General features: G+C 47.1%; 50 protein-coding genes (2 of these 50 only partly in view). 25 read left to right on the plus strand and 25 right to left on the minus strand.

What is annotated here, in order from left to right:
• The 3 genes from ACYVF1_RS06945 to ACYVF1_RS06955 all read left to right on the plus strand — a co-directional run.
• Window positions 1–304: the 3' portion of an MOSC domain-containing protein gene (locus tag ACYVF1_RS06945; protein ID WP_461076941.1), read on the plus strand. 191 nt of this gene lie to the left of the window's left edge; the window shows 304 of its 495 coding nt (coding positions 192–495); the start codon falls outside the window, past its left edge; its stop codon occupies window positions 302–304.
• A gap of 273 nt (window positions 305–577) precedes the next feature.
• A complete protein-coding gene (locus ACYVF1_RS06950; RefSeq protein ID WP_461076943.1) occupies window positions 578–2275 on the plus strand; it encodes a histidine kinase dimerization/phosphoacceptor domain -containing protein in 1698 nt (565 codons plus the stop codon).
• An 8-nt stretch (window positions 2276–2283) separates the two neighbouring features.
• Window positions 2284–3042, plus strand: a complete 759-nt coding sequence (locus ACYVF1_RS06955; RefSeq protein ID WP_461076945.1) for a LytR/AlgR family response regulator transcription factor — start codon at window positions 2284–2286, stop codon at window positions 3040–3042.
• A 387-nt stretch (window positions 3043–3429) separates the two neighbouring features.
• Here ACYVF1_RS06955 and ACYVF1_RS06960 read toward each other — a convergent pair whose 3' ends face one another.
• The 7 genes from ACYVF1_RS06960 to ACYVF1_RS06990 form a co-directional block, all read right to left on the minus strand.
• A complete protein-coding gene (locus tag ACYVF1_RS06960) occupies window positions 3430–4218 on the minus strand; it encodes a peptidase associated/transthyretin-like domain-containing protein (RefSeq protein WP_461076947.1) in 789 nt (262 codons plus the stop codon).
• 97 nt (window positions 4219–4315) lie between these two features.
• Window positions 4316–4978: an HAD family hydrolase gene (locus tag ACYVF1_RS06965; RefSeq protein WP_461076949.1), complete on the minus strand. Its 663-nt coding sequence runs from the start codon at window positions 4976–4978 to the stop codon at window positions 4316–4318.
• A 111-nt stretch (window positions 4979–5089) separates the two neighbouring features.
• On the minus strand, window positions 5090–7525 hold the full coding sequence (locus tag ACYVF1_RS06970; protein ID WP_461076951.1) for an endonuclease MutS2: 2436 nt from the start codon (window positions 7523–7525) through the stop codon (window positions 5090–5092).
• Between the two features lie 155 nt (window positions 7526–7680).
• On the minus strand, window positions 7681–8886 hold the full coding sequence (locus ACYVF1_RS06975) for an AGE family epimerase/isomerase (RefSeq protein WP_461076954.1): 1206 nt from the start codon (window positions 8884–8886) through the stop codon (window positions 7681–7683).
• A gap of 127 nt (window positions 8887–9013) precedes the next feature.
• Window positions 9014–9268, minus strand: coding sequence for a hypothetical protein (locus tag ACYVF1_RS06980; protein ID WP_461076956.1), 255 nt, complete (start codon window positions 9266–9268; stop codon window positions 9014–9016).
• A gap of 113 nt (window positions 9269–9381) precedes the next feature.
• Window positions 9382–11130, minus strand: coding sequence for a RagB/SusD family nutrient uptake outer membrane protein (locus ACYVF1_RS06985; protein WP_461076958.1), 1749 nt, complete (start codon window positions 11128–11130; stop codon window positions 9382–9384).
• A gap of 61 nt (window positions 11131–11191) precedes the next feature.
• On the minus strand, window positions 11192–14482 hold the full coding sequence (locus ACYVF1_RS06990; protein ID WP_461076960.1) for a SusC/RagA family TonB-linked outer membrane protein: 3291 nt from the start codon (window positions 14480–14482) through the stop codon (window positions 11192–11194).
• Window positions 14483–15157: 675 nt separating this feature from the next.
• Between ACYVF1_RS06990 and ACYVF1_RS06995 the strand changes: the two genes are divergently transcribed.
• Entirely contained in the window at window positions 15158–16420 is a 1263-nt protein-coding gene (locus tag ACYVF1_RS06995) for an NFACT RNA binding domain-containing protein (RefSeq protein WP_461076962.1), read from the plus strand.
• Window positions 16421–16464: 44 nt separating this feature from the next.
• Here ACYVF1_RS06995 and ACYVF1_RS07000 read toward each other — a convergent pair whose 3' ends face one another.
• From ACYVF1_RS07000 to ACYVF1_RS07040, 9 genes are all read right to left on the minus strand, one after another.
• The gene (locus ACYVF1_RS07000; RefSeq protein WP_461076964.1) at window positions 16465–16899 is read right to left on the minus strand and encodes a VOC family protein; all 435 of its coding nucleotides are present in this window, start codon (window positions 16897–16899) and stop codon (window positions 16465–16467) included.
• Between the two features lie 14 nt (window positions 16900–16913).
• Complete coding sequence (locus tag ACYVF1_RS07005) at window positions 16914–18923, minus strand: M1 family aminopeptidase (RefSeq protein WP_461076966.1); 2010 nt, start codon at window positions 18921–18923, stop codon at window positions 16914–16916.
• Window positions 18924–18996: 73 nt separating this feature from the next.
• Window positions 18997–19653 carry a DUF4230 domain-containing protein gene (locus ACYVF1_RS07010; protein WP_461076968.1) on the minus strand — a complete coding sequence of 219 codons (657 nt, stop codon included), beginning with the start codon at window positions 19651–19653 and terminating at the stop codon, window positions 18997–18999.
• A gap of 57 nt (window positions 19654–19710) precedes the next feature.
• Entirely contained in the window at window positions 19711–20877 is a 1167-nt protein-coding gene (locus ACYVF1_RS07015) for a formylglycine-generating enzyme family protein (protein ID WP_461076970.1), read from the minus strand.
• Between the two features lie 84 nt (window positions 20878–20961).
• On the minus strand, window positions 20962–22566 hold the full coding sequence (gene rny, locus ACYVF1_RS07020) for a ribonuclease Y (protein ID WP_461076972.1): 1605 nt from the start codon (window positions 22564–22566) through the stop codon (window positions 20962–20964).
• A 90-nt stretch (window positions 22567–22656) separates the two neighbouring features.
• Window positions 22657–22944: a cell division protein ZapA gene (locus ACYVF1_RS07025; protein ID WP_461076974.1), complete on the minus strand. Its 288-nt coding sequence runs from the start codon at window positions 22942–22944 to the stop codon at window positions 22657–22659.
• 48 nt (window positions 22945–22992) lie between these two features.
• Window positions 22993–23430: a hypothetical protein gene (locus tag ACYVF1_RS07030; RefSeq protein ID WP_461076976.1), complete on the minus strand. Its 438-nt coding sequence runs from the start codon at window positions 23428–23430 to the stop codon at window positions 22993–22995.
• Window positions 23431–23438: 8 nt separating this feature from the next.
• Window positions 23439–25886, minus strand: a complete 2448-nt coding sequence (pheT, locus tag ACYVF1_RS07035) for a phenylalanine--tRNA ligase subunit beta (protein ID WP_461076978.1) — start codon at window positions 25884–25886, stop codon at window positions 23439–23441.
• A gap of 107 nt (window positions 25887–25993) precedes the next feature.
• Window positions 25994–26632 carry a DUF1684 domain-containing protein gene (locus tag ACYVF1_RS07040; RefSeq protein WP_461076980.1) on the minus strand — a complete coding sequence of 213 codons (639 nt, stop codon included), beginning with the start codon at window positions 26630–26632 and terminating at the stop codon, window positions 25994–25996.
• A gap of 296 nt (window positions 26633–26928) precedes the next feature.
• Between ACYVF1_RS07040 and ACYVF1_RS07045 the strand changes: the two genes are divergently transcribed.
• The 8 genes from ACYVF1_RS07045 to ACYVF1_RS07080 all read left to right on the plus strand — a co-directional run bounded on the left by ACYVF1_RS07045 (window position 26929) and on the right by ACYVF1_RS07080 (window position 33973).
• Window positions 26929–27333, plus strand: a complete 405-nt coding sequence (locus ACYVF1_RS07045) for a sugar 3,4-ketoisomerase (protein ID WP_461076982.1) — start codon at window positions 26929–26931, stop codon at window positions 27331–27333.
• Window positions 27333–28439, plus strand: a complete 1107-nt coding sequence (locus ACYVF1_RS07050) for a DegT/DnrJ/EryC1/StrS family aminotransferase (RefSeq protein ID WP_461076984.1) — start codon at window positions 27333–27335, stop codon at window positions 28437–28439. The genes ACYVF1_RS07045 and ACYVF1_RS07050 overlap by 1 nt, the downstream gene beginning before the upstream one ends.
• Window positions 28440–28490: 51 nt before the next feature.
• Window positions 28491–29414 carry a glycosyltransferase family 2 protein gene (locus ACYVF1_RS07055; protein WP_461076986.1) on the plus strand — a complete coding sequence of 308 codons (924 nt, stop codon included), beginning with the start codon at window positions 28491–28493 and terminating at the stop codon, window positions 29412–29414.
• A gap of 67 nt (window positions 29415–29481) precedes the next feature.
• A complete protein-coding gene (locus ACYVF1_RS07060) occupies window positions 29482–30255 on the plus strand; it encodes a class I SAM-dependent DNA methyltransferase (RefSeq protein ID WP_461076988.1) in 774 nt (257 codons plus the stop codon).
• A 24-nt stretch (window positions 30256–30279) separates the two neighbouring features.
• Window positions 30280–30885 carry a riboflavin synthase gene (locus ACYVF1_RS07065; RefSeq protein WP_461076990.1) on the plus strand — a complete coding sequence of 202 codons (606 nt, stop codon included), beginning with the start codon at window positions 30280–30282 and terminating at the stop codon, window positions 30883–30885.
• Window positions 30886–30939: 54 nt separating this feature from the next.
• Window positions 30940–31716 (plus strand): PASTA domain-containing protein, encoded by a 777-nt coding sequence (locus ACYVF1_RS07070; RefSeq protein WP_461076992.1) that lies wholly within the window; start codon window positions 30940–30942, stop codon window positions 31714–31716.
• Window positions 31717–31740: 24 nt separating this feature from the next.
• Entirely contained in the window at window positions 31741–33591 is a 1851-nt protein-coding gene (locus tag ACYVF1_RS07075) for a T9SS type A sorting domain-containing protein (protein ID WP_461076994.1), read from the plus strand.
• A gap of 88 nt (window positions 33592–33679) precedes the next feature.
• Window positions 33680–33973, plus strand: coding sequence for a rhodanese-like domain-containing protein (locus tag ACYVF1_RS07080; protein WP_461076996.1), 294 nt, complete (start codon window positions 33680–33682; stop codon window positions 33971–33973).
• Window positions 33974–34059: 86 nt separating this feature from the next.
• Here the strand turns inward: ACYVF1_RS07080 and miaA are convergent, their stop codons facing one another.
• Window positions 34060–34962, minus strand: coding sequence for a tRNA (adenosine(37)-N6)-dimethylallyltransferase MiaA (gene miaA, locus ACYVF1_RS07085; RefSeq protein ID WP_461076998.1), 903 nt, complete (start codon window positions 34960–34962; stop codon window positions 34060–34062).
• Between the two features lie 326 nt (window positions 34963–35288).
• Between miaA and ACYVF1_RS07090 the strand changes: the two genes are divergently transcribed.
• Both ACYVF1_RS07090 and ACYVF1_RS07095 read left to right on the plus strand, forming a co-directional pair.
• Window positions 35289–35627 (plus strand): winged helix-turn-helix transcriptional regulator, encoded by a 339-nt coding sequence (locus tag ACYVF1_RS07090; protein WP_461077000.1) that lies wholly within the window; start codon window positions 35289–35291, stop codon window positions 35625–35627.
• Window positions 35628–35688: 61 nt separating this feature from the next.
• A complete protein-coding gene (locus ACYVF1_RS07095) occupies window positions 35689–36303 on the plus strand; it encodes a hypothetical protein (protein ID WP_461077002.1) in 615 nt (204 codons plus the stop codon).
• Window positions 36304–36382: 79 nt separating this feature from the next.
• Here ACYVF1_RS07095 and ACYVF1_RS07100 read toward each other — a convergent pair whose 3' ends face one another.
• Together ACYVF1_RS07100 and ACYVF1_RS07105 are read right to left on the minus strand one after the other, a co-directional pair.
• Entirely contained in the window at window positions 36383–37180 is a 798-nt protein-coding gene (locus tag ACYVF1_RS07100) for an outer membrane beta-barrel protein (RefSeq protein ID WP_461077004.1), read from the minus strand.
• A gap of 6 nt (window positions 37181–37186) precedes the next feature.
• Window positions 37187–38545, minus strand: a complete 1359-nt coding sequence (locus ACYVF1_RS07105) for an SGNH/GDSL hydrolase family protein (protein ID WP_461077006.1) — start codon at window positions 38543–38545, stop codon at window positions 37187–37189.
• Between the two features lie 187 nt (window positions 38546–38732).
• Here ACYVF1_RS07105 and lysM point away from each other — a divergent pair, with 187 nt between their 5' ends.
• From lysM to ACYVF1_RS07150, 9 genes are all read left to right on the plus strand, one after another.
• Window positions 38733–39197: a peptidoglycan-binding protein LysM gene (lysM, locus tag ACYVF1_RS07110; RefSeq protein ID WP_461077008.1), complete on the plus strand. Its 465-nt coding sequence runs from the start codon at window positions 38733–38735 to the stop codon at window positions 39195–39197.
• 180 nt (window positions 39198–39377) lie between these two features.
• Window positions 39378–40289 carry a DUF937 domain-containing protein gene (locus tag ACYVF1_RS07115; RefSeq protein WP_461077010.1) on the plus strand — a complete coding sequence of 304 codons (912 nt, stop codon included), beginning with the start codon at window positions 39378–39380 and terminating at the stop codon, window positions 40287–40289.
• A gap of 189 nt (window positions 40290–40478) precedes the next feature.
• On the plus strand, window positions 40479–41363 hold the full coding sequence (locus tag ACYVF1_RS07120; protein ID WP_461077012.1) for a S1 family peptidase: 885 nt from the start codon (window positions 40479–40481) through the stop codon (window positions 41361–41363).
• Between the two features lie 73 nt (window positions 41364–41436).
• Window positions 41437–42522 carry a M20 family metallo-hydrolase gene (locus ACYVF1_RS07125; protein WP_461077014.1) on the plus strand — a complete coding sequence of 362 codons (1086 nt, stop codon included), beginning with the start codon at window positions 41437–41439 and terminating at the stop codon, window positions 42520–42522.
• Window positions 42523–42583: 61 nt separating this feature from the next.
• The gene (locus tag ACYVF1_RS07130) at window positions 42584–43933 is read left to right on the plus strand and encodes an alpha-L-fucosidase (protein WP_461077016.1); all 1350 of its coding nucleotides are present in this window, start codon (window positions 42584–42586) and stop codon (window positions 43931–43933) included.
• Window positions 43934–44012: 79 nt separating this feature from the next.
• On the plus strand, window positions 44013–44996 hold the full coding sequence (locus ACYVF1_RS07135; RefSeq protein WP_461077018.1) for a type I phosphomannose isomerase catalytic subunit: 984 nt from the start codon (window positions 44013–44015) through the stop codon (window positions 44994–44996).
• 24 nt (window positions 44997–45020) lie between these two features.
• Window positions 45021–45347, plus strand: coding sequence for an L-rhamnose mutarotase (locus tag ACYVF1_RS07140; protein ID WP_461077020.1), 327 nt, complete (start codon window positions 45021–45023; stop codon window positions 45345–45347).
• A gap of 147 nt (window positions 45348–45494) precedes the next feature.
• Complete coding sequence (locus ACYVF1_RS07145; RefSeq protein ID WP_461077022.1) at window positions 45495–47855, plus strand: TonB-dependent receptor; 2361 nt, start codon at window positions 45495–45497, stop codon at window positions 47853–47855.
• Between the two features lies 1 nt (window position 47856).
• Window positions 47857–48900, plus strand: a complete 1044-nt coding sequence (locus tag ACYVF1_RS07150) for a DUF4249 domain-containing protein (RefSeq protein WP_461077024.1) — start codon at window positions 47857–47859, stop codon at window positions 48898–48900.
• An 8-nt stretch (window positions 48901–48908) separates the two neighbouring features.
• Here the strand turns inward: ACYVF1_RS07150 and ACYVF1_RS07155 are convergent, their stop codons facing one another.
• The 3 genes from ACYVF1_RS07155 to ACYVF1_RS07165 all read right to left on the minus strand — a co-directional run bounded on the left by ACYVF1_RS07155 (window position 48909) and on the right by ACYVF1_RS07165 (window position 52783).
• Entirely contained in the window at window positions 48909–50117 is a 1209-nt protein-coding gene (locus tag ACYVF1_RS07155; protein ID WP_461077026.1) for a lytic transglycosylase domain-containing protein, read from the minus strand.
• 88 nt (window positions 50118–50205) lie between these two features.
• Window positions 50206–51444 (minus strand): lytic transglycosylase domain-containing protein, encoded by a 1239-nt coding sequence (locus tag ACYVF1_RS07160; RefSeq protein WP_461077028.1) that lies wholly within the window; start codon window positions 51442–51444, stop codon window positions 50206–50208.
• A 268-nt stretch (window positions 51445–51712) separates the two neighbouring features.
• Window positions 51713–52783, minus strand: coding sequence for a lytic transglycosylase domain-containing protein (locus ACYVF1_RS07165; RefSeq protein WP_461077030.1), 1071 nt, complete (start codon window positions 52781–52783; stop codon window positions 51713–51715).
• A 46-nt stretch (window positions 52784–52829) separates the two neighbouring features.
• On the opposite strand from ACYVF1_RS07165, the gene ACYVF1_RS07170 reads away from it, so the two are divergent.
• Entirely contained in the window at window positions 52830–52958 is a 129-nt protein-coding gene (locus tag ACYVF1_RS07170) for a hypothetical protein (RefSeq protein ID WP_461077032.1), read from the plus strand.
• 15 nt (window positions 52959–52973) lie between these two features.
• Here the strand turns inward: ACYVF1_RS07170 and recQ are convergent, their stop codons facing one another.
• Window positions 52974–55100: a DNA helicase RecQ gene (gene recQ, locus ACYVF1_RS07175; RefSeq protein ID WP_461077034.1), complete on the minus strand. Its 2127-nt coding sequence runs from the start codon at window positions 55098–55100 to the stop codon at window positions 52974–52976.
• 214 nt (window positions 55101–55314) lie between these two features.
• On the opposite strand from recQ, the gene ACYVF1_RS07180 reads away from it, so the two are divergent.
• Window positions 55315–55890: a hypothetical protein gene (locus ACYVF1_RS07180; RefSeq protein WP_461077036.1), complete on the plus strand. Its 576-nt coding sequence runs from the start codon at window positions 55315–55317 to the stop codon at window positions 55888–55890.
• Between the two features lie 103 nt (window positions 55891–55993).
• On the opposite strand, the gene trxA is transcribed toward ACYVF1_RS07180, so the two are convergent.
• Together trxA and ACYVF1_RS07190 are read right to left on the minus strand one after the other, a co-directional pair.
• The gene (gene trxA, locus ACYVF1_RS07185; protein ID WP_461077038.1) at window positions 55994–56296 is read right to left on the minus strand and encodes a thioredoxin; all 303 of its coding nucleotides are present in this window, start codon (window positions 56294–56296) and stop codon (window positions 55994–55996) included.
• Between the two features lie 106 nt (window positions 56297–56402).
• Window positions 56403–57671, minus strand: partial view of a bifunctional 3,4-dihydroxy-2-butanone-4-phosphate synthase/GTP cyclohydrolase II gene (locus ACYVF1_RS07190; RefSeq protein ID WP_461077040.1) — the 3' portion only. Its footprint extends 33 nt past the window's final position; 1269 of the gene's 1302 nt are visible here — the last part of the coding sequence; the start codon falls outside the window, past its right edge; it ends in the stop codon at window positions 56403–56405.

Below are 57671 nucleotides of genomic sequence, written 5' to 3' on the forward strand. Positions count from 1 at the left end.
ACACTTACCAGCCATTGCTTCACTCACAAATCATGAACGTATCGACCCCGGTTTGCTACGTCGAAACATTGTCGTAACAGGCATAAATCTGCTGGCTCTTAAGGATTTACAGATTCAGATTGGCGACGTAGTGCTGCTGATCACAGGTCAATGTCATCCCTGTTCGAAAATGGAAACCGCTCTTGGAACTGGCGGCTACAATGCCATGCGAGGTCACGGCGGCATGACAGCAAAAGTGATTCGGGGCGGTACGATTCGGGTAGGGGATGAGGTAACTGTGCAGCCAATTGAAAAAGATGCGTAGTAAGTCATTATAGACAAAATTGAAACTATTGCTCAACTAAATTCAGAGGATAGCCAATTTTGGTCATTATCATAGTATCATTCTTACCTATAAGTTAGTTGTTCTTGCGAAACGGCTCTTTTTTCTTGTAAAAGTTCATATGAAATTCTCTCTTGGTTTCAATAAATTTGATGGTTATTAATACCATCCTTCCCGATTAAAAGTAGCTGATTGATGTGTCGTTTAGCTTTGTGCGTAAGCTGTCTTTTTGCTTTATGGCTACCCCACAAAGGTATGGCGCAGGAGCAAGTTTATTTGAAATTACGCGCAGACCGAATACAGAACGCTCGTGAAAAAGAGCAACAAGCTATAGCTCAGAACGATTCGCTATTGCTGGCCGAAGCCTGGTATTTGTACGGCAAAACCTATGCTTTCGCGGGCGATTACCATACTGCACAACGGTATTTTCTGAAATCCTTACGTATTCAGGAATCACATGGTGACTCAGACGAATTGAGTCGACTATACGTTCGTCTGAGTGAAAATGAAAATATGCTTGGCCGCCCCAAACAGGCTATACGACTGGCTACGTACGCTTTACAAATTGCACAACGTATCAAAGTAAGTCGAGATATAGCGCTCATACGTAGTTATGGTACATTGGGACGGATTTATGAAGACATATGGCGCAAGCAAATACCACGTCGACAGACGCTCTACGATTCAATTCTAACGTATTATCGCAAAGAGTTGATTATCTGTAACATGATTAAGGATACGTCGGGTATTGCCGAATCGACCATGCACATTGGTACGTTTCTGACGCTTGGAAATGACGAACGGGCTATACCTCATCTGAAACAGGCGCTCGATTTCTTTATCCGAAAAGACAAAGATGGAATTCGGGTACGGGCGATGGTCAATCTGGCTGCGGCTTATCTGACGTTTGGCAAACCTGATTCTGCTTTTCAGGTGCTTCAACATGCCGAGCGTTTTTATACCGCGAGAAAATTGAACGAGTACGATGCGCGAATGCTGCTGGAGCATGAACTGGTTCGTTATTATGAATTAACAGGCCAATGGCCGAAGGCCTATGAACATCTGCATCAGCTGAATGCTATGGAGCGAAGCCAGATTCTGTCGGATCGGGACGGGGCAATCAGCCGACTGAGTGTTGAGTACGAAACGGAGAAAAAAGAAGCATTGCTACTTGCTCAGAACAAAGAAATTAAGCTGAATGAACAGAATTTACGCCTTCAGCGGTTAGTCACCTGGATAACGGTCATTCTTTTTTTACTTGCTTCTGGCATAAGCGTCGTTTTTTTTCGGCTTTATCGTAAAAACCGACGTATCAGTCAGCAAAATCAGGAGCTAGTTAAAGAGCAAAATCACCGGGTTAAAAACAATCTACAGGTTATTTCGAGCTTGCTTAATCTGCAGGCCCAGCAACTTACGGACCCAAACGCCCGTCGAGCCGTTGAAGAAAGCCAGTTGCGTGTTCAGGCTATGGCCATTCTGCATCGCCGTTTGTATGATGGCGAACAACTGGCCAGGGTAGATCTCAACGACTTTGTTCGAGAGTTGGTTAGCACCGTCCTGCAAACGTTTGGTTATTCGAACGTAGCGGTTGCAATGAACATTGAGCCTATCCATCTGTCGGCCGACAAAGCGATTCCGTTAGGACTGGTTCTGAATGAGCTGATTACCAACTCCTGCAAGTATGCTTTTCCTGACAATGATCGCCCAATGTTACGTATCAATTGCCGTCGAATGGGACGTAGCGTTCAACTGGAAGTGGCCGATAACGGACCCGGTCTAATCAAAACGCAGGTGCCCATTCTGCAGGGAGAAGACTGGAGTGTCGGGGCGTCTAGGTCGTTGGGCATGTCATTAATTCAGGCGCAAGTGGCTCAGTTAAACGGCATTGGCCATTTTGACGGAGAGGAAAACACTACGTCAGGTACAGTATTTATCATGGAATTTAGCGTGTAAACTCAGGTATGACTTCGTTAAAGATTCTTATTGTAGAGGATGAGATTATTACGGCAATGGACCTTCGTCAGATTCTTGAGAAGGCTGGTCATACGGTAACTGCTATTGCCCGTACATTTGAAGCAGCCCAGAAATCGGTCAAAACAAATCCGCCCGATCTGGCGCTTATTGACATTAAACTGGAAGCGAGTTCGACGGGAAACGGTATAGACACTGCAAAAGAGTTGTTAGCCTCTCAACCAATCCCCATTATATATCTGACTGCCAATTCGGAGCCTGCTACGTTCGAACTGGCTAAAGCAACACAGCCAGCCGCCTATTTGCTTAAGCCGTTCAAAGCCAGCGAGATACTGTTCAATGTTGAACTGGCTTACCACGATTTCCAGAAGAATCATGTGGTTCAACCCAGTGCGTCTATGTCAAACTATTTGATGTTGCCCGTGGGTAAAGGTCTGGAAAAGATAGATATAGACGATGTTATGTATCTGGAGGCCGATGGAGCTTATGCCAAGGTAGTTATGGCCAACAAGGTGATTCATACTGTCAGTACGAACCTCGGACAATTAGAGCCCTATTTTCGAACAGGGGAATTCTGTCGATTATCCCGTTCTCACGTGATTAACCTGGATTATATTCGACGGTTAAAAGACAATGAAGTAGTTCTGAATGACAATCAAACGGTTCTGCCACTTGCTTCTACCTTCCGAAAAGATTTGTTGAAACGGTTAACTGTGGTACGGACGAAACCCAAAAACGATAATAGGTAAAATAAGAGGTACCGATAAGTTGAGGTTTTAACGTAGCGTTACGATGACTTACCCATTTAGTTACTGCGTCGTTTATTCACCCTAAATGAGGGCCTGCATCTTATTTAGGGTACTGTTAGATCGTGAAACAGATGCAGGAATCGTCGGGAGGGGAATCATTTGTATTTTTTACTACAGATGAATAAAGTCTTATTTAATGATGTGGATAGAAGCGTGCATCTATCAAAGATGATAACTTCTGTCAGGATGCACAACCCAGGTTTTGCCTACCTGTATACTTTTCTTATGAACCTGCCCATTTTTCTTTCTAACGCAAAAGTCAGGCCTGTTCTAAACAAAATGAACCCCTCGTTGAGGGGTTCATTTTATTAGGCAGAAGAAAATATATTATCGTTGCTTTGGGGTTGATTGTTCTGGATCGGGCGAAATTCGGCTCGGGCGATTGAAGCCATTGCGGTACCGATTTCGAAGCTGCTGAATGGTATTAATCAGATCGTAATCTTCCGACTTTAGCAGAAAATCATCATCTAAATCACAGAAATCATAAAATTTATCAATCTCGTCGGCCTTCAGATTAGTCGATTGCTCAACCAGTAACCGGAAGCGTTCCTGCGCCAGCGCATGCCTTCGATCCTGTTGAATAATGTAATATGCTTTCCGGTCTGATTTGGGTCGCTTGCCAAACATTTCGTAGAGCAACGTAACGCCCGCACCATCGGCAAGCCGGTCAAATGCCTGATCTCCCGTCACTTTTTTTGACGCAACTGGCTCATCAAGAAGTTGCTGAATCTCACGCTTCACTTCCTCGTATCGTTTCCCAGTCACAGTCACTTCATCCAGATCAACAACGCGGTAGGGCATTGGCGGTAACGAACGAGCTACTATGGTTGGATTGTCCGAACCGTCGTAGCGAATGCCTGTGCGCGCGTAAAGCTGGCTGGTAACAATGAGTGAATCGCCGGGCAGAACAGTCAAAAAAAAGCGACCCGTTGTGTTGGTACGTGCACGCTGACGAGTACGTTGATTTATGATGGTTACCTTATCAACGGCTTTGTTTGTCGTTTGATCAACAACGGTACCAACTACGTACTTTCCCTGCGCCCATACGCGGGTCACTCCGCCTAGCAAACTAGTGAGGAAAAGGACAAAGAGGAGTTTATAGCGTGTCTTAATCAAACGTATGCTTGTTTATGCAGTACCCAGAATGAACAAAAATGCGTGTTTTGAGAAACAGCTTGCTTACAAAAATACGATTTATGTGAATTCAAATCTGTTAAAATACTTTAACTAGTTTCTGAATTCGGTCGAGAGTCATTTCGGTAAAATCGCCTACTACGTCATCGACAAATACGCGTAATTCATTCGGAGACTGCGTAGTAGCCATACCAACCACTAGGGCACCCGAAGCTTTTGCCGCTTGTATACCTGTCATAGAGTCTTCAAAAATGACGCTCTCAGCTGGCTCGACACCGAGCATCGCCATGGCTTTCTCGTAGATTTCAGGATCGGGTTTGGGATGGCTTACCATACTTTCGTTGAGCAGTACGTCGAAAAACGAACGTAATTCTAACGTATCGATCACGAAATCAAGATTTTCGACCGGGGCCGACGTAGCAACGGCGGTACGTATACCAGCCGCTTTTAATGATTTCAGAAAGTCGAGTAAACCGGCTACGGGTGTTACGTGTGGCGCATAAAGCTCACGAAAAAGCTGCTCTTTTTCATGGCCAAGGCGCGCTACTTCTTCAGGTGTAAGCGTTTGACCAGCAAATAAGTGTGCGATGATATCGTTATTGTGCTTGCCCGATACGTATTGCACAAAATCATTGTCGTCGAGTGTCTTACCATTACGTTGATAATAGTTGCGCCAGGCTGTCCGGTGATGCGGATTGGTATCGACAATCACCCCGTCCATGTCAAAAATAACTGCTTTCATCTAGATAGTTTGTAAACAACAATTGTCAGTCAATAGTATTCGGGTAACTGTTCTCGGGTAAACCTTCCTCTGTAATAAACCGAAAACTATTGACCGACGACTGATTATATTTTATTTCATTTTTACTATAGTCACGCCAGCGCCCCCTCGGTCGGCGTGTTCGTCTTCCATACGCGCTACCTGTTTATAACCACGCAGGTGATTACGTATCAAGGTGCGTAAAATGCCGTCGCCTTTACCGTGAACAATACGTAGCTCGGGATAACCCAGCACCAGCGCATCGTCCACAAATCGGTCGACTTCGCCGAGTGCTTCTTCACCCCGTTTACCCCGAATGTCGAGGTTAAAACTGAAATTCTGCATTTTCTCGTTGATGTCCATGCCTTGGCTACGAGGTCGGTCGTCGCGTACTTCGGTGGCTTCCCGGAACGTTTTCTTACTGACTTTTTCGAGCCGGTTCAATTTTACGTTCGATTTAAGATCGCCAATCCGGATTTCGGCGTCTTTACCACGTATCGCCAGCACTTCACCGATCGCATTCTGCCCCTGAATCCGAACGTAGCTACCCACTGCGATGGCACCCCCGTCTTTCTCAAATTCTTCCTCTGCGGGTTTGGTCGGCTCAGCAACAAGGGTTTCAGGAACGAGTTCTTTCTGGGTGAAACGTTCCAGTTCCTGTCGAATCTGTTTAGTGGTATCGCGTTCGGCTTTGTTTTCTTTTATGGCCTGAATTGTGCTTTCAATACGTTGGTTGGCTTCCTGTACCAGCGTTTTCGCCTTCTGCTTTGCATCGTTAATAAGTTTCTTCTGCTCGTTATCCAGACGAGTTTTCAACGCAGTATATTCAGCAAGTTGCTGAGCCAGCTTACGTTGATTAATGCTTATTTCCAGATTTTTTTCTGAGAAAACACGTTTTTCGATATCAAGCTCTTTTAGTAACTTTTCAAAATTAACCTGCTGATTACCAAGCTTGTCCTTAGCTCTATCGATAACGCCTTTAGGTAATCCGATCTTCTGCGCAATTTCGAACGCAAACGATGAACCTGGCCGTCCGATTTCTAACTGATAAAGCGGTTCCAGATGCGCTCCATCGAAACGCATGGCGCCATTAACCAGTCCAGCCGTTTTATCGGCCATAATTTTCAGATTCGTATAGTGCGTATTAACCACACCATAGGCTCCCGATTTATTTAGATCTTCCAGAATCGATTCAGCAATTGCCCCCCCCAATCCCGGCTCCGTTCCGGTGCCAAATTCATCAATGAGAAAGAGTGTTCGTTTGTTGGCCCCAATGAGGAACTGCTTCATGGCCGTCAGGTGCGATGAGTACGTACTGAGATCGTTCTCAAGAGATTGCTCATCGCCAATGTCGATAAACAAGTTCTGGAAAACGCCCATTTCGGCGTAATCATCCATCGGAACCAGCAGGCCGCATTGCAGCATGTATTGCAGCAAACCCAGGGTTTTTAGAGCAACCGATTTACCTCCCGCATTTGGACCCGAAATAACTAGGATACGGGCCTTCTCATCCAATCGGACATTGAGCGGCACTACCTGTTTATTTTGCTTGGCAAACGAAAGAAATAGTAGCGGGTGCCGCGCATTGGTCCAGTTTATGAGTGGGCGGTCGTGCAATTTGGGCATAATAGCCTCCAGTTGAACCGCGAAACGCGCTTTAGCCCGAATAAAATCAATCTGAGCCAGAAAGTTAACGGCCTTTTTCAAATCTTCCAGATGCGGACGAATCTGATCGGTAAGAGCCAGCAGAATTCGGAAAATTTCGCGCCGTTCTTCGTACTCCAGTTCCCTGATTTCGTTGTTGGCATCAAATACTTCGGCAGGCTCCAGAAATACGGTTTGGCCCGTTTGCGACTCATCGTGCACAAAGCCTTTTATCTTACGCTTGTGCTCAGCCGCTATAGGAATTACCAAACGGCCACCACGTACCGTCAATGATAAATCGTCGGGAATCCAGCCGTTTTGGCGGGCCTGCCGAAGGATGCTGTCGAGTCGTTTCCGAAGGTTGGCTTGTTCGCTGATGATACGTCGGCGAATACTAGCCAGTTCGGGTGAGGCTGAATCACGAACGTTGCCCCGATCGTCGATGACCCGCTCAAGGGCATCGGTCAGTTTTTTATCAACTGCCACCGGGCCTGCCAACTCACGGAGGAAAGGAAACGTTACGTCCTCATTACCTGATCGACCATCTTTTTGCCGCGACAGAAAGCGCAGACATTCCTGAATGGTACGTAGCGCCAGTTTCAGATCAAAAAATTCGGGCTCTGTCAATGCTAACCCTTCCACCCGCATACGAGCCAAGTGAGGGCGGACATCGATGTAATTGCTATTGGGGAAATCGGGTTCGTACTGAACAATCTGTTTAAATTCAGTGGTTTGCCGAAGAAGTTTGTCGATAAGTGTTACGTTATCTGTAAACCGGATTTTCTCTACGTAGTCCTGTCCTAACGGACTCACGCAGGCTTCCTTAAGTCGTTCGCGGATCGTATCGAAACCTAATTTAATTTCTAAGGTATTTGGGTAAAGCATTCTATTACGTTGCCCATTTGGGTAATTGGCGTTACGTCGCCCAAAAGGCACTAATAACGTAACAGTGAGCGAGGGCTCAGGGTTCGCTATGGCAACGTAGTGCGGATAGGATAAGTACGTAGTGATCTGTTACGTTCAATTCTGATTCATCGGAGTTAGCGAAGATGCTCGATACGTTCCAGCATTTCGAGACAGGAACGGCTGTTATGATAGGGACATTTCCACATGCTGATTTTGTCTTTTCCGAGTATTTTGTGCTCTTCGGTTACACCTGAGAACCATTCGCCGTTTTTGAGATCAAGTAGGTATTTTTTAATGAATTCCCAACTCTGCATAGACTTATCTAAAAACTGCTTTTCGTGCGTAAGTTGATAAGCATTCATGAATCCGACCATTGCTTCAGCCATGACCCACCACGATCGCTCGTGGTTGAGATGACCGTCACGCTCTAGTTCATAATTCATTCCGTTGTCTGATGCATCAATCCCCGTGGTTGCTGCCCGTGCCATTTTTACCGCTACGTCCCGTACTGTTTTTTGCAACGATTTATCGCTCGGATTTTTTGCTGCCAGCGCATCAGCGGCTTCGGGCAGGAGCCAGGATGCCTCAATATCGTGGCCATACGAAATGGCTGTCCGGCGGATATTCCAGTCGTTGTCCAGGAACATATTCATGCGATACGTTTTAAGATCAACGATGTGCTTCAGGAACATATCGAGCATACCACGCATCTGGTCGGCCACTGATTTATCTGGCCATACACGATATAGACTCGTGAACGCTTCCAGAATGTGCAGGTGTGTATTCATGGTCTTGCTTTCCTGATTATCATACTTACTGATAATGTAATCTGTAGCCGGTGACCAGTCGCGGGCGAGTGCTTCTACGTATCCACCTTTTTTGGGGTCGTAGGCGTGTTTTACCATATTCTGAAATAGTTCTTTGGCCAACGCGAGAGCAGGAGAGGAGTGCGTAACAAGCGCGTATTCGCTCAGGCCATAGAGCGCAAATGCCTGACCGTAAAGATGCTTAAGTGGATATTTAGGCTGGCCAGTAGCATCGACCGACCAGTAAACACCGCCATATTGTGGATCAATGAAATGTTCACGAATGTACTGGAAAGCCTGATCAGCAGTGGGGCGGTATTCTTCGTGATGGGTATGTCGGAGCGCGGCTGAGAACGACCATAAGATACGAGCGTTCAGTACAATACCTTTATCGGCTTTATTGTCAGGCTGGTTCTGATAATCGACACGGCCATAGAAACCACCGTGCTCCTTATCGGGAGCGTAACGTTGCCAGTAAGCCAGAATATCTTTGTGTTCTTGCCGGAGTTCGGCCTGAAATTGGGCAAGGTCCATAAAAAGTGCTGAATTATGAGTGATGAACGATGGGTTGGCTGAGGCCTGATTATTTGTTTTAGCGACAGCAACTCATCGTTCATCACTCATAATTCAGCACTTAAAAAAATCTACTGCTTTACGCTTTTTATCTACTACCATTCCGGCTGTTGCTATGCCCGGAGTGTCCATGTCCACCTCGCTCATCAGTAAGCTGGTGCTTAGCTTTGTCGGAGTGATGGTGATTATCCTCAGGACCTTGTTTGCTTTTGTTGGTGTTTGTTCGGGTTTGCTCTCCATTGGGTTGTAACCCACTCGTATCGTTTGCCTGTTGATTTCGGCTGCGTTCCCGGCCAGGCTGCAAATCGTTGGAACCCGGCTGGTTTGTGGTTTTGCTGGACATAACGTTGTTTGATTGTTGAGTAAACTAATAACCCACTTAGTTGTCGATTGTTCATAAACGAAAAATCCCGCTTCACGTTGTGAAGCGGGATTTTTCTGTTCTATTGAATCTGATTAATAACCAGGATTCTGCTTAAGAATGCCTTGTTGAAGGTCAATTTGAACTTGCGGAATTGGGAAGTACTCATCTTTACCCGCTGTGAATTTTGCACCCGCATAGCCTAAAGGAAGCTTTTGACTTTCATAAGTTAGGTATGCATTTAACACCGTAGATGCTACTCCCCAACGAACAAGGTCATAGAAGCGATGACCTTCACCAGAAAGTTCTAGTTTACGCTCGAATTGAACCGCTGTACGGGCAGCAGCTTTATCAGTAAAGGCAGTTGTGTAATTTTTAATTGCGTAGTTAGCTGCATTTTTACCATCAGATGTTTTAACCCAGTACGTAGCATCAGCTGCCCGAGTTCTAACCTGATTAATATAAGTACGAGCCTTCTCTAAACTACCAACTTCTATCTCAGCTTCAGCAGCCATCAATAATACATCTGCAAAACGGATGATATTATAATTGATAGCTGAATAACCGTCCGTCCAAGAGCTACCATCTGTCAGCGTTTTATCCTGCGATTTATAGAAGATAAACTTCTTAGGCGAATACGGACCAGCATAGCTCTGATCACGAATCCAATCTAGACCTGGGTGTACCATCCAGTCTAAGTAAGGAATACCCCGACGACCAATTGACCAATCCAAACGTGGGTCAACTGTACCCGCGTCTGGCGTAAAAGCATCAGCCGATTTGACACCTTGGTCGTTTTTCAATTCATTCGCAGCAGAGTTGTAGGAGCCGTCTAATAAAGGTAAGCCATTGGCATTAACCCGAAACGAGTTGGCTAATTCAAAGCTTGGAGCAAAGAAACCGCAGCATCCAGCCGGACCGTTTGAACCCGTATTATAAGGGAAGTTCAAGTCCAATTCCTGAGCGGAGTTAGCAACGTCACCTGTGTTAACAGCAGCCTGAATAGCAAATACAGATTCTTCGTGGTTATCTTTTACAGCGTTAAAGATGTCGGTATAATTGGCAACTAGGGCATATTTTTTGCCATTAGCAGTTACACCACTCGCAATAACCTGATCGAAGATTGCCTTAGCCTCAGCGTATTTCTTCTCGTACAAATAAGTTTTAGCCAGATAGGTTGCAGCTGCCCACTTATTGGCCCGACCTGCTGCTGATTGCGTTTCGGGTAGATTATCCTGAGCAAATTTGAAGTCTTCCTCGATTTTTGGCCAAATATCTACGTCGTTCTTAACCTGGTCAATTCCTGTACCGTAGTCTTTGGTTTCATCGATAAAAGGAACCATATTGAAAGAACGCTTCAACTCAAAATAGTAATGAGCACGTAGGAAGCGAGCTTCGGCAGTTATACGTTTCTTATCTGCGTCTGATACGTCGGCAGTGGCCGAAGGAAGCGTACGTAGCACTGCATTAGCTCGGCTGATACCTTCATACATTCCTCGCCACTTATCATTAATGTCGCCGTTGGTTGGCAGAATTTCAAAACGCTGGAACGTTGAAAAGTTTGTGTTACCTCCCCCGTCACCAGAGTTGGAGCCTTTGTTAGCTTCTCCTCCTGAAACACTACCGCGCACCCAGTTATAGGAACTGGTCGCTCTTGAGAACCCCCGACCATTCAACTGTGAGTAGGATGAAAGGAGTATACCTTCAAGCCCTGCCTTAGAGGTCAGCTGGTTACTGGCTAGCTGGCCTGTTGCCGGTATTTCCAGAAACTTATCGCTACAAGCAAATGTAACCGATAGTATTATTGTTGTTACAGATGTAACCGTTAATAGGGTATTTTTCATAGTGAAAATCACTTAAAATTCGATAGTAACATTTAAACCCACTGCTAAATAGCTATTCAGTTTAGAAGCCAAAGCTCAAACCAACGTTGTATCCGCGAGTTACTGGATAGTTACCAATATCAATTCCAAAGTTTTGGTCAGCCGAGCCTCCAACAGCTGGATCTAAGCCGGTATACTTTGTAATGGTAAACAGGTTCGTAGCTGTAAGGGACAGTCTTAATCTGCTCAAGTTGACTTTGTTCAATAAGGTAGCTGGCAGAGTATATCCCAGAGTTAAGTACTGCAACCGGCCATAGGAACCATCCTCAACGTAATAAGAATTTGCCTGCGTGTTCGTGCTGAAATTTGACGTGTTTTCAAAGATCGGCACAGTAGTGTCTGTATGCGTTGGTAACCAAGAGTCTTTCACCCGAGCGCTAACAGCCGCTCCTGGGAACGACGGATAGAAGTCGGTATACCATTTCGAGTTGTTAAATATTTTATTACCAAGAGACGTGTACAGCTGGGTATTGAGATCAAAACCTTTGTATTTGAGCGTCAAGGTAATACTACCCGTAAATTTAGGAATTGGACTACCTAAATAGGTCCGGTCGAGATCATCAATCTTATTGTCTCCGTTGATATCAGCAAACCGGAAACGACCTGGACCAGCGCCAGGCTGAGATGCCGCAGCTGCTACTTCCTCTTTCGTGTTGAACAAGCCAACTACTTTATAGCCATAGAAGGAGGATAGATCATGACCAGGTTCGTTACGAACTACTGGTGTACTCAAGCGCTGGCCATTGGCTGTAAAATAAGGTACTGATGGAGCAATTGCCGTGATCTTATTGTCAAGAATACTACCAACTGCCGTCACCTCGTAACTTAAATCGCCCGAAATAGAACCACGGTTAGTGACCAAAAGGTCGATCCCTTTGTTACGCATACTGGCGACGTTTACATAAGGCGCATTAGCCCGTACACCAACTACACCTGGAAGCGCTAATGGATAGAGCAGATCCTTTGTGTCTTTCTGCCAGAAATCAAGCACTACTTCTAACTTGTTGTTAAAGAAGGCACCGTCAATACCGATGTTTGAGGTAATACTGGTTTCCCACTTTGCAGCAGCGTTACCAATCTGACTACGGAAATATCCAGCCTGAACAGATGTATTAGCACCGGTAATATCATAACTATTACCAGCATTAGAACCAAACAGGTTGAATTGGTTGGTTGAAGTCAGGTAGTTTGAGTTCCCCATTAAACCATATCCACCGCGAACCTTTAAGTCAGATACCCAGGGCAGGTTCTTCATGAAATCCTCCGAAGAAAGACGCCAAGCTGCTGAAACAGCCGGGAAAACACCATATCGGTTTTCAGGACCAAACTGTGACGAACCATCTCGGCGAACCACGCCTGTCAGGATATACTTATCGTTAAATGTATATCGAGCCTGTCCAAACACCGAGTAGAAATTGTTACCTTTTCCGTAATAACTGCTAACACTACGAGTAGCACCTGGAGTTGTTGTACCAATCGTTACGTAATTAGGGTCGGTCGTAAATGGATTTTGACCAGAACCATTTATACCCCGGCCATTTCCCGTATTAAGTGCTTCGATACCCGCTAGTATACTGATATCATGAATACCAAATTGCTTTTTGTACTGCGCTGTGTTCGTAAAGTTCCAGGCTAAACCAACGTTTGCTGATTCATTATATACGTAGTTCGTATTGTTCTCTGAGTTTTCATACTGAGAGCGGTTGTACGAATTTTGGTAATTACTGAAGTATGTTCCGCCTAGCGTGCTTCGTAGAGTTAGCTCTGGAATAACGTCATATTCCAAGTAAGCGTTACCAAAGGCAATAAGGTTATAATTTATATTATCCTTGGCGCCAATACGGTTAGCTACTGGATTACGCGCATTGTTAAAGCCAGAGGCAGCCGTTCCTGCGTATCCGCCAAATACATTGTATACGGGGATAATTGGAGCTTGACGAAAAGCTAGTAGAATATCATTTTCATCCGCAGCAACACTGGAGTTGTTATTCGTGCCGTTACCAAGGGTGCTACCGGTGCTACCCTGTTGGCCTGTGGCTGACACGTAAGCTAACTGGATATTTTCGCCAAACCTTAGTTTTTTCGTTATATCAAACTCGGTATTTACCCGAAATGTGTAACGAGAGAAATCATTGTAGGTAATAATACCAGCCTGCTGTTGCATCCCTAAGCTCAGGTAATAACGGCTCGATTCTGTGCCACCCGAGAAACCTAACGTATGACGCATAAGTGGAGCAACACGAGTAATCTCTTTATACCAGTCAGTTCCTTGTTTGTTAGCAGCAATGACGTTGTAAATAGCGCCGTTGGCAGGATTAATATTGTATCTTGCCCGTTCTGCTGTTAAGTCGACCTGTGATGCAGGTAAGCCTGTTTTGCTGCCTACTAATAAGTAATCGGGTAAAACAGGAGTAGCTCCAGATCCATATTGACCATTCGCAATACCGGTAAAGCTATCTGGGCCAATAGCAGTTCCAGCCTGATATAAGTCGTTCTTACGAGCTTGCCATGTCCAGTCTGCTTGTTCTTGTGGGGTCAGAATTTTTTGGCCATGACCTGGATCTGTAACTCCATACAAACCGTCGTAAGTAATACTCAGTTTCTGAGCCCGGCGTTGCCCTTTCTTCGTCGTTATCACGATAACACCAGAAGCAGCGCGTGCTCCATAAACAGACGCAGATGCCGCATCTTTCAAAACCGTGGTGGTTTCAATGTCATCTGGTGCAATGTATTGTATTGTTTGAGTGGGCACACCATCAACTACATACAGGGGCTGATTGCCACCAAAAGAACCAAAACCACGTACACGAACCTGACTGGTTGTTCCAGGCTGTCCGTTTGTAATAACCGTTACACCTGCAACTCGTCCTTGTAACTGCTGCTCAACGTTTGTTGATGGCACAACTTTAAGCTGCGCCGGCTTCACTGTGGAAACAGCGCCAGTAACATCCCGACGGTTTTCTGTGGAATAACCCGTTACAACTACTTCACTTAAAGCTGTAGATTCGGAAGCAAGTTTTACGTCAACAACTGTGCGATTGCCGACAGCTACTTCCTGAGTCGTAAAGCCGATCCCAGAAATAACCAGAACAGGATCATTGCCTCGAACGCTAAGTGAAAAGTCACCATTTGCATCCGTAGCGGTACCCGTTTGAGTACCTTTTAGCACGACGTTAATACCTGGTATAGGACCTTCATCGCTAGTGATTTTACCCGTCACCCGACGGTCTTGGGCAGAAGCGTTAAAGCTCCATAGCAGTATAACTGCACCCATTAAAGCGGTCTGCAGGTACCTGTAGAACAATGCTCTCATGAAAATTAGGTTGGTTTGAAAAATGAGTAAACAGGACAATATTAGGTTAGTTAAATTATATTTCAAAAAGAAATTTTGATAAAAAATATGTTCTACATTAATAAATGATTAATTATTATTGAAAAAGTTATATTTGTATTTATATTTAATATACTGATTATCAGTATATTAAATTATTGTTAGCTTTTACTGCCATTGGAATAATTACTGATTGTATACCCGATTTGGTTGGTAAATCCTACTAATTATAATTATAATTTAATAAGTGAAGATCCGTTTATTTGTGCCCTTATGCATACTAATTTCTATTTCCTTAGGCAGCTAGCACCAGCTCTTGAAACACGACTAATCAGTAGTTCTACTCAATTAGCAGAGCTTTCACATAATCTTCGGCTAATGTCATGTTTTAGTCAGGATCGAGACGAGGTTGTGTTGGTTTTTGCGCAGGCAAAGGGGAAAACGAATTATTATAAGCCATTTTATGTGAAGGCTACTTTACGGCCTGACTTTTCTGGATTGGCATTCCCTGAAACAGTAAAACGAGCCCGGCACAACAGCATAGATTTGTTGGAATCGGTAACTGGTGAAGCTGAAAAAGGTAGGGCTGTGCTTGGTGTTAAGTCATTTCTTAATGAACGATGTTTGGCCATATTGCTGGAAAACGATTTCACGGTTTTGTTCAAATTTTTCGGAAATCGTCCGAACCTGCTGGCCTTCCAAAATAATGCTGTAATCGACCAGTTTAACCGACAGCTTGTATCCGATCAAAACCTAAAATTAGATGAATTCGACCGGCCTATTGATCAGTCATATGAAGCCTTTGTTCAAGCCGGTTTCGATCATCGAAAACTATTCCCCACTTTCGGCCGAGTCGTAAATGAATGGCTTACAAAACAAGGAGTAGGAGACAAACAACGTAGCGAAGAGGAGCAATGGGAAATTATTCAGAACGTAGTAAAGCAACTGGAACAACCGACTTATTACCTTACGGTTGTCGATTACAAGCCAACATTAAGTTTACTCCCTGTTGGCGACATAAAGCAGACGTTTACTGATCCACTTGAAGCAGCTAATTATTTTTATAGCGCCTATAACCGCCTGACAACGTTTGACCAGGAAAGAGCACATCTGATACGTCTGCTGGAAAAACGGCGAAAACGCGCTTCAGCACGCATCGAAGCCAATTTACAACGACTAACACAACGTGAATCTGAGGTGAGCCACGAGGAAATGGGGCATATTTTGATGGCTAATTTGCACGAAGTTCCAATAGTTTTAGGCGCAATGTCACCTGAACGGTTAACTCTATACGATTTCTATCGAGATCAACCAATTACGCTTAAGCTTAAGCCTGATCTTAGCCCTCAAAAAAACGCTGAAAATTTTTACCGTAAAGCCAAAAACGAAAAAATTGAAGAGCAGTATATGCTGGAACAGATGATGGCTCGTGAAGCTGATATATTAAAAATTGACTCCCAAAAAGCTGATTTAGAAGCCATAACAAGCCTAAAAGATCTGCGTCGCTACGTTAAACAGCAGCAAATAATGATCGACGACGTAGCAGGTCGAGCCGATGACGCAACTCCACTTTTTAAAGAAGTCGTTCTTGATACGTTCCGAATTCTGATTGGCCGTAATGCAAAAAATAACGATTTACTGACACAGAAATACGCCTACAAAGAAGACCTTTGGCTACACGCTCGCGACGTAGCAGGATCGCACGTCATTGTGAAATACCAGGCTGGAAAAGCATTTCCAAAAAACGTAATTGAGCGAGCCGCTGAGCTGGCGGCCTGGTATTCCAAACGCCGAAATGATAGTTTATGCCCTGTAACCGTGACACCCAGAAAATTCGTCCGCAAACCCAAAGGACTAGCTGAGGGGCAGGTTGTAGTCGATAAGGAAGACGTGGTGCTGGTGGTCCCAAGAGGGGAGTAAGGCGATGACTGCTTAGCGGCACGTAGTGAATATCGGGAGAGAAACTACTTTTTGTCTTCGTTAAGTTCGAATAAATAACCGTCCAGATCGGAAAAGTAAAGCTGTACGACACCGTCAAAACGGACTTGCCGGTGATACGTTAGTTTCTGATCTTTCAGATATTGTTCAGCTTTATTAATGTCGGCTACAAACAGAGCAAAGTGGCTGCCATTACGGTCATGTGTAATCTGTTCGGTTCGGCCATCAAGTAAATGAACCTGCTGTCCATTGCCCAAATCGAACCATGCTCGTATAGCCTTCAGGTTTTCGGGTACGGGAATAGGTTTCAGGCCCATTACGTCGCGGTAAAAAACGGCACTGGCAGGAACGCTCTTAACATGAATGGAGATGTGATTGTGGCGGGTAATTCCTAGTTTGTCCTGACCGAATGATAGAAAATGGCAACTGACTAATAAAAAGAGAAGTACTATTTTTTTCATGCTACGTAAAGCCCCTAACGTACCAGAACTACCCGACTTTCCAACCCATTGGGCGTTTCGACAGTGAGTGTATAACGTCCTGCTGACAAACCTTGCAGGCCAACGATTCGGTGATGAGTGCCTGGTGACAATAGTTTATCATATTCCGTACGTATCGTTTGCCCGAGTAAGGATGTAAGTGAATAGGTAACCGGCCCTGACTCATAGGTTTTAAAATCAATTTCGAGTTGGTCGGTTGTGGGATTTGGATAAATGCGCAAATGGAGATCGATTGGTTCGTTTATCGCAGTAATGAGTTGAGTTGAAGCCTCAACGGATTTCAGAATCCAGTTATTGGGGTCAACCACTACGTTAGTTACAACTCCCCGGCTGGGAACCGTAAACGTCTGATCGGGCTGGTCACTAAAAACAGTCACAGTCGTATCGCCCGCTGCCGATCGAATACGTAACTGAACTGGCATAGTAAATGACGATGGATTACTGGAAATCGTGTTACGTTGGACTAAACGCACAATGGCCGACGTAGCAGAAGTACCCCGCGCATACCGAGCCTGATACGTTGGTAACCCTTCGCCATATACCCACTCCTTAAAGAAATACGTTAAGTCTTTGCCCGAAATCTGCTGAACAACAGCCTGAAAATCTTCGGTAACGGCATTTTTATACGCTACTGACGGAGACGCTACGTATGCACGTAACGACCGGAAAAAAGTGCTGTCTCCTAATACGCCACGTAACATGTGTAGCACGGAAGCTCCTTTAGCGTATGTGCGGTTTCCGTTAAAGATGTTGGCGAAATTTGAAATATCCTGGACATAAAGGCTACCACGAGCAATGCTGGCGCGGCTCATAAAGTTATCCATTGATGCCCGATAAGTAGTTTGCCCTCCAATCGACTCAAAGTAAACCGCTTCGCCATACGACGCAAAGCCTTCGTTCAACCAGATATTCTGCCAGTCACGGCAAGTAATTTTATCACCAAACCATTGATGGGCCAGCTCATGCGCAATCACCGTTGGGCTAAAGGCGGCTGCCTCCATCGAAGTCGCCGTCTGGTGTTCCATACCACCCGTTCCCTGGCCAATCTGAGCATGCCCATACTTCTCACGAAGAAATGGGTAAGGCCCGAAACGTTCTGAAAAGACCCGCATTATTTCGGGCGTCAAATCAAGGTTGGAGCGGACTTGTGGTAAGATTTCAGGATAAACGTAGTGGGTAATTGGAAGCGTCTGATTGCCGTATTTGAACGGTGTATCATAGCGACTATAGTTACTAATAGCAACTGAAATCAAGTATTGAGCAATCGGATAGCTGTTCTTCCAGAGATACGTACGGGTTCCATCACGGTTATCGGTTGTGCTCACCAACGTACCATTAGAGACTGAGACAAACTGCGGGGGCGCCGTGATACGTACACTCGATGAATCGGCTTTGTCGCCGGGGGTATCTTTACAGGGAAACCAGTCGGGCGCACCATATGGCTCACTCAAACTCCAGATAACCGGATCCGTTGTATTTTCGTGGCGGCTAAACCGAAAGCTACCCAAATCACGACTAACAGGAACTCCCTGATAAAAAACGGATAATGTTAGCGTCTGCCCATTGTTTAAAGGCTGCTTGAGCGTAATAGTCAGCTTGTTTTGAGCGTGCTGAAAAGTCAATAGCTCATTACCCGTCTTTACTGAATCAACTCGAAGTCGTGCACCGCTTGTTGCAGTTGTTGAGGTCAGATCAAGAAAAAAGCTGCTCACTGCATTGGCTGTACTCTTTAACGTAACAGTAGCAACCGCACGTAAACTGGCGGGTGTGTGCGTTAGGCGAAGGTCGAGGCCGTAATAGGTTACGTCGATAGTAGCATCGCCCGGATAGGCTACCCTTGCTTTGGGGTTAGCAGCTAATCGCTCAAAATAACGAACCTTGCCAGCCTGACAATAATCGCATCCATTGGGCAACAACTGAGCCGACGTAAAAAATGGAACCAGCAGAAAAGCGTACAGAAAGCGCATACACGAAAGTCGAGCCATAGATGAGTTTAGACGATGAACGCCGTTAAGCGTATCATTCATCCTGTATCAGAACGCCTAATGGATTGAAAAGTTATTGGCCTGAGGGCAATTGCTTCGGATTATCTAGCTTTCCATCGGCCTGAGCTTTAAGGGCTTCCAGTTGACGCTGTTCGGCCTCGGGCAGTTGCAGGTGCCAGCCCATCGATCCCGCCAACTGATACATCATGTACTGAATCTGGTTATTGGCAATTTTAGGTAAATCGCTTTGCATGGCCCGCTCATTCATGACTTGCTTAGCCTCGTCCAGAATCTGCGTATAATCGTCACCGCTGAAGTGATTAAATATGCCCGCCTGAATGTCGTAGAATTTATAATCGGTATCAATCGACAGGATTTCGGGCTCTGGAAAAGAGTCGATAACTAACTTTCTTTCGCCTTCAATAGGTGTCCGAAACCTCACTTTTGCAAAATCGAATCCAACCAACACTTTCGACTTGGCAATGACCATCGCTTTTTTAGGGTCATTCAGTACGTAGAGAATCTTTTTCTGATCCTGATAATTGTAGATTTCTGAGAAATAGCCTTCGGCCATCACCACTTTAAATACCTTCTCGATACGTTCCAGCAGTAGTACTGACTCGTGGCGGCTATCGGCTGCGTCTCCCGTTCGCTTACGTAGTACATTCGCAAACGCAATCCCTCCACCCGCTCCAACCAGCAATAAAAGGAGTATTACGAAAAAATCCATTGGAACGTAGTAAACTGAATTAGTTAGACGGGCTGTGAGCCGAAAAGTAAGCAGAATTTAGCCATTTTTTACACAACGAAACCCCGTATGCGAAAGACCTGTATCAGGGCTGGATTTCATGCGGGCGGAGTTTCGGTAGCTGCTGCAATACGAATCGTTGCACAGGAAAGACCCGCCCCGTTGTACGCGCTTGGGCACGGTTGGCTCATCGGGGTCGTAGCTTTGATTGGGCCCTTTCGGATTTCGATTCGTGCCATTCTGACTGATTTGCTGATAATAGTCGGCTCGGTAAAAATCGCTGCACCATTCCCACACGTTTCCAGCCATGTCATATAAACCATAACCGTTGGGTGAAAACGATTTTACAGGGGCTGAAGTAGAATAACCATCTTTTTTTGTATTCAGATTTGGAAAACGTCCCTGCCACGTATTGGCTTTGGTTTTTCCAGCATCAATAGCTTCGTTGCCCCAGGGATAAATGGCATTGGATAAACCACCGCGGGCAGCCCATTCCCACTCGGCCTCAGTAGGTAAACGTTTACCGGCCCACTGTGCGTAGGCGATAGCATCATCCCAGGACACCTGCACTACCGGATAATTATCTTTTCCTTTAATAGAGCTATTCGGTCCTTCCGGGTGCTGCCAATCAGCTCCTGGAACCCAGCGCCACCATTGACTGTAGTCGTCGGTTGAAACGGGATGATCAGGTGATGTAAATACGAGAGAGCTGGCAACCATTACGTTATCGGGTGGCTTGGGCGTGCCCGGTGGAAGTTGCTTCTGCATTTCCTCCCAGACGGGTTTGCGTTCTGCGGTTGTTACGTAGCCGGTGGCTTTCACAAATGCCCGAAACTGAGCATTAGTAACTTCGGTAGCGTCCATCCAGAAGGGCTCGACCGTTACGTTGTGTTTAGGGAATTCATCGGACCGAGCTTGGTCATTGTCGGCACCCATCTGAAAACTTCCGCCTGGAATACGTAGCATCCCTGTTTGGTCATTGCTGCCAGCAGCTAACGTAGCAGATTGCTCCTGATTTAATGCGAATCGGCTAGGCGGTTTTGTATGGCAAAAAGGAGCTTTTGCCGAATCGGTAGCACTGGCTGTTTTTGCAGTATCGTCTGACTTAGTTTGAGTACAACTCTGTTGAAAACAAGCAAATAGCGTTAGACAGCCACCAAGTGCTACGTTATAGATGGTTTGTTTACCGAACGTTGTTTGTGCCACAAAACCCATGATACCCAACTATAAATTGTCCTTCCCCAAGCGTTACCTGTTTGGGGAAGGACATATCAACATTTTTATACTGTCTTATTTCGCGTAGGCGACCGAACGCATTTCCCGAATAACCGTCACTTTAATCTGGCCTGGATACTGCATTTCTTTCTCAATTTTCTGCGAAATTTCGTAAGATAATCCGCCCGCCCGCTCATCGGAAACATGGTCGGCATCGACCATGATGCGTAATTCACGACCGGCCTGAATAGCGTAACACTTGGTGACGCCGGGAAAACTTCCCGCCAGTTCTTCCAGTTCTTTCAGGCGTTTGATATACGATTCCATCATCTCCCGACGGGCACCTGGCCGCGAACCCGATACGGCGTCACACACTTGAATGATGGGCGAAATCATACTCGTCATCTCGATTTCGTCGTGGTGAGCACCGATGGCGTTGATGACTTCCGGATTTTCCTTGTATTTTTTCGCCAATTCCATACCCAGAATAGCGTGCGGAAGTTCGGCTTCTTCAGGCCAGACTTTACCAATGTCGTGGAGCAAACCGGCTCGTTTGGCGAGTTTCGCATTTAGGCCCAACTCAGCAGCCATCGTCGCGCAGAGTTTAGCAACTTCGCGCGAGTGTTGCAACAAGTTCTGCCCGTAGCTGGAGCGGAAACGCATCCGGCCAACCATCTTAATAAGTTCAGGATGCAGGCCGTGAATGCCAAGATCGATAACGGTACGTTCGCCGATTTCTACAATCTCGTCCTCAATATTTTTGCGGGTTTTGGCCACTATTTCTTCAATACGTGCCGGGTGGATACGTCCGTCCTGCACGAGCCGGTGGAGCGACAATCGGGCGATTTCCCGACGTACCGGATCGAAACCGGAAATGATAATAGCTTCGGGCGTATCGTCAACAATGATTTCAACGCCGGTGGCAGCTTCCAGCGCGCGAATGTTACGTCCTTCACGGCCAATAACTTTTCCTTTTACGTCGTCGGATTCGATGTTGAACACCGATACGCAGTTCTCGATGGCGTGTTCGGTTGCGGTACGTTGAATGGTTTCGATAACCACCTTTTTAGCTTCTTTGGTGGCCGTCAGTTTGGCTTCTTCAACGATGTTTTTAATGTATGAACTGGCGCGGGATTCGGCTTCGGCCTTCAAGTTTTCAATTAACTGCTCACGGGCTTGTTCGGCAGATAAACCAGCGATTTTTTCGAGTTGCGCAAGCTGATCGGCCAGCATACGGTCGGCTTCCTGCTGGCGCCGGTCTACTTCTTCACGGCGTTTGTTAAGGGATTCTAGCTGCTGATTGAGGTTATTTTTCTGCTGGCCAAGCTCGTTACGTTGCTGATTCAGCTCATTTTCACGATTACGTTGCTGGTCGGCCTGCTGGTTAAGTTGCTGCTCGCGCTGTTTAAGTTTACTTTCGTTTTGTAGGAGTAGTGTACGTTTCTGGTTAGTCGTTTCTTCGAATTCAGTTTTTAACTTTAAATACTTCTCTTTGGCTTCCAGTATACGGTCTTTTTTTATCGTTTCGGCTTGTAATTCCGCGTTTTTTAAAATAGTACTCGCTTTTTCTTCAGCTTCTTTTTCTTGTTTGGCGCGGGTTCCTGCCATCATCTGGCGCCCCACCACTATACCTATACCTCCCCCAACGAGGGCGGCAAGAATCGTTAATAAAATGTCCATCGGACTATATCGTTAGAGGTGAACAAATAAACCATCAACCTGTCGCGATATGAATGCCCTGAACCCCAACTCATACGGGGCACTAATTTACTACGTTGAAATGGCCGGTGTAATGGCCTCGTCTAACTGAGTTATTTTGTCAAACACCATTTGTTGTAATCGTTGCATCTGTTTTTCTCCTCTGAGCTTATTGACTAAGCAGTCGAAGGCAATCATTGCCAGGGCTTCCTGCGTTTCCTTGAAGCCCATTTCCCGATATTTCTTCAGATCGTCCTGAATCAGCTTGGCGGCTTGACGTACCACAGCCTCAGCTTCCGGTTCTACAAAAAGGTTGTACGACCGGTCGGCTATCTGTACGCGAATTGGCAGTTCTTCCATCGCTGCAGTCGGCCCAGATGGGTTTGAACCCCAGGAGCCAATTTGGTTTTATGACAAACTACTCAAGTGATCTATACACCGTTCCAGTTCCCGGATATATTCGTCGAGTTGTTGTTTTAATCGAGCATTCGTATCAGTATTAGACAAGTTGTCTTTTACAATTATACTACTATCTTTTGACTTTGGTGTATTTTTTTCTGAAACGGCAGGTTTTTTCTGTAGCTCCCGAACCTGTTGTTGTTGGGCCCGCAACTGCTTATTCAGCGATTTATTTTCGTCTTCAAGCTGCTTAATCTGCCATTTGGCATCTGCATACAAATTCTTGAGCCGATCGAGCTTATGCTCAAAACGCTCAACCAGCGCAATAATTTGATGTTCGCTTACCACAGATTTAATGAGTGAATAGGTGAAATTGCGAAAGAATGAACGAGCGGAAGAGCGAAAACTATCCGGTAAAGAAATTCGCTCGTTCACTCGTTCATTCACTCGCTCATTTATTTTCTAATCACGGCCCCAAGCTCCTTCTCGAAAGCCGCCATGAGCCGTTGCATTGTTTTGTCGATAGTTGTGTCAGTTAAAGTTTGACTTGAATCCTGAAGCATAAAGCTTACTGAATACGATTTTTTGCCAGCTCCCAGATTTTCGCCTTCATACACATCGAATACGTTGATGAAACGTAAAAGTTTCCGTTCGGTTTGCCGGGCGAGTTTGCTGATTTGCTCGAACGTAACGGCCTTATCGAGCACCAACGACAGATCGCGCCGGACTTCGGGGAAACGCGACACTTCTTCGTAACGAGCTTTCTCCGACCGTGTCAGTTTCAGCAACGCCTGCCAATCGAAATCGGCATAAAAAACGGGCTGTTTCAGATCGACCAGTTTCGTTAATTTTGGTTGAACCAGACCCAAACTGACGATGGGTTTCTTGTTCACTACGTAGGTAAGCCCGTACTGGAACAACGTAGCGTCAGCTGGTTGCGTCTCGACAGATTTAATCCGGAACAGATTCAGCACACGTTGTACAGCCGTAGCCAGATCATGATACGCGACGGGTTGCCCTTTCTGAAGCCAGCTTTCGGATTCTTCATTTCCCATCACGGCTAAGCTCATGCGCATCTGTTCTACGTATTTTTTGCTGCCGTCGTCTGTTGCCGATTGGTGATAAACTTTGCCGAATTCAAACAGTTTCAGATCTTTCTGACGTCGATTCAGGTTGTAGACCAGCGTTTCGAGGGTTGAGAAAAGCAACGTTTGACGCATGACCGACAGTTCATCGCTGAGTGGATTCAGCAACGTAACGTCAGCACCCGGCAGCGAGGACCGAATAGCATTATGATACGCTGGCCGAGTCAGCGACAACGTAAGCGTTTCGTAAAAACCGTTGGCGGCCATGAGCTGCCCAACTCGGCTCTGCCACTGGTCAGGATCGGTTTTTGGAAATTCCGACAACGTATCAGCCGACAGGTTTTTCGACAGGGGTACGTTATCCAGTCCATAAATCCGCAGGATTTCCTCGATTACGTCGGCTTCGCGTGTTACGTCCACACGATAGGGTGGTACTATGGCCAGGAAACCATCCTCCGTCATGTCAGCGGCTTCAATATCCAGCGCATTCAGGATACGCAGTATTTCACTACGTTCTATTTGGATGCCGATGAGCCGGTCGATATTGCGGAAACGTACCGGCACCCGAAACGGCTCGATTGGCGTTGGATAGAGGTCCGTTACGTCGGAACTAACCACACCACCTGCTACGTCCTGAATCAACAAGGCGGCTCGCTTCAAGGCAAACAACGGCATATTGGGGTCCGTACCCCGCTCGAATCGGAACGAGGAATCCGTTTTCAGACCGTGATGCTGCGCTGTTTTCCGAACCGACGTAGGGGAGAAGTAAGCCGCTTCCAGAAAGACGCGGGTCGTTTGCGCCGATACGCCAGAAAGTTGCCCACCGAATACACCCGCGATACACATAGGTTTCTCGGCGTCGCAAACCATCAGGTCGGTGGCCGTCAATTTGCGTTCTACACCATCGAGCGTCACGAACGTAGTACCGGCTGGCAGCGTCTTTACGATAACCTGATTACCGGCAACTTTATCGGCGTCGTAAGCATGGAGCGGCTGACCCAGATCATGACAGACGTAGTTCGTTACGTCTACTACGTTGTTGATCGGGTTCAGGCCTATGCTGATCAGTCGTTGTTTCAGCCAGTTGGGGGATTCACCAACTGTCAATCCCGAAATGGTCAAACCAGTGTAGCGTGGGCAGGCTTCCAGGTCGTCGATACGTACATCAATGGTTAAGTTGGTGTTATCCACTTCAAACGTATCAATCGACGGCAGACGTAGCGGACGATTCAGTACTGCTTTTAAATCGCGGGCGGTGCCGTAGTGAGAAGCCGCATCAATGCGGTTGGGAGTCAATCCGATCGCAATCTGGTAATCCGCTTCAAGATTAAAATAACGCGCGGCTGGCGTACCATTTGGCAGGTCGGTGTTGAGCACCATAATACCCGCGTGCGACGTACCGAGACCAATCTCATCTTCGGCGCAAATCATGCCTTCTGAAGCTGCTCCCCGAATTTTTGCTTTCTTGATTTGAAAAGGTTCGGCCGGTTTTTCGCCATCCGAACTAGGATGCAACGTAGCACCTACCAAGGCTACCACTACTTTCTGGCCAGCCGCTACGTTGGGTGCGCCACAAACGATGGGTAGGGGGTGGTCAGTGCCTACGTCAACCGTTGTCAGGCTTAATTTGTCGGCATCTGGATGCTTGGTGCAGGTGAGTACTTCGCCAATAACAACCCCTTCCAGACCGCCCGGAATCGCTTCTACTTTTTCAATTCCTTCAACTTCTAAACCTGTGGAGGTAAGCAATTTGCCTACTTCTTCGGGAGATTCAGACAAGTCAATGTACTCTTGTAACCATTTATAGGAAACTTCCATAATTCAGCAAAACAGAAAATTAGGCAAAGTTAGGCAGGAAAGGGTAGAGGGGATGAAACGTAAGAAGTAAAAATTTTAATCCTTGCCTTCTTCGCTGTTGCCGGCCTCTACTCCTGATGGCGTTCGCCGGCTTTAATGGCAATTGGAAGCGTATTCTCGGCAGGAGGTAACGGACAAGAATACGTATGATTATAGGTACAATATGGATTGTACGCTTTGTTGAAATCCAGAACCGCGTGCGTATCTGTCAGTGTAGCCGGGTCTAGCTCGAGGTAGCGACCACCACCATACGTTTCTTTACTGGACGTAGCGTCGCGAAAGAGGATCGAATATGTATTGGCTAACTTAACGATGAGGAGTCGGCAAGGCTGGTCGTTGAGGCTGAAAACAGCATGAGCAAATTTCACGTACACCTCCTCACTTCCGTCGCTCATCTTTACAACCAGCTTCTGCGTTTTGTCGGCGAAAGGTTCCAGACGGGCCGTCACCCGATAAGTAGGGTCGGGGGGGAAATACTGCAAACCCGTAAAGGCTTTTTTATCTGTAATGGGCGACTCGGCATCTGTTCGGAGAAACTTGTCTTTTTCAGCGCGACTGGCAACTAATTGTTGTCGGTAGGTTTCGGGGTTTATTGTTTCTTCTGAGCTATTGCTCGAAGATATGTTGCCACTATCGAAAAACGTGTAATATATGACGGCTAGAGCAGCCAAAATAAGACCGGTTAAAACAAATTTATTACGTGTCATCTGTATGCGTAATTAAGCAAAAGTATACTTAGGGGTGATTGACTGAAAAGTTATCTGTGCGAAATAAGGAAACGAAAAATTAAACTAAATTTATTTAATCGCCTTACAGGAAGAAGTTTACCCGAAAAACAGAAATAATTCGGATTTTAACGATACTTTTCGTCCTAATCTTATCTTTATTATTTTTTTAATAGACTTTGTTTAAAGCAGTTAAAAGCATCTGCCTTATAGGTAATTAACTCCTTTTTAATACCTTTAAGGCTGGCTTTCTTAATTAACTCATAAAAGGTCCATCTATGGCCAAACTTTACGAACTAAAAACATTTACATCCGAAAACGGAAACTTAACTGTTTTTGAACGGATAATTCCGGGCACAATTCAACGCGTTTTTTACATTTATAACGCTGGGCATGCAGCTCGGGCCGGTCACCGGCATATCAAAGCCTGGAATGCGCTTATCTGTTTGGGAGGTAGCTGTAAGGTATATGCGCATGACGGTAGTAAAGAAGAAGTGTATCATTTGACAAATCCACAGGAATGTCTGGTTTTAAACCCTGAAGACTGGCACCTGATGTATGATTTTTCGGAAGATGCAATTCTGCTTGTGGTTTCCAACGAACTCTACGACAAAGACGATTACATTCTGGAACCTTACCCCAATAGCCACTGGGATACCGTTTCGGCACTGGCCAGTTCATAATGATTCCGTTTCTGGATCTGAAACGCATTAACGAGTCGCATGAGTCTGCCATTCAAGCTGCTGCGATGCGGGTTCTTAAATCGGGCTGGTACGTGCTGGGTCGCGAAGTTGAGGCCTTCGAACAGCAGTTTGCGCACTACTGCCAGACTCGTTTCTGCATTGGTGTTGCCAACGGACTGGAAGCCCTCACGCTGGTGCTGAAGGCCTGGGATTTTCCAGCGGGCAGCGAAGTTTTGGTCGCTTCAAATGCTTATATCGCTTCGATCTTAAGTATTACGCAGGCGGGGCTGAAACCTGTACTGATAGAACCCGATCCTCAAACGTATCTGCTCGATCCAGCCCGGCTCGAAGCGGCTATAACGATACGTACCAAAGCTATTCTGCCCGTTCATTTGTACGGACGTTGCTGTGAAATGGACGCGGTTCAGGCGGTGGCGCAGCAGTACGGGTTGAAAATACTTGAAGATGCCGCTCAGGCACACGGAAGCGTTTATCCGGGTAAAGGCATGAATAATCATTTGGCTGGAAATCTGGGCGATGCCGCTGGCTGGAGTTTTTATCCTACCAAAAATTTGGGGGCGCTTGGTGATGCGGGTGCCATTACAACAAACGACGCTACGTTGTCCGAGAAACTCAAAGCACTACGTAATTATGGGTCAGCCCAGAAATATGTTAATGAATATATAGGCCACAATAGCCGTCTGGACGAAATACAGGCAGCAATTTTATCGGCGAAACTACCGTTACTGGACGCCGAAAATACACGACGCCGAACGCTGGCCCGAATGTATTTAAAGGGTATCCGACACCCCGACGTTACGTTACCCCCCGCGGATCGGATTAACCAGGATGCCTGGCATTTGTTCGTGATACGTCATCCCCATCGCGATACGTTACGGGCTTACCTCCGGGAAAAAGGAATCAGTACGGACGTGCACTACCCGATTCCTCCCCATCAGCAGCGAGCCTACACATCGCTGGCGTACTTATCGATGCCGATCGCTGAACAACTGCATCGGGAGGTGATTAGCCTACCTCTAAATCCGGTCATAACCGACGATGAAATCACATACATTATCGACGCTATTAATCAATTTAATGAGTGAAAGAATGAAAGCCATCCAGCGGCTCTTTCACTCTTTCGCTCTTTAGCCATTATGTATCTCTCCGTCGTCATTCCGGTCTATAACAGTGAACGTACCATCGGTCCGTTGGTGGAGCGGTTGCAGGTTTGTCTGGCGGGAAAGGCGTTTGAAATTGTGCTGGTAAACGATGGTAGTGCGGATAATTCGGAACGTACTGGCCAGCAGTTAGCGACTAAATATGACAACGTTCAATTTGTTTCACTACGTCGGAATTTTGGTGAGTTTAATGCGGTGTTATGCGGCCTCAATCATACGCGTGGTCAATACGTAGTGATCATTGACGATGATTTTCAGAACCCACCTGAATCTATTCTGACGCTGGTTTCAGCAGCTGAAACCGGTCGTTTCGACGTAGTATACAGCCGCTACGTTGAGAAACAGCATCATTGGTTTCGCAACGTAGGAAGCTGGCTCGTCAATTCGTTGACAACGTATTCCATAGGCAAACCCCGTGACTTATATCTGTCGAGTTTCAAGCTTATCCGTCGGGAAGTTGTCGATGAAATTATTAAGTACCGAGGTCCTTATCCATACATCGACGGGCTTATTTTTCGGGTAACGCGCTACGTTGGTAGTGTTGACGTACCACACGAAGCCCGCGCCGAAGGCCGCTCCAGTTATACGTTCCGAAAGCTAGTTGGTTTATTTCTGAACGTATTCATCGGCTATTCGCTCTGGCCTATTCGGGTGTTTACCATGTTGGGTATCATGCTGTTTAGCGTAGGTCTAGTGGTTGGGCTTGTATTGTTTTTTTGCTGGCTTACAGGACAGTTTGCTACGTCGGGTTGGGTTCTTGTGATCTGGAGCGTTGGAACAGGACTTGGACTTCAATTTCTTTTTTTAGGTATTCTAGGCGAATACCTCGGTAAATTATTTATGGCCTACAGCGGTTTGCCGCCGTACGTTGAAAAAAAGAGCGAAAGAGCGAAAGAATGAAAGCGCGAATGGCTGACGCAAGCTTTTCACTATTTCATTCTTTTACTTTTTCGCTCTTTCACTCTTTATGATCGGTCGCTCGGAAGAATACGAGAAAATGTTCAAGCTGGAAGGCCAGCTTTGGTGGTATCGAAATCTGCACGAACGCGTAGTTGAATCGCTGGACCAGCGGTTTGGACAACGACGAGATATTGCCATTCTGGACGCTGGCTGCGGTACGGGTGGTTTACTCGATTTCTTGCGCCAAAAGGGTTATTCCAATTTGCGCGGCATCGACGGTTCGGCGGATGCGGTGGCGTTTTGCCAGGAACGTGGATTTTCAGTGGCGCTTCTCGATATGAATGAACTTCCTTATTTCGAGGCCGATAAGCAATACGATGCTATCGTTTGTGATGACGTTTTCTGTTATTTCGACGATACGCAGCTTACCAGGATACTCACTGCGATGGCACAGCGGTTGCGGCCCGATGGCGTTTTGATCAGCAATAACAACGCATTTGATCTTTTCTGGGGGGAGCACGACCTGGCGGTGAAAAGTACCCGTCGGTTTACACGCGCTACGTTTGAGCGGTTACTGCCTTTGGCGGGGCTATGTATCAGTTGGTCGACGTACTGGAGTTTCGTTTTATCGTTCCTGATTCTGCCGATACGTCAGTGGCAACAATTGCAGCTCAAACTAGGATGGCGCAACACCGAACAACCCGAATCCGACGTTTATTTACCCAGTCCTTTCGTGAATCAAACGCTGTACCACATCGCCAAAGCCGAACAGAAACTTTTCCGCCGAACCCCTTTTGGTAGTTCGTTGTTCATGATAATCAAATTGAGTGATAAGCGATGAGTTTATCACGAACTAACTTCTCCCATGTTTACTGGAATTGTTGAAACGACCGGCCGGGTAACGGCTATTGAATCAGAAGGCACGAATCTAACTTTTCGCATTGAATCGACCCTTGCTACTGAACTGAAAATAGATCAAAGCGTAAGCCACAACGGTGTCTGTCTGACCGTTACGAGTGTGGCCGACGGAAGTTATACGGTAACGGCTGTCGATGAAACGCTCAAAAAAACCAATCTGGGCCAACTTAAAACGGGCGACCGGGTCAACCTCGAACGCTGCATGCCTGCCAATGGCCGCTTCGATGGGCACATTGTGCAGGGACACATTGACCAGACGGGGGTTTGCACCTACGTAGCAGACATGGACGGAAGCTGGCTTTTCGATTTTCAGTACGAACCCCTCCCCGGCAATGCCACCGACCAGAACGTAACGGTGGAAAAAGGATCGATTTGTATCAACGGCGTGAGTTTGACCGTTTTTAATTCAGAATCCAACCAATTTCGGGTCACCATCATTCCGTACACCTACGAACACACTACGTTCTCTGACCTGAAAGTAGGTGATTCGGTGAATCTGGAGTTCGATATTGTTGGGAAGTATATCAAAAAAATGCTGGCAGCCTATCAGTAGGAGCCATCGTATTTCTGTTACTTTTGTAAAGAACGGATAAATTAACCCACCTGAATGACAAAAATCAGCACCCGCTCGTTTTCTGACTTGCTGGTTCAAATTGGTATAATTCTGGCCTTAGTGGCTGTCTTATTCCTTGCTTTTTTCTTTGTTTACCTGCCCTTCACCACCAATCACGGCCAGACCATTACGGTGCCCGACGTAACAAACATGAGTTACGACGAGATGACGAACGTACTGGAAGACCGTGACTTACGCTACGAAGTGGCCGATTGTACGTTTGTGGCGGGCAAAGAGCCGTTAACCGTGATTATGCAGTATCCACGGGCTAATTCGAAGGTAAAAGAAGACCGGAAAATATACATTACACTCACCAAGCGCGTGGCGCCGATGGTGTCGATGCCCAAGCTGGTGGACATGATCGACCGAAGTGCTGCTCTGCTGCTACGTTCTTTGGGATTGGAAGAAGGCGAACGTACCTACGTACCCGATGTTGGTAAAAACAAAGTGCTACGTCAGCTTTACAATGGAAAAGAAATAGCTGCCGGTACGCCTGTGCCGAAGGGTGCTAAAATTGATTTGGAAATCGGAGATGGTCTGGGAAATACGATGTTTGAGGTTCCCGACGTTGTAGGTAAGCCGCTCGATGAAGCTAAACTGACCATTCAGGGGTCGAGCCTGAAAGTCGGCACGATTATTTCTGTTGATGACCCCGAGAAGGAAGCCGGTACAGTGGTTCGGCAACGACCCGAGGCCAAATCTGGTGAACGGATTCGGGTGGGCGAAACAATGGATTTGTGGATAGTAGGGCCCGTTGAACCCGACCAGTAAAATTGCTTCCGGCACCAACAGTACATGAGAATAACTTTTCTTCGCCAGTTTTTTCTACACTCTATCAGCCGATTGTGTTGCGGTTTATGGCTGCTGCTGTCGGGTTCTGTCGCTGTAGGGCAAACGCCATTAAATCTCCCTTTTTTCGAAGATTTTTCAACGGCAACCGGTCAGCCTGGCGTCAGTCAGCCCGACCCGACGCGCTGGAAAGCTGGTAGTGGTGTATACATCAACAATACGATGTCAATAAATCACCCGACAGTAAACATGGCGTCGTTCGATGGATTGAGGCAGAACGGTCGGCCGTATCAGGTAAATAATCCGCTGGCGCAGGACTATACCGATACGTTAGAATCATTGCCTATCAATCTGGCCGGATTAACTGCCGCCAACCAAGTTTACCTAAGCTTTTACTGGCAGATCAGAGGGTTAGGCGAATTGCCTGATGCAGGTGACTCGCTGAGCCGCCAACCCGCCGACTCGCTGACCTTGCAGTGCTTGGATAATGCGGGCAGATGGCGAACCGTGTGGGCGAAAGCAGGCGGTACGATCAATAATAATTTTTTGCAGGAATTTGTCTCTATCCAAAATCCGGCATTTTTCCATGCAAATTTTGCCTTTCGATTCCGGTCGTTTGGTCGGGCGTCGGGGCCATTTGATACCTGGAATATTGACTACATCTATCTGAATAAAGGGCGTTCGCTGAACGACATATTTGTGAAAGACGTAGCGGTTCGGCAACCACTTACGCCATTTCTGAAACGGTATACGGCAATGCCTTTATCGCAATACGTAGCGAACCCCGCAGCCGAAACGGCAGATTCAGTTTCGACCGATATCAATAACCTTTTCAACAATTTTAACTTTACTACGTTTCGCTTTACCGTTCGGGATGAAGTTTCTGGACGTACCGTACAGGACGATCCGCAGACGAATTCGGTGCTAATCGCTGCGCTCAGTTCGCAACGTAAGTCAGCTAAACCTAGACCTGTCACCGATTTTGGTGCCGCCACAAGAGCTGCGTTACGTTATAAAGTCGACGTACTGACAACGGATGATCAGAATCCCTCGATTCCCGGCGTCAACCTACGACGTAACGATACCATTTCCTCGGTGGCTGTTCTTGACGATTACTACGCTTACGACGATGGTACGTGGGAATACGCCCAACAAATCAGGCAGCGCGAGCAGATTGCTGTTCGATTTATTCTGAATAAGCCCGATGCCATCGGTGGTGTTCGGGCGTGCATCGTTCCTTTCACGACTAATCAGACGGGGCAGTCGCTTGTCATAAAAGTGTATTCAAACAGCGGTGGCCGACCTGGTACAGCTATTTATTCGCAATCGTTTCCGACGCAGTACCCGGCTACAAGAAATGGATTTGTTGAATTCAAGTTTACAAAGAGTGTATCCGTAAAAGATACATTTTACGTTGGCTATCAACAGATTAGTAGTACAGATACTACGTTGTTGCGTTTAGGTTTCGATAAAAACAGTCCGTTTGGCGCACAGATTTTTTACAACGGCGGTACCAATTGGGAGCAGAATTTAGCTTCGTCTTCACTGAACGCACCCGGTGCTTTTATGCTACGTCCAATTATGGGGGCCCGGCCCGATAATGTGATTACGGCAACACCAGAACCGCTGACTCCGTTGCTAACGTATCCAAATCCGACATCGGGTTTGTTACGTTGGGAACACCCAAATCTGACTCGATTGGAAATGGTAAATACCAGCGGGCGATTAGTGCTTGCTGTCGAACCAAGTCGTGGGCAACAAGCGTTAGATGTGAGTTACCTGCCCGAAGGCCTGTATCTGGTACGTCTCTTTGCCGACCAAAGAACCGCCGTGCAGAAAATAATTATTCAAAAATGAGTCGGTCATCAATCATTAGTAACTGTGTATTAGCGACAATTCGATTGACTGATGGCTGTTGACTACTGACTAACTACTATCGACTATTATGGATATTACCGTACAGGAGCTGAAAGAACGGCTCGACAAGGGCGAAAAACTGAATCTTTTTGACGTTCGCGAACCCAATGAATATGAAGAAGATAACATTGGCGCTACGTTGATTCCGCTGGGTGATTTGCCCTATCGTCTGGACGAACTTGACGGTTTGCAGGACGAAGAAGTGATTGTGCATTGCCGGTCGGGTAAACGTAGCGGCATGGCTCAGGACATTCTTGAACAGAACGGTTTCAACAATGTCCGCAACGTAATCGGTGGCATGCTTGCCTACCGGGCGCAGTAGTTGTTGAAGATTATTGCATACATAAACAGTCGCCGACTCAGATCTATCAGTTCAGTGATAGATCTGAGTCGGCGACTGTTTATGCTCTATTTTGCCAATAAACGCAAAATAGCCTCCTCCGCCGAATGCAGATTATTCATTGTTACCGCTTGGTATTTTCCCTGATTACGAAACCAGGTCATCTGCCGTTTCGCGTAACGTCGGGAATTACGTTTCAGCAACTCTACCATTTCGTCATATTGATACGTTCCATCCAGATACGGGAATACTTCCTGATAACCAACGGTTTGTAAGGCAGGTAGATGGCGGTAGGGTAGGAGCGAGCGTACTTCTTCCACCAACCCATTTTCGAGCATCGTATCGACTCTGTTTTCGATTCGCGTATATAATTCTTCACGAGGGCGTTCGAGCGTAACCAGTACCGAACGAAAAGGGCGTTCGGCGGGCTGCTTTCGGCGATAGGAAGAATAAGGTTTTCCGGTACTCAGGCACACTTCCAGCGCACGCGTTACCCGAATCGGATTTTGTAAATCGGCAGTTTCAGCATAAACGGGATCCAGTCGTTGTAATTCCTGCTGGAGCGCTTCTAACCCTTCTGTTTGCAGGCGAACGAGCAATTGGTCCCGTAGTGCGGAATCGACAACGGGCATATCGTCGAGACCCAGGCAAACAGCATTAATATACAGCCCCGTTCCGCCCGACAGAATTACGATATCGCGTTTCTGGAAAAGTTTATCTAACAAACCGATGCATTCGCGTTCGTAGCGTCCGGCATTAACAGAATCGGTAATCGTATGGGTGCCAATGAAATGATGCGGTATCCCTTCCATTTCTTCAGCAGTAGGTTTGGCAGTACCAATACTAAGCTCCTGATACAGTTGACGCGAATCGGCCGATACAACTTCGGTTTCCAGTGTTCTGGCCAGTTGAACGCATAATGTAGTTTTTCCGACGGCTGTGGGACCGGTAACAACAAGTAATGTCTTCAAGAAAAAATCAAATAGTTAGTTTTACTAGTTATCCAACAAATAACAAGCATTTTTCTCCTTACCCTCGGTTCGAAAAGCCATTTGGTGTAAGCGTACTTCCCCATTTTGCAGGGCCAATGTATCAGGTAGACGGATTATAAAAATGCATTTTTTTCATATATTTTTTGGGTATTGATTAGCAGGGAGTTATCTTTTTTATAAACTTTTTACGTATATACAATCCGGTATGCTATTATATAAATTGATTATATCTACTTATATTTAGCCTTGCAAGTGCCTTTTAATCAGTAACTTACCTACCTAAAAGTTAGTTATATTTGCTTTCTATGAACGAAAAGATCAATCCGCAAATGCAAGCGGACTCCAGACAACTAATTCTTAAGAAAACACTTGACATCATATGCGGTAAATGGCGGTTATACATTCTTTATCAGCTCGGTACCGAACCCCGGCGTTATGGTGAATTACGTCGACTGATTCCTGAAGTTAGCGAGAAGGTATTGATTCAGGAATTAAAGGCATTAACTAACCTGGGCGTAATTGAAAAAAAGTCGTATAACGAAGTGCCACCTCGTGTAGAATACAGTCTAACGCAGAAAGGTCAGCAGGTTTATCCTACTCTAATTAAGCTTACATCTATTGGTGAGGTATTTCTGGATGCGTAGTTGAATCAACTTTTTTTGATTTCGGTTCGTTATTTGTTACGGAATGCGGTATACGAAATCAATGAAAGTGAAATTAGGTTGCTGGTTATTGAGTCTGCTATGGCTTGCCCAGTTGGCTCAGGCCAACCCGCAACGTAGTGCCCATGCCCGGCTACCTGGTCAAAAACAGGTATTTAAAAGCCTGGCTGCGTTATCATTGCCGCGGTATGACAAGGTACTGTCCTATAATAAATTCAGATTTGCAATCGCTACGGCGGATACGGGGGCTGTTCGCGAACTCGTTGTGAAGGCTTATTATAACGAGTTGTTGCTGACTAATTTCCGGGTTCGAATTGATGGAGCTGTTACTGGAGCTGAAGTTGGTGATTTGGACGGCAATCGATTCCCGGAATTATACGTCTATACCGTTAGTAATGGGAGTGGTTCTTTTGGTCGCGTATATGCCTGGCAGTTCCTGGCAGAACGTAAAGCCGATATTGTGCTCAATGGCTGGCAGCTTCCTGCGTCGGATGGGTATATGGGCCACGATAGCCTTTGGATCGAGCGGGATATATTATGCCGGAAATATCCTGTTTATCGGGCTGGTGATGCCAATGCCGAACCATCGGGTGGCATTGAGATGAAGCGTTATAAACTTCAGCCTGCCGGGCAATCATTTGTCTTAAAAGCCGAATGATTCAAGCAGAATAGGTCGTAAAAGTTCGAGTGAAAATTTCGCTGCGAACCTTTACGACCTATTCTGCTTAAACTAGCCGTTAAAAGATTTTGTAAGCTAAGGTTACGGTGCCAATCCCGAGAAATCCTTTGATTGTCGTGTCTTTGTAAACTCCGCCAACCGGCAGGGCGTAGCGCACATCTACATCCAGAGATTTTAGCAGACTGTAACCCGCACCTATTTCCACACCGAACGTAGCATCTTTAACTTCCAGATTCTGCGCTTCGTATTTATTCAGCAGATTGGTGGTGCCCGTGGTAGCCGGAATGGGTGTTTCCGGAAAGGAAACGTTCGAATTGGCGTTGAGGACACCGCTTGTGGTGCGTGTTGCTTTCGCCTGCTGAACAAAAATAAACGTCGGTCCGGCGTAGCCACGTAATTTCCCATCCATCCAGCGTTTGCCAATCAAAATAGGTACGTTTACACTTCCCAGAACCGATTCAGATACTACGTTCAACGTAGCGGTGAGTAAACCCGGCTGGACGCTAACCGGAAGCGCATTGGCCAGGCTGGAGCTGGCGTTAACATCAAGTGTTGCGTTCGTTATCTGCTTCAATACGAAACGATTGTACGTTACTTCGGCCTGGATGAAAAAATTGCGGAAGTTTTTCCGCCCCCACAAACCGCCCGAATATCCGATACCGATTCCGTTATTATTGTTGTTGAGCGCTGGCACCTGAACCGCCCCCACGGTCTGCCCGGGAATAGTGGTGTAACCGTGCGTGAACGTACCACCCCCTTTAATCCCAAATTCAATGGGGAACGTAGCATCCTGAGCCCGAACTATTACGCTACTAGTCAGTAGTAACGTAATGACTGATAAGTGAAAAAACTTCATGATACGTTATTGTTGCAGGAGTACCCGACGGTAGCTGGCTGGGTTTAGTTCAGGAATTGTAGCACTGTATTTTGAATTTATTGCTTTGATGATTTCGTTGGCCATCAGCGCATAACCGGCTGGCGTCAGGTGAATGCCATCAAGACTGAAAACACCCCCCTGAATGAACGAAGATGTGTAGGTAATTCCGTTTTTTACCAATCCGTTTCCGGTAGCAACCTGTGCCAGAATCGTGTTTGGATCAACATACGCCAAACCCTTCGAATCGGCCTGCGACTTCATCGTTTGATTGAATTGAGAAGTAGCCGTGTTCAATTGAGCAACCTCATCAGCATCCAGAACGTATTGAGTTGGCAACGGATTGGTGGTGCTCAGGCCGTATGGTCCATTTTTCGTGCCTACATTTGTACCCCCAATATTTGCGTATTCGGCAGTATTCGCCAGCATGAGCAAATCCCCGGTCTGGGTAAGTCGAACGCCCTTCGAAGTCTGAATTACCAGTCCGGTTATGGGCGTGGTGGGCTTCAGTAACACATTAAGTTGTAACACAACCAACGGAACGGCCAACGTAGCAAAATAGGGCGTATTGGTGATGTTCGGAATTCCAATGACAACTCCTTTACGACCACCTTCTGTGAGTTTATTCAGCATGGTCGTAAAGTTATTGGTGAACACTGTTTGGCTCGTTAACGGCACCGCACCGCCCGTAAGGGCAAAGGTGAGCGCGTCGTTGTTACCCAGCCAGCACGAGAAAAACGTAGCCCCGGTCAGGTTACTGCTTACGTAATCAAAATACGTAGTAGTCTGGTCTGCAACGAATCGTTCAAAGTAAGGATTGCCGGCGGCCGAGCCATATCCAACCGTTAGTATGTCCGCCATTTTGATATTTGGCACGCCCAAATTTTGGTTTGCATCCGTAAACTTGGTGTAGAGTGGACTGCCTGTCGACGTAGTGCTGCGTACGGCTCCGGGCGCAACTTGTCCAATCGACGTTAGAAGCGATATGGGATTAGCCGGATCAGGAACGCGTATAAGTTTCAGATAACCAGAACCAGCCGCCTGAGCTTCGGTAAACAAAGGCTGAACAAAATTGCCTCCGCCTACAGTCTTGAATTGCCCGGCCAGCAAATTCGGGTATGAATTTAATTGACTATCCCGGTAAAGACCACCATCGGCGTAACCGGATGTGAGTGAGTTGCCTACTGCTACGTACTTCGTGAAATCAGCACTGCCCTTGGTGGGCGTACCGGCACTTGTTGCATTAGGGTCGATGTCATTATTCTGGCAGGCGCTCAGACATACCACCGCCATCAGGGTTAACCGCCAATAAAGTGGTTTAGAACGTAGCATGAGGATCATATTCATTTATAAAAAGTAATACAGCAATAACGTAAAAATCCCCTTCTTTCGTGAAACCAATTGGACCACGTTACGTCCTAGGTTCACTTCCTCCTGAACAATCCAAACGTTCAGGTGTTGTTAAGTTTCAATGGGTTGGCGTAATTGCCAGTCATTTACTACATATTTTATAAAACCATAACCAATTAATCCAATGGGTCTTTTATCATTTTTTAAAGGTGTAGGCGAAAAAATCTTCAATCACGATGCACCGGCAGCCCCGGCAGAAGCAGAAAAAGTTGAACCCGTTCGGGCGCAGGCACTGCTCGATCACGTGAAGAAATTAGGTCTTTCGTATAATAGTCTGACCGTTAAAACGAAAGGCGATACCGTTACACTGACCGGATCGGTGAAGACGCAGGAAGATGCTGAGAAAATCGCGCTGGCGGTCGGTAACGTAGAAGGCGTATCGGCGGTAGATAACCAGCTGGAGGTAGATGAGCCCCAACCAGAAGGTAAATTTTACACCGTAAAATCGGGTGATTCGCTGTCGAAAATCGCTAAGGAAGTGTACGGCGATCCAATGAAATACGGCATCATTTTCGAGGCCAATAAGCCGATGCTAAGCGACCCTGACAAAATCTATCCTGATCAGGTGTTGCGGATTCCACAATTGTAGGAGTTGTAAGGTTATAAAGTTGTAGGGTTGTAAAGTTGGCTGACGCGAAATCAATGTTTGCGTTAGCCAACTTTACAACCCTACAACTTTATAACCTTACAACTCTATAACTATACAACCACCTCCCCGAACATTCACGACGCTAGGCAGTTTATTTGAGCGCAACTCAACGATAAACTTATGGCCGTTCATTTAATAGCCTATCTAAAAGATCAGTTCTCTCCTGCCGTCGTTGATAAACTTGGCAGTATTCTGAACGAATCACCAGCCGATACCCTAAAGGCAATTAATGGGGTACTGCCAACTTTACTCGGCGGCATTACCCGACGTGTTCAGATGACGGGCGGGGCCTCTTCCACTGTAAGCTTTCTGGATAAAGGCGATTACGGAAATATACCCCTGGATATCAGCCAGACGCTAAACAATCAACCGCCTTTTTCAGAGACAGTTTCTGCCAGCCGGGATTTTCTGAACCATATTTTCGACGATAAATTAACGGGTGTTACGGAACTCATCAGTACGTATAGCGGGGTTAAACCGCAATCGGTACTGAGTATTCTTGGGCTGGCGGGCTCCATCCTGATGGGTGTACTTGGGCGCCATGAGCAGGAGAACGGGTTAACGAGCAGCGGCTTGAAGACGCTTCTGATTGGCCAGGCAACCGAATTTCGCAAATCGTTACCCAACGGATTGGGCGGTATAAGCAGCTTACTCGGCTTCGATGAACTCGTTACGCCAACCGGGCCACAAACTGAAGTACAGGGAACGGATAATCTTGGTGGCGACGTTCTTGATCTCAACATCCCGAAAAGTCCCGAAGGTGACCGACGACAGGAGAATGTACGCTGGTTGCGCTGGGCGATGATTGCTATGGCCATACTGGTGATTGCACTCTTGATTCAGAAGTGCGGCCAGAATCAAAACGGCGTCGATGGTATCAGTACGGATTCGACGGCTCGGGTTGAATCGAATCAAATGGAAGATACATCGGCCACCACCAAACAGAGCGTTGAGGAGGCTAACGGACAAGCGTCTGACTCAACTGCACCGGGTCCGCTCGGCATTCGCGATTCGACGAAAGTAAAACCTTAGATAAGTGAAGTAGTAAGGTTATAGGGTTATAAAGTTGAACGAATGGGCCTGCGTCAATTCCGGTACAGAAGCATAACGTAACAACTTTATAACCCTATAACTTTACAACCTTACAACTCTATTAGAGGATTGGTTAACTTGCGCAGTTGCTACTCAACTGTGGGTAGTTTATTCATTTGCTAGCCAATTATGTTTGTTGACGCCATCGAACGCGTTGATTCGTTTACCCGCCCGCTGCATTCTATTATTCGATTTTATGGCCATAACGATATAGTGCCCGGCACGGCTACACTATTTTTTGTGAACCAGCAGGCATGCGCTATTACCTGCAAACACGTAGCCGAACTGATCGCCCAAAGCGACTCCATTTACTATAACTACCGCGAATTTCAAGGAGCCAGACGCGACGCGCTACGTGATAAAAACGCAAACCATCTGATCAGTAAACTGGAAGTAAAGTATAAACTTGACATTAATACCATCATCCGGATACGTAACAATTTTGTTGGTTGTGTCGATCAATTTCAGCGATTGAATATTGATTTACACCCAACAGAGGATTTGGCTCTGCTACGTTTCGAGGGTTATAATCGATTGTTATACAGTTCTCATGCTACGTTCCTTGGCGATACAAGTCGTATCAAACCCGGTCGTACTCTCTGCCGGCTGGGGTACCCCTTTCCCGAGTTTACAAATTTTCGGTATAATCCATCTGTCGACGATATTGAATGGACGACTGTCGGGCGACTGGTTTCGCCGAGTTTCCCGATTGATGGAATTGTAACCAGGCTCACAGCTGGTAAAAACGCTATTGTTGGTATTGAAATGAGTACCCCCGGCCTGCGTGGTCAAAGTGGCGGGCCTCTATTCGATACAAATGGAGTGATTTACGGCATGCAGTCAGCAACCAACCATTTGCATCTTGGCTTCGATATTGAAAACCACGAAGTGTTGGTAAATGGTCGGCGAAGTCGCGTATCGAATTACCCGTTTTTGAATGTAGGGCGATGCGTGCACGTCGACGTAATCAAGGCTTTTTTGCGGGAGAAAAACGTAAAATTTGACGAAGTATAGCCGGTCGCCAACAAAACCAGACATGCGTAAATTGTAAGGCAGGCTGTATCTTTGAGCGACCAACGTTTAGTTTATGAACCAACCGACCGCGTCAAATGCGTCGCAAACGGCCCTCTCGGCTGATGCGCTTGCCCTGCTGAAACAACTGATTGCTACCCCATCTTTCAGCCGGGAAGAAGAGAAAACGGCCTCGTTAGTCGAAGCGTTTTTTGTCGAAAAAAAGATTTCTTTCGAGCGGCTGAAAAACAACGTTTGGGCACAAAATCTCCATTTCGATGCTGCCAAACCAACCCTGCTCCTCAACTCGCACCACGATACCGTTAAGCCTAATAAATCGTGGACGCTTGACCCTTTTGAGCCGCTAGAGCAGGACGGAAAACTATTTGGGCTCGGCAGCAACGATGCGGGCGGTTGTCTGGTGTCGCTACTGGCTGCGTTTACCTATTTCTATGAACGTAGCGATCTGGCTTACAACATCGTAATGGCGGCAACGGCCGAAGAAGAAATATCGGGTCGGGATGGGCTGGAACTCGTTTTGCCCCTGTTGCCGCCCATCAGTTTTGCTATCGTTGGCGAACCTACGGAAATGCAGCTCGCCATTGCCGAAAAAGGCCTGCTCGTGCTCGACTGTACGGCACACGGCGTAAGTGGTCATGCGGCACGTAACGAAGGCGAAAACGCAATTTATAAAGCTATTCAGGATATTAACTGGCTCAGTACGTATCAGTTTCCCAACGTATCGCCGACACTTGGTCCTGTAAAAATGTCGGTGACTATCATCAATGCGGGCAGCCAGCACAACGTAGTACCCGATACGTGTACGTTCACGGTTGATGTACGCGCCACGGAGCAGTATACACTGGAAGAACTCATTTCTGTTATTCAGGCAAATATTCAGTCGGAAGTGAAACCACGTTCAATCCGGCTCAAACCGTCAAGTATTCCCATCGATCATCCTATTGTTCAGGCCGGTATTGCATTAGGTCGCCACACCTACGGTTCGCCTACTACGTCTGATCAAGCCCTGCTGAATTGCCCTTCGCTGAAATGTGGTCCCGGTCATTCAGGGCGATCGCATTCCGCTAACGAGTTTCTGTACCTGAGAGAAATCGAAGAAGGGGTAACGGGTTATATTCAGATGCTCGAGCAAATTCTCTAACTTTTTTTGACGTAGTTTTAAGCCCCAAAAGCGTCTCAAACTCTTACCTTCATTGCTTTGTATGCGTTATTGCTTTCTCACTATCAGTATATTACTTCTGAACGTAGTGATTTGCTACGCCCAGTCCAAGCCCACACCCCGTCAGCTAACCTGGCAGCAATATGAAACAACCGCGTTTCTGCATTTTACCGTCAATACGTTTACTGACAAGGAATGGGGCGATGGCACCGAAAGCCCATCGATTTTCAACCCAACAAAATTAGACACTCGTCAATGGATAAAGGCCCTCAAAGATGCGGGCTTTAAAATGGCGATTATTACGGCCAAACACCACGATGGTTTCTGTCTATGGCCGTCGAAAATGACGGAGCATTCGGTTAAAAATAGCCCGTGGAAAAATGGCAAAGGCGACGTAGTAAAAGAAGTGGCCGATGCCTGCCGCGAATTTGGTTTGAAGTTTGGCGTTTATCTATCTCCCTGGGATCGGCACGAACCTCGTTATGGCACAGCCTCGTATAACGACTTCTACAAAAGCCAGTTACGGGAGCTTCTGACAAACTACGGCCCCATTTCGGAGGTTTGGTTCGACGGAGCAAAAGGCGAAAATGCCAAAGACATGGTCTACGATTTTGCCGGTTATTGGGCACTGGTTCGCCAATTACAGCCTAACGCTGTCATGTTTTCCGACGCGGGGCCTGATGTTCGCTGGGTAGGTAATGAGGCCGGAAACGCGGGCGAAACCTGCTGGTCGACCATTAATACGGAAGGCATGGCACCGGGTGTGGCCGATTCAAAATACCTCAATCGGGGCGATGCAGCCGGAAAACAGTGGGTACCCGCCGAAACAGACGTATCGATACGCCCAGGTTGGTTTTATCATCCGGCCGAAGATGCCAAAGTCCGTTCAGCAAAAAATCTGGTAAATCTGTATTATCAGTCGGTTGGACGTAACAGTTTATTATTGCTCAACGTACCACCCAATCGCGAGGGGCTTTTTTCGGAACCCGACATTAAAAGTCTGCAAGAGTTTCGGAGCATTCTGAACGAAACGTTCAAAACCAATTTAGTTGGCAAACAGCCAAAACTGACTGACAAACAGCTAAATACGTTCGTGACCTTGACTGCTAATCAACCAATTACGATTGACTTAAATGGTGAACAGTCATTTGATCGGATTTCGATACAGGAAAACATTGCCAACGGGCAACGGGTAGCCAGCGGTCGGGTTGAGTACTGGGATGGCGCTGAGTGGAAACCGATTCAAAGTTTTACAACCGTTGGCTACAAGCGACTGTTACGTTTCCCCGCCGTTAAATCGACACGACTTCGGTTATTCATTACCAACGCCAATGGCCCTGTTCAGCTAGCCGAAATTGGCGCTTACAAAGCATCTGCGCGTGAATCCGAATGATCATCGATAATAAACAATGTAGCTTGGTAACCTATTACTAGCATATACATTTTACATCATCATTTCCCATTGTTCGTTTATGAAGCTGTATCCGCTGACGTTTGAGACCATTTTTAAGGATAAAATCTGGGGTGGTCAGAAAATTAAAACCATTCTTGAGAAAGATTTCTCACCGTTGCCAAACTGTGGGGAAACCTGGGAAGTCTCTGACGTAGAGGGCAACGTATCTATTGTGAAAGAAGGCGGTTTACAGGGCAAATCGCTACGTGAACTGGTTGAAGAATACAAAGGTGAATTGGTTGGCCAGCACGTGTATGAGCAGTTTGGCAATCGGTTTCCACTGCTGGTCAAATTCATCGACGCCAACGACGACCTATCGATTCAGGTTCACCCGAACGATGAACTGGCGAAGAAACGCCAAAGTGGTTTCGGCAAAACCGAAATGTGGTACATCATGCAGGCCGACGAAGGAGCTAAACTGAACTCAGGTTTTAACCGGGAAGTTACCAAAGACGAATACGTAACAGCCGTTGCCGACAACACAATTCAGGATTTGCTGAACATCGAAACCGCTAAGCCGGGCGACGTATTTTTTCTACCGGCCGGCCGGGTTCATTACATTGGTAAAGGCTTGTTGCTGGCCGAGATTCAGCAAACGTCCGATACTACGTACCGAATTTATGATTTTGACCGGGTTGACGCCACTACGGGTCAGAAACGTGAACTGCATACGGAATTGGCGGTGGATGCAATTGATTATCACCACTATGACCATTATAAAACGCAGTACGATAAAAAACGGAACGAGAGTGTTAACGCTGTTAGGTCCGATTATTTCGTAACGAACGTACTGAATTTTGATCAGGAAGTAGCGCACGACTACTCGCACATCGATTCGTTTGTCATTCTGATCTGCGTAGCGGGTGGGCTGACCGTCGAAACGGCGGGCGGCTATAACGTATCGCTCAAGATGGGGCAGTGTGTGCTTATTCCAGCCTCAGTTAATAACGTAACGCTCGTTCCCGACGGCGACATGACGGTACTTGAAACGTATGTGCCTTAATCCTGGTTCTAAATTCTGCTTCAGATGCGCTATTGCTTTGCTCTCGATTTGAAAGACGACCCAACGATAATCGCTGAATATGAACAGCACCACCAACGTATCTGGCCCGAAATTGAAGCTACTATCCGGGATGCGGGTATTACGGAAATGGAAATTTACCGCATCGGAAGCCGGCTGTTTATGATTATGGAAACGGACGCTACGTTCTCATTTGAAGCTAAATTGGCTGCTGATGCCGCAAATCCAGTCGTGCAAAAATGGGAAGCGCTGATGTGGACGTATCAACAGGCTTTACCGATGGCAAAACCGGGCGAAAAATGGGTGTTGATGAAGCAGATATTTCAATTGTGATTCTTTTACGGTTTCGAGTTGCTTAGTACCTCCGCGGCTTAAAACAAGAATGAATAACATCTCATTAAAAAACGCCCCATGTAACAGTCGGGCGTTTTGTTTTTTGTAACTTCCGGACTTTTTATTGACTTTTCTCAACGCAACCTTATGGGACTTCGGCATCTGCTGCTTTCCTGTTTATGCTTCCTTCTTTTTCTACCAACTACGTTGGCTCAGCAGCGGCTTCCGTTATCGCTTGTTATTCGCGATGCCACTACGAAAAAACCGATTCCCAGTGCCAGCGTGTATATCGCCGAGACTAAGGCCGGTGCCAGCGCAGATAGCGTCGGCGTTGTTTCTATTCAGCAACCACCAGGCGTCTTAACGCTATACGTATCGGCGGTGGGATACATCCGGGGGCGAGAAACCGTTTTGCTCAATGGCCCAAAACGAGTTGAATACTATTTACAACCCCGTGCTACTGATCTGGATGAAGTAGATGTTCGGGCCACCCGCGAAGACCGGAACATGAAAACCGTGCAGATGGGTCAAATTCAATTGAGTATGCCCGAACTCAAACGGATGCCGGTTGTGCTTGGCGAACCCGATATTTTGAAAGCCCTTACCCTTCAGGCAGGCGTCACGACAGCAGGCGAAGGAGCGGGTGGTTTCAACGTTCGGGGTGGGCGGTCTGACCAGAATCTGGTACTGCTCGATGGGGCTCCGCTTTTCAATACGTCGCATTTACTGGGTTTTTACTCCAATGTCAACGCCGATTTAGTGCAGGATGTAAGCCTGAATAAAGGCGCTTATTCGGCTCAATATGGCGGGCGCGTATCGTCGTTGTTACTGATGAGTACACGAAACGGTAATAAAGATGAATGGCGAGCCTCGGTAGGGCTGAGTCCGGTGAGTGTGCGGGCGGTTGCCGATGGACCGATTGCGAAGAATCTGTCGTTGCTGGCTGGCGGCCGAATCGCTTTTCCGAATTATCTTTTGCAGGCATTCCCAACAAAAAGTGTCAATCAGAGTAAAGCCTTTTTCTACGACGGCAACATAAAACTAACTTACACGCCAAACGAACGTAACACCATTTCCCTTTCCGGTTATCGCAGTCAGGATTCATTTCAATTTCCGGGTGATACCCTTTATGGCTGGGCGACGAACGTAGTAACGGGACGCTGGAGTTACCTGATACGTCCGAATCTGCAATTGAATCTAACCGGTCTCTACAGTGGCTACCACCTTAATGTAGATGGCGTTCGACCTACGCTGACGTTCCGGTTTTCGTCGTTCATTGAGCAGCGCGAGGGCAAAGCCGACGTGTTTTATACCCTCAATAAAAAATACCGAATTCAGGCGGGTTTGAATGCCATAACGTATCGTATTCAGACGGGAGACGTTCAGCCCACGGGCCAAAACTCGAGCATTAATTCAAGGGCAATTGCTCCGGAAAATGGCCGTGAACTTGGTACGTATGTGAACACGGAGTGGGAAATAACCCCCAATGTTACGTTGCTGGCAGGGGTTCGTTTTTCTGGATTTACGTTTCTGGGACCACAGACGGTTTACAACTATGCCGAGAACGTACCGATTTCGCCCGAAACAGTTACCGATTCAGTACGTTACGGCAACCGACAGGCTATACGGACGTATGCTGGTCTCGAACCCCGATTGGCACTACGTGTACAATTGGCCAAAAACAGCGCCATTAAAGCCAGCCTCGGTCGGACGCGCCAGTATCTGAATCTGATTTCGAATACCACCGCCATTACTCCACTTGATTTCTGGAAACTGAGCGACCGCTACGTTCCGCCCCAAATTGCCGATCAGGTTTCGCTGGGATTGTTCCAGAATTTTCGCGAGAATATGTATGAGTTCAGTATCGAAACGTATTACAAACACCTTCAGAATCAGATTGAATACCGATACGGTGCCGAATTAATTCTGAATCCGAAGCTGGAAACGGTGCTGTTGCAGGCTACCGGTCGCGCATACGGCGTCGAATTCGGGGTCAGCAAAAATAAAGGACGGCTTACCGGTCAGTTCAATTATACCTACGCCCGGTCGCTGATTGCGGTGCAAACGCCTTTTGATGAACTACGTATCAACGACGGCCGCTATTACCCGGCCTATATTGATCGGCCCCATACGCTGAATATTCAGGCGCGTTGGTCGTTGTCGCACAACTGGACGTTCACCACCAACTTTGTGTATTATACCGGTGTACCTGCTACGTATCCCGATGGTCGTTACACCTACAATAACGAGCCCGTTCAGGATTATTCACAACGTAACGCCGACCGAATCCCGGATTATCACCGGCTCGACGTAGCATTTTCGAAAGATACCCGGTATGTAAAATCGCAGAAGCAGTACGGCATCTGGACGATAGGAATTTATAATCTGTACGCCCACAAGAATCCTTATTCCGTTTATTTCACTCGCTTTAACCAGCGAATAGAATCGTACCGGCTTTCGGTGTTTGGAACGCTGATTCCATCGATTGCCTACACGCGCTATTTTTAATATGATTCGGCTCATCGTTATACTGTTACTTATCAGCTACCTTGCCATTTCCTGCATCGACAGGGTCGAATTGCCCATACGGACTGAAGCACCCCGGCTGGTTGTTGAAGGGCAGATTACGAATGAAGCTCCACCATACTCAGTGCGACTGACGTATACAGGTAATTTTGGGGGCGAAAATGGTCAGAATCCAGCTGATCAATACGTATCGGGGGCTCAGGTTACGTTAGCCGACGACCAGGGGCGTTCGACGCGGATGCTGTCAAGAGGGCAGGGGATCTATCTGACGTCAGATACTACGTTCCGGGGGCAGATAGGTCGGACGTATAGCTTATCCATTGTGCTCAGTGATGGCAAACGGTACGTTAGCAAACCCGAAAAAATGCCCGCCGTACCTGTTATTGATAGTATCTCGAAGGCAATTGTTCCCAAAGAGAACTTCCCGGCACCGTATTATTATGAGTACAGCGTGAATACACTAGACCCTGCGAATGAAAAAAATTATTACCGCTGGACAGGGTATGCTATAATCAATCGTTTATCGAAAGGAAAACCGTGCAATCTAGGAAGCCCATCTATTTGTTTTGACCGGTGTTGGGTAACGGTTCCCAGTACTGATGTCAACATCTACAGCGATGACGCCATTAATGGTAAGCCGCTGCGTAATCGCCTTGTCATTCAAGCTCCTATCTACGCAATTGGGCCTCAGTTAGTTGAAATAGTGCAATACGGAATCACACAATCAAACTATCAATTCTGGAAACTTTACCAGCAGCAGAATGCCAGGACGGGCAGCATTTTCGACCCGCTTCCTGCGCCAGTAACGGGTAATGTTGTCAATGCCGGCAACTCAGCCGATTTGGCACGAGGGTATTTTGCCGCTACGTCGATCACCCGCAAACGGCTCCGGGTGCAGGATTACACATCCCGATATTTTGGGGCCTTGAACTCATACATTTTCAGTCAGACGGCGCTGTATTATCAGGGAGATTGTCGCGATGTGTATGGGCAAGTGCCTGTTGTGGAGCCCGAAGGATGGCAATAAGGCTGTAACTACAATTTCCACTGCACAATCCAGCCGGTTTTAATCACTTTTGGGCGGGGAATGCCCGCTAACCCTGTAGCTGGATTCATAGCGATTAATGAAAGCGGAATAGTTGTTTTTGTCTCCGAAGAAACAGCTTTGGTGGCCCGTAGAAACAGGTTATTCTGTGTGTCTACATCGTCAACGGTGGCATAGAGAATATCGCCTGGTTTCAATTCAAATTCATCTATCTGAAGGGGTTCAGTCAGGACGAACGTCCAGCTCTGGCCGATTTTCGGTAATCCCGCCCGAACTAGTTTGGCAACCGCGTCGCTCGGAAAAACCAGTGGAGTTGCCGGTCTGTTTTTGAGTATCCCAACCAGTACACTGTCCATAATAATAGCCTCACTTCGACCCGGTGCCTTTGGTTCCTCAAGCGACTCAACTGGCGTGCCAACCAATTCGGGTTCTTCGTCCTGGAGCCATCCCATTCGGCGAGCCTGTGCACGTTCCCGCTCATAAGCCTCTCCCGACGCGAGCATTAGCCCAACAGAGCCGAGGCCATACGACGGATTTGTGAATAACTCCTTCATAGCCAGAATGCGATAAAGGTAGTAACCCGTTTCAGCATTCATCGTCATGGCGTAGTAATCCCGATTTCCCGTTTTTGAGATTTTACGCTGCACCATACCTACACCGCCGTTATAAGCGGCAGCTACTAACGTCCACGAACCCAGTTTGCGGTACAAAAATTTTAGGTATTTGCAGGCGGCTTCCGTCGATTTAATCAGGTCGGTACGTTCGTCGTTGCCGGGCGCGATAGAAAGCCCCATATCCTGCGCGGTATCGTCCATAAATTGCCAGTATCCAATGGCACCTGCCGACGATACGGCATCTGCTTTCCAGGCACTTTCGATAAGCGGCAGGTATTTGAAGTCGTTTGGAATATTATGCCGACGTAGCGCCGGTTCAATAATTGCAAAGAAAGGCGCCGAACGGTTTTTTAAACTATTGACGTGCCGAACGTAGCCCGAACTACTCGCCAGTGCTAAGGCAAGTTTTGCTGATACGTCGCTCTGTTCAATTGGTACAATTTCACCGCAAAAATGCAGGCGCTGGGGAGTTAGACTAACTGGTTTGGGTGCAATTAAACCCGATTGATGTTTCTGTTTTCCTATTGGATGTAGCGTTTTTTTCTGCGCTGATGCAGACGTAGCAACCGCTAAAAGGCTCAGCATCAATAGAAAAACGTGTTTACAATAGATTCCCAAAATAAGCATTTGTTGTTGAACCTATACAAAACGTATCAGCCTGTCATTTAGTTTGCTACAGTGCTTTCCAGGTTAGAATCCAGCCCGCCTTTATTTGTTCAATATCAGGGGTTTTGATGCCAATACGTCCCGTCGACGCATCGACAGCCGAAAGTGCCAGCGAGTAGGTATGTTTCTCAGAAGTTGAGTAGATTTTATCCGCCCGCAGATAAATTTTGTCGGTTTTTGGATCGACATCTTCCACAACAGCGTAAAGTACATCACCTTCTTCCACTTCACGCCCGTCGGCCATGCCACTACGTGTCAGGTGAAAAACCCACACCTGACCACGGGCCACGCCTGCCGATTCGACCAGTCGAGCCTTGATGCCGCCCCGAAACACATCGGCCGCATTGGGTAGGGGTATATCGCTGGTCTGATTTCCTGTTGCCGAACGGACGGTTGCCGGAATGGGCGTATTGACTGCCTTTTTGGTTGCTTCTTCTACAACTAGTTCGGGTAGAATCACTTCATCCATGTCTTGCTCATCACCCGACAAAACAGGTTCTTGCAGATAGGCCATCATTCGCTCCGGGATGAGGTGCTGATACGAGCGAGAATTCGAAAATAACTCTTTGAACGCCAGAATCCGATAAAGGTATTTCCCGGTTTCGGCATTCAGGCGCAGGTAGTAATAATCGCGTTGCTGCTGACGACGGATATTCGCGAGTAGCGCGCCAATTCCGTTATTGTAGGCTGCGGCTGCCAGCGTCCACGAACCGAGTCGATTGTGCAAGTACCGTAAATATCGACAGGCCGCGTGCGTTGATTTGATCAGGTTTCGGCGTTCATCCACGCCATTTCGGATAGTCAGACCCAGTTCGCGGGCGGTGGCTGGCATAAATTGCCAGTACCCTACAGCGCCTTTAACCGAGACAGCAGAACCTGTCAAAGCGCTTTCGACCAAAGGCAGGTATTTGAAATCCGAAGGAATATCATAATAAGACAGAATGGGTTCGATAACCGGAAAAAAAACAGCCGAACGCTGTCGGATACGTAGTAAAGCCTGATTATGAGCCGTGTTACGTAGCAGCGCCGTCACAAGCTGGCGAGCAACCGCTTCTTCATGCAAAGGAACCGACTCGCCACAGAAATACACTGGAGGGAGCATTCGGGTTAGCCCTGGATCAAATGTTACGTTGACTGAACTGGTAAATACCGACTGGTTGGTCGGTGCATCCGTTGGATGCATACGGGTAAACGTACTAACTACCATCAATCCAGCCGCTAACGCGAATGAAGTGTGGAAATTCATTAAATTAAGAATGGGTTAGATATACTCTTTAGACTCTATAAGTGAGGTAGGTAACGGTAAATCTTTGAGAAATAATTTTATTTACTGACGTATATACATACAAAAAGCCGCTGTTTAAGCGGCTTTTTACGTATTTCGTAGACTTTAATGCTGAGTTATAGGGTTAAAAAGTTATAGGGTTGTAAAGTTGGCTGACGCGCGCAAGATGTTTATGCGTCAGCCAACTTTACAACCCTATAACCCTACGACTTTATAACTTAAAAAGCTGTTAAATCCAATCCCAGAAATGCAGCGGGCGGATACCCTCGCCTTCCCCTTTCTTAAGTTGCAGCAAACGAGGCCGCCGGAAACGTAGCACCATTAGGCTCATCATTAACTTTTTGATGGGAAAACGAGGCTCCGGTTTATCCAAAGCTGAGGTAGGTGCATTAGGCGAAGATTTCGCAAATGTCGCATCGGCGATAAGCTGTTCCGAATCGGATGGAGTGTGCGTCAGCGACGTATTAGGACGTGGCCCCCAGGTACGCTCGGCGAAATCTTCATCGACGAGCTCAACGATGGGCGCATCTTTAATTTTTTTCGGAAGCGCCAGCGGCTTATGCCAACTCGGTAGCGGCTTGGTCAGTTCGGCAATGGTTTCGCTACGTAACAGCAGCGCATATTGCCGGGGATTACTGAGTAACTCCTTGAACGCCAGAATCCGGAACAGGTAGTGACTGGTTTCCTTATGCAGGCGAAGCCGGTAGTAATTTGAATGGCCCTGCTGGTCCATTTTGTGCCGAACGTGTGTGATACCTCCGTTATAGGCAGCCGCTACGAGTGTCCAGGAATCAAATTCCCGATAGAGCTGGTGAAGGTGGCGGCAAACGGCGATGGTTGATTTCTCCAGATTACGGCGTTCATCAACGTCACTGTTGACTTTCAGGCCCAGATCACGTGCAGTGCCGGGCATAATCTGCCAGTATCCAACAGCCCCTTTGCGGGAAATACTGCGGTTGTCGAGGGCACTTTCGGCCAGCGGCATAAATCGGAAGTCACGGGGAATTTTATACTTCCGAAGAATGGGGTCAATGATGGTAAAAAATTCAGAAGCTTTCGAGCGAAGATCAATCAGAAACTCCGGCTCGGCTCCATAGGTACGTAGCGTTTGAACCCATCGGCGGGCTACACGAGGTTCGCCAACGGGTACCTCTTCACCACAGAAATAAATCGGGAATACACGTCGACTAGAGTCGACAACCATTAATTCGGGATTGTTCAAGCCATTTGAAAAGGGAAGCCCCCGGCTCGTATCAGACGCCCAGAAATTGGGCGTGAGGCCCGGTTTTACCGTAGCCATGAGCAGTGAAAAACTTACTTCTTTAATCAAAATACCATTTGTTGTTATGAGACATAAACATAATAAAACCCGTACTGACGTAACGGGCTTTACTAAAGACATGAATACGAATATAGGGTATTGCCGGGTATATACCAAACGGTCTTTCTATGAATTATCCAACGGTACAGTGTAAAACTGGATTTTTTTGTTACAGAAGTCCTGCTACAATGGTAATTTTACTGTAATCGTAACGACCTCCCAAATGGTCAAAAATGGGCTTTAAACGGCCCTCTACCAGCCCTACAGTCAGAATCGCCTTTTCGATTTCCTGTCGTTCATTTGGATTAATCAAGGAAGCCAGATCGATTGTGTAACCCGATTTTGAAAGCTGTACCAGATGAGCAGCAATAGACCCAGGAGTGAGTTGTCGTTCGGTGGCAATCTCCTCAATGCTTAGTCCCTGATTAAACAAATCGAGGGTAGTTAATTGGGTCGAACCTTTGGGCTTTTCGCCTGCCTGAACCCGCCCCCGAACGTAACTCACAATCGTATCCAGAAACTGCTTCCCGAAAAGTTGGAGTTTACGTTCGCCAACTCCGCTGACGTTACGTAGCGCATCGGGCGTGGTAGGCCGCTGACGGGCCATGTCTTCCAACGTAGTGTCGGTGAAAATAACGTAAGCCGGTACGTTTTGCTCGTCGGCCACTTTCTTACGTAGCGCCCGAAGCCGCTCGAACAACTCGTCGCGTTGCGATTCTGTCTTCGTCCGGGTTTTCTCGACCACTGGCTTTGGCGCATCGTCGGGACGTACCAGGTCAATTTTACGACCGCCGTATAAAACCTGATCGGCCAGAATACCCCGACGTAACGCGTAATGATTATCGTAGGCAACCTCAATAACACCGATATTGATGAGCTGGTGTAGATAATTCCGCCAGTCTTCAAAACGGATATCGCGACCAGCGCCGTAGGTTTTCACCTGATCGTAGCCTCCCTGAAGCACCTGCTGGCTGCGGGAACCACGTAGTATATCAATGAGCAGATTCATGGGCACCCGTTCGCCGGTACGAATCATGGCCGACAGGGCTTTCTGCGCCAGAATTGTTCCGTCGAACGTAACACGCGGGTCGCGGCAAACGTCGCAGTTGCCGCAGGGCTCCGACAGTTCCTCCGAAAAATAGGAAAGCAGAATCTGGCGTCGGCAGGTGTGCGCGTCGGCGTATTGCTGCATCCGTTCCAGTTTGGCCAACTGCAACCCAAGATTCGCCGGGCTGTTTTCAGCGAGCATCTCTTTGTACGTTGCTACGTCGGCGAAACTGTAAAAAAGCACCGTTTGGGCGGCAGCCCCATCGCGGCCGGCACGTCCGATTTCCTGATAAAAGCTTTCGATGTTTTTGGGCAAATTGTAATGAATCACCCAGCGAACGTTCGATTTGTCGATGCCCATCCCGAACGCAATTGTGGCGCAGATGATACGTACATCGTCGCGCAGGAAAGCCTCCTGCGTACGAGCCCGGTCGTCAGGGTCCATCTTGGCGTGATAGAAAGCCGCACTGAACCCTTTTTCCTGCAATTTAGCCGCCAGCGATTCGGTCGATTTGCGACTCAGGCAATAAATAATGCCCGACGTATCGGGTTTCTGTTGCAGCAGTTTTGTAATCTGCTGAATACGATTCTGCCCCGGTAGCACCTGCAAACTCAGGTTAGTACGGTTAAACGACGCCACAAACACCGCCGGGTCGTTCATACCAAGCTGGGTAGCAATATCGTGGCGGGTGAGTTTGTCGGCGGTGGCTGTGAGGGCAATGGTTGGTACGTTCGGGAACTTCGATTTCAGTACGTGCAACTGCGTGTATTCCGGCCGGAAATCGTGCCCCCACGACGATATGCAGTGCGCTTCGTCGATGGCAAACAGCGATACGTTGGCTCGTTGCAGGAAATTGAAGAACGATTCCGTCAACAATTTCTCCGGCGATACGTAGAGTAGCTTCAATTTCCCTCTCAAGCAATCGTCCTCAATGTCACGCTGTTCGCGGGTCGTCTGCGTACTGTTGTAATATGCCGCCGAAATCCCGTTCATGTGCAACGCTTCGACCTGGTCTTTCATTAAGGCAATCAGGGGAGAAACGACGACGGTAAGGCCCGGCATCATTAAAGCCGGAATCTGAAAACAAACCGATTTGCCTCCTCCGGTTGGCATTAGAACGACCGTATCGCGCCCACCTACTATTGATTGGATGATGGCTTCCTGCATCGGCCGGAAGCGGTCGTAACCATAATAGCGTTTGAGATAATCGGCAGGCGTTAGCGCACGTGACGGAGTTGCAATAGACATCGATCAGGAGAAAGAAGTAGCCGCAAAATAAAACAGACCTGAAAACAGTAAGACGTAATAGGCTGTTGATTAGTCAACAAGCGGTAAAAATTTCTTAGTCAAATTTAAGCATTTTTTAAGTCTTTTTCACTGGTAGAATCGTGATTTTATACTCATCTTTCCGGCGTAAATACCTTTTCCTAACTTTATAAATTCACTAAATCAAGCAATTGTCATGAAAAAGATCCTTTCAGCAATGTGCCTCGTTCTTAGTCTGCTTGTGGCCTACAAGGGCATGGCCCAGGATGACGCAGGCAAAAAGAAAGCGAAGAAAGAAATGAAGGAAGCCGATGCATCAGCTAAAATGGCTGCGAAAGAAGAGAAAAAAGCCGCTAAGGATGCGGCCAAAGAGGCTAAAAAAGACGCAAAAGCCACCGGCGACGACGTAGCAAAGGCAGAAGCGAAAGCAGAGAAAAAAGCGGCTAAAGAGACAGCTAAAGCCGAAAAGAAAGCCGACGATAAAGCCGCTAAAGTAGATGCCAAAATGGATAAGGCTGAGAAAAAGGCCGACAAAATGGCTGCAAACGCGGGTTTGAAAGACGATAAGATAGCCAAGTCGACGGATAAAGCCGATAAAATGGCTAAAGCGTCGATGAAGGAAGAGAAAGCGAAGCCTGAGGATTATAAAGCGCCCGTTGATGCGTCGATGAAAGGCCCGAACGGAGAGAAAGTAATGACTGGTCCGCGCGGTGGCAAGTACTACATCAATAAGAACGGTAACAAGACGTATATGAGCGGCAAACGCGATTAACGTAACGTCCATAAAAATAGCCCGATTGCTACGTAGCAATCGGGCTATTTTTATGGACGTTACATGCAAACCTGACGTAGTAACGAACGTAGCAAACGCTACGTTACCCGCCGAACTGCTTCACTAGACCTTCGAGCGTATGCAGTGGCTGAACACCGGATTGCCGCCAGACAATCTTTCCGTTTTTAAACATAATCATCGTCGGAATGCTACGTATCTGGTATTGGTTAGCGGCAGCCTGTGCCCGGTCGACATCAATTTTAATGATACGTACCTTTTCTCCGACGCGCTCGGTTAATTGCTTCAGAATCGGCGCCTGCTGCTTGCAGGGACCACACCAGTCGGCGTAAAAATCGACCAGAACGGGTGTGTCGCCATTTATGAGTTCATGGAATGACGGCTTCATTGGAGTTTCTGTTTGCAGTTTTCTGGTTACCGTTTTCTATTGGACGATGCACGCTAACGATGCATTAGCTAACTGAAAACAGTAACCAGAGAGCCGTAAACTTTATTTATTGTTCATGGTTCACCGGCTCGTTCATGATGGTATGTCCCATCTTGTCGCGCTTGGTACGTAGGTACGTTTCGTTGTGGGGGTTAGAAGGAATTTCGATCGGAACGGTGTCCACAATTTCCAGTCCATACCCCATCAAACCGGCGCGTTTACGCGGATTGTTCGAGAGAAGGCGCAGTTTCCGTACACCTAAATCGCGCAGAATCTGTGCCCCGACACCGTAATCGCGGGCGTCCATTGGCAGGCCCAGTTCAAGGTTGGCTTCTACCGTGTCGCGGCCCATTTCCTGAAGTTTGTAGGCTTTCAGTTTATTCATGAGCCCAATGCCACGTCCTTCCTGAAACATATAGACCACCACACCTTTTCCCGCTTCTTCGACCATTTGCAGGGATTTATGCAGTTGAGCACCACAGTCGCAGCGGCACGAACCAAAAATATCGCCCGTAATACACGACGAGTGAACCCGCACCAGTATTGGCTCATTCGGTTCCCAAGTCCCTTTTACCAGAGCCAGATGCGTGTCGCCGGTGTTGCTTTGCTTATATGCGATCAGATCAAAATGGCCCCATTCGGTAGGCAGATCAACACCGATTTCGCGCCGGATGAGGGTTTCGTTACGTAGGCGGTACTCAATCAGATCCTGAATACTGACAAGTTTCATCCCAAATCGGTCGGCCATGACACGCAACTCAGGCAGGCGGGCCATGGTGCCGTCTTCGTTCAGTACTTCAATCAGAACACCGGCCGGCTTAAGTCCAGCCAGTCGGGCCAGATCGATGGCTGCTTCGGTATGGCCAGCCCGCCGGATAACTCCACCTTCTGCGGCACGTAACGGAAAAATATGTCCAGGACGTCCTAAATCTTCGGGTGTCGTGTTCGGATCGACCAGTGCCTGAATGGTTTTGGCCCGGTCTGAAGCTGAAATGCCTGTGGTGCAACCGTTGCCCAGCAAATCGACAGAAACGGTAAACGGCGTCGTATGCACCGACGTATTGCTGGCCACCATCATATCGAGCCCCAGCTCCTGGCAACGGGCTTCGGTGATAGGGGCACACATCAGTCCGCGGGCTTCGCGTACCATGAAATTGACCATCTCTGGTGTGGTCATTTCGGCAGCGCAAATCATATCGCCCTCGTTCTCACGATCTTCATCGTCGACCACAATGACGATTTTTCCGGCCCTGATATCGGCTATCGCTTCTTCAATACGGTCGAGGTGAATAACGGGTAGTTCGGTAGGCTGGGTACGTCCTGGGTTTTCACTTTC

This window comes from Spirosoma flavus, from assembly GCF_054778555.1.

What these genes read in the sequence shown, in the direction of transcription:
- ACYVF1_RS06950 (WP_461076943.1), top strand. Translation starts at nt 578, where the DNA reads ATGGCGCAGGAGCAAGTTTATTTGAAATTACGCGCAGACCGAATACAG.
- ACYVF1_RS06955 (WP_461076945.1), top strand. Translation starts at nt 2,284, where the DNA reads ATGACTTCGTTAAAGATTCTTATTGTAGAGGATGAGATTATTACGGCA.
- ACYVF1_RS06965 (WP_461076949.1), bottom strand. Translation starts at nt 4,978, where the DNA reads ATGAAAGCAGTTATTTTTGACATGGACGGGGTGATTGTCGATACCAAT.
- ACYVF1_RS06970 (WP_461076951.1), bottom strand. Translation starts at nt 7,525, where the DNA reads ATGCTTTACCCAAATACCTTAGAAATTAAATTAGGTTTCGATACGATC.
- ACYVF1_RS06975 (WP_461076954.1), bottom strand. Translation starts at nt 8,886, where the DNA reads ATGGACCTTGCCCAATTTCAGGCCGAACTCCGGCAAGAACACAAAGAT.
- ACYVF1_RS06980 (WP_461076956.1), bottom strand. Translation starts at nt 9,268, where the DNA reads ATGTCCAGCAAAACCACAAACCAGCCGGGTTCCAACGATTTGCAGCCT.
- ACYVF1_RS06985 (WP_461076958.1), bottom strand. Translation starts at nt 11,130, where the DNA reads ATGAAAAATACCCTATTAACGGTTACATCTGTAACAACAATAATACTA.
- ACYVF1_RS06990 (WP_461076960.1), bottom strand. Translation starts at nt 14,482, where the DNA reads ATGAGAGCATTGTTCTACAGGTACCTGCAGACCGCTTTAATGGGTGCA.
- ACYVF1_RS07000 (WP_461076964.1), bottom strand. Translation starts at nt 16,899, where the DNA reads ATGAAAAAAATAGTACTTCTCTTTTTATTAGTCAGTTGCCATTTTCTA.
- ACYVF1_RS07005 (WP_461076966.1), bottom strand. Translation starts at nt 18,923, where the DNA reads ATGGCTCGACTTTCGTGTATGCGCTTTCTGTACGCTTTTCTGCTGGTT.
- ACYVF1_RS07010 (WP_461076968.1), bottom strand. Translation starts at nt 19,653, where the DNA reads ATGGATTTTTTCGTAATACTCCTTTTATTGCTGGTTGGAGCGGGTGGA.
- rny (WP_461076972.1), bottom strand. Translation starts at nt 22,566, where the DNA reads ATGGACATTTTATTAACGATTCTTGCCGCCCTCGTTGGGGGAGGTATA.
- ACYVF1_RS07025 (WP_461076974.1), bottom strand. Translation starts at nt 22,944, where the DNA reads ATGGAAGAACTGCCAATTCGCGTACAGATAGCCGACCGGTCGTACAAC.
- pheT (WP_461076978.1), bottom strand. Translation starts at nt 25,886, where the DNA reads ATGGAAGTTTCCTATAAATGGTTACAAGAGTACATTGACTTGTCTGAA.
- ACYVF1_RS07040 (WP_461076980.1), bottom strand. Translation starts at nt 26,632, where the DNA reads ATGACACGTAATAAATTTGTTTTAACCGGTCTTATTTTGGCTGCTCTA.
- ACYVF1_RS07045 (WP_461076982.1), top strand. Translation starts at nt 26,929, where the DNA reads ATGGCCAAACTTTACGAACTAAAAACATTTACATCCGAAAACGGAAAC.
- ACYVF1_RS07050 (WP_461076984.1), top strand. Translation starts at nt 27,333, where the DNA reads ATGATTCCGTTTCTGGATCTGAAACGCATTAACGAGTCGCATGAGTCT.
- ACYVF1_RS07055 (WP_461076986.1), top strand. Translation starts at nt 28,491, where the DNA reads ATGTATCTCTCCGTCGTCATTCCGGTCTATAACAGTGAACGTACCATC.
- ACYVF1_RS07060 (WP_461076988.1), top strand. Translation starts at nt 29,482, where the DNA reads ATGATCGGTCGCTCGGAAGAATACGAGAAAATGTTCAAGCTGGAAGGC.
- ACYVF1_RS07065 (WP_461076990.1), top strand. Translation starts at nt 30,280, where the DNA reads ATGTTTACTGGAATTGTTGAAACGACCGGCCGGGTAACGGCTATTGAA.
- ACYVF1_RS07070 (WP_461076992.1), top strand. Translation starts at nt 30,940, where the DNA reads ATGACAAAAATCAGCACCCGCTCGTTTTCTGACTTGCTGGTTCAAATT.
- ACYVF1_RS07075 (WP_461076994.1), top strand. Translation starts at nt 31,741, where the DNA reads ATGAGAATAACTTTTCTTCGCCAGTTTTTTCTACACTCTATCAGCCGA.
- ACYVF1_RS07080 (WP_461076996.1), top strand. Translation starts at nt 33,680, where the DNA reads ATGGATATTACCGTACAGGAGCTGAAAGAACGGCTCGACAAGGGCGAA.
- ACYVF1_RS07090 (WP_461077000.1), top strand. Translation starts at nt 35,289, where the DNA reads ATGAACGAAAAGATCAATCCGCAAATGCAAGCGGACTCCAGACAACTA.
- ACYVF1_RS07095 (WP_461077002.1), top strand. Translation starts at nt 35,689, where the DNA reads ATGAAAGTGAAATTAGGTTGCTGGTTATTGAGTCTGCTATGGCTTGCC.
- ACYVF1_RS07100 (WP_461077004.1), bottom strand. Translation starts at nt 37,180, where the DNA reads ATGAAGTTTTTTCACTTATCAGTCATTACGTTACTACTGACTAGTAGC.
- ACYVF1_RS07105 (WP_461077006.1), bottom strand. Translation starts at nt 38,545, where the DNA reads ATGAATATGATCCTCATGCTACGTTCTAAACCACTTTATTGGCGGTTA.
- lysM (WP_461077008.1), top strand. Translation starts at nt 38,733, where the DNA reads ATGGGTCTTTTATCATTTTTTAAAGGTGTAGGCGAAAAAATCTTCAAT.
- ACYVF1_RS07115 (WP_461077010.1), top strand. Translation starts at nt 39,378, where the DNA reads ATGGCCGTTCATTTAATAGCCTATCTAAAAGATCAGTTCTCTCCTGCC.
- ACYVF1_RS07120 (WP_461077012.1), top strand. Translation starts at nt 40,479, where the DNA reads ATGTTTGTTGACGCCATCGAACGCGTTGATTCGTTTACCCGCCCGCTG.
- ACYVF1_RS07125 (WP_461077014.1), top strand. Translation starts at nt 41,437, where the DNA reads ATGAACCAACCGACCGCGTCAAATGCGTCGCAAACGGCCCTCTCGGCT.
- ACYVF1_RS07130 (WP_461077016.1), top strand. Translation starts at nt 42,584, where the DNA reads ATGCGTTATTGCTTTCTCACTATCAGTATATTACTTCTGAACGTAGTG.
- ACYVF1_RS07135 (WP_461077018.1), top strand. Translation starts at nt 44,013, where the DNA reads ATGAAGCTGTATCCGCTGACGTTTGAGACCATTTTTAAGGATAAAATC.
- ACYVF1_RS07140 (WP_461077020.1), top strand. Translation starts at nt 45,021, where the DNA reads ATGCGCTATTGCTTTGCTCTCGATTTGAAAGACGACCCAACGATAATC.
- ACYVF1_RS07145 (WP_461077022.1), top strand. Translation starts at nt 45,495, where the DNA reads ATGGGACTTCGGCATCTGCTGCTTTCCTGTTTATGCTTCCTTCTTTTT.
- ACYVF1_RS07150 (WP_461077024.1), top strand. Translation starts at nt 47,857, where the DNA reads ATGATTCGGCTCATCGTTATACTGTTACTTATCAGCTACCTTGCCATT.
- ACYVF1_RS07155 (WP_461077026.1), bottom strand. Translation starts at nt 50,117, where the DNA reads ATGCTGAGCCTTTTAGCGGTTGCTACGTCTGCATCAGCGCAGAAAAAA.
- ACYVF1_RS07160 (WP_461077028.1), bottom strand. Translation starts at nt 51,444, where the DNA reads ATGAATTTCCACACTTCATTCGCGTTAGCGGCTGGATTGATGGTAGTT.
- ACYVF1_RS07165 (WP_461077030.1), bottom strand. Translation starts at nt 52,783, where the DNA reads ATGGCTACGGTAAAACCGGGCCTCACGCCCAATTTCTGGGCGTCTGAT.
- ACYVF1_RS07170 (WP_461077032.1), top strand. Translation starts at nt 52,830, where the DNA reads ATGAGACATAAACATAATAAAACCCGTACTGACGTAACGGGCTTTACT.
- recQ (WP_461077034.1), bottom strand. Translation starts at nt 55,100, where the DNA reads ATGTCTATTGCAACTCCGTCACGTGCGCTAACGCCTGCCGATTATCTC.
- ACYVF1_RS07180 (WP_461077036.1), top strand. Translation starts at nt 55,315, where the DNA reads ATGAAAAAGATCCTTTCAGCAATGTGCCTCGTTCTTAGTCTGCTTGTG.
- trxA (WP_461077038.1), bottom strand. Translation starts at nt 56,296, where the DNA reads ATGAAGCCGTCATTCCATGAACTCATAAATGGCGACACACCCGTTCTG.